We start from the raw sequence: 57,196 nt of genomic DNA, 5'->3' as shown, positions 1-57,196 counted from the left end.
GGATCTCCTTGAACTCCTCCACCGTGGGCTTCGGAATCTGGTTGCCCTCGGCGTAGTAGCCCTTGCTCAGCTTGGCGCGGAGCTTCTCGCCGGCCTTCACCTTGCGCTCGACGCCGTTCTCGTCGACCGTCGGGCCGATCTCCGCGGGCGCGTACTGCTCGTGCGCGGTCAGCTTGTGCAGCTGGCCCTGCGGCAGCGGCTCGTGGACCTCGATGAACTCACCGTGCGGCAGGCGCTTGATGATGCCGGTCTCGCGGCCGTGCAGCACCTTGTCCCTGTCGCGGCGCTGGAGGCCGAGGCAGATGCGCTTGGTGATGATGAACGCGATGACCGGGCCCACGAAGAAGCCGATGCGGGTGAACCAGGTGATCGAGTTGATCGACAGGTGGAAGTACTGCGCGAACATGTCGTTTCCACCGGCGATCAGCAGGATGACGTACCACGTCAGCCAGGCCACACCGAACCCGGTACGGGTCGGGACGTTGCGCGGGCGGTCCAGGATGTGGTGCTCGCGCTTGTCGCCGGTGACCCAGGACTCGATGAACGGGTAGACCGCGATCGCGACCAGCACCAGCGGGAAGATGACCAGCGGGATGAACACGCCCAGGACGAGGGTGTGGCCCCACAGGTTGATCTCCCAGCCGGGCATGGCACGGATCAGACCCTCGGAGAAGCCCATGTACCAGTCGGGCTGGGCGCCGGTGGACACGTGGTCCGGAATGTACGGGCCGAGCGCCCAGATCGGGTTGATCGAGGCGATCGCCGCGATGGCCGCGATGACACCGAAGACCAGGAAGAAGAAGCCTCCGGCCTTGGCCATGTAGACCGGCAGCAGCGGCATGCCGACGACGTTCTCGTTGGTCTTGCCGGGGCCCGCGAACTGCGTGTGCTTGTGGTAGAAGACCAGGATCAGGTGGGCCACCAGCAGGCCGAGCATGATGCCCGGCAGCAGCAGGATGTGGATCGAGTAGAACCGCGCCACGAAGTCGTGGCCCGGGAACTCGCCGCCGAAGAGGAAGAACGACAGGTACGTGCCGACGATCGGCACGGACAGGATCGCGCCCTCCATGAAGCGGACACCGGTGCCCGAGAGCAGGTCGTCCGGCAGGGAGTAACCGGTGAAGCCGGTGAACATGCCGAGGACCAGCAGCAGGAAGCCGAAGAGCCAGTTGACCTCGCGCGGCTTGCGGAAGGCGCCCGTGAAGAAGACGCGCATCATGTGCACGAGCATCGCCGCGATGAAGATCAGCGCCGCCCAGTGGTGGATCTGCCGGATGAGCAGACCGCCGCGGACGTCGAAGCTGATGTCCAGGGTCGAGGAGAAGGCCTCGGACATCTTCACACCCTGCATGGGCACGTACGAGCCGTGGTACACGACCTCGTTCATGCTCGGGTGGAAGAACAGCGTCAGGTACACACCCGTGAGGATGATGATGATGAAGCTGTAGAGCGCGATCTCACCCAGCATGAAGGACCAGTGGTCCGGGAAGATCTTGCGCATGTTGGACTTGGCCAGGCTGTAGATGCCCAGTCGTCCGTCGGCCCAGTCGGCGAGGCGCTCGCCGGCCGGAGCCTTTTTGGTTTCAGTGGCAGTGCTCATCCGCGCTCCCAGAAAGCAGGACCGACGGGCTCTTCGAAGTCGCCGAGCGCCTCGAGGAAGCCTTCGTCATTCACGCCGATGCGCAGCTGCGGGAGGGCGTGACCGGCCGGGCCGAAGATGACGCGGGCGCCGTCGGAGAGGTCGAAGGTGGACTGGTGGCACGGGCAGAGCACGTGGTGCGTCTGCTGCTCGTACAGGCTGATCGGGCAGCCGACGTGGGTGCAGATCTTCGAGAAGGCCACGATGCCGTCGTGCGACCACGCCAGCTCGCGCTTGTCCTTGATGTCCTCCGGCAGGATGCGGACGATCATCAGGGCGGCCTTGGCGATCTGCTGCTGGTAGTCCTCCTGCTCCTCCTCCAGCCCCTCCGGGGCGGCGAAGGTCAGGGAACCGACAGCGACGTCCTCGGGACGCAGGGGCTCCTGGGTGTTCTGGTTGATGAGCAGCTTGCCCTTCGACCAGGCGGTGTTGCGGAGCTTCTCCTCCGGCAGCGGACCCAGGTCGCGCAGCAGCATGACGCCGGAGAGCGGCACCAGCGCCATCGCGCCGAGGAGCGTGTTGCGGATCAGCGGACGACGGGCGATGACCGATTCCTCGGCACCGTCCTTGAAGTCCTGCATGACCTTGGCACGGACCTCGGGGGAGGCCTCGATCGGGTGCCGGTCGTCGGCGACCTCGACGTCGGACATCAGGGTGCGGGCCCAGTGGACCGCGCCCGCGCCGATGCAGAAGAGCGCGACGCCCAGGGTCAGGCCGAGGGCGAAGTTCAGCCCGCTGACGTGACCGACCGGGAAGATGTAGACGATCTTGTCGACCGGGATGGTCACGTACGACGCGATGAAGCCGATGGTGGCCAGCATCGAGACCGTGAACAGCAGGGCGACCGTGCGCTCGGACCGCTTGGCGGCCCGCTCGTCGATGTCCTGGATACGGGGCTTGTGGGCCGGCAGGCCCGGGTCGGCGAACGGATCGTCCGCGACGGTCACCGCACCGTGGTGGGCGTCCTGCGCGCTCGGCAGGTTCTCTTCGGGAATGTCTTGGCTACTCATGACTTCTTGGCCTTAGCGGTGTGGGCCGCGACCCAGACGGCGACAGCGATGAGCGCACCCAGACCGAAGACCCAGCCGAAGAGACCCTCGGACACGGGGCCGAGGCCACCGAGCTTGAGGCCACCGGGGCTCTCCGACTTATCGCCGTTGACGGTCTCGAGGTACGCGATGATGTCCTTCTTCTGCTTCTCCGGCATGGTGCTGTCCGGGAAGGAGGGCATGTTCTGCGGGCCGGTGAGCATGGCCTCGTAGATGTGCTTCGGCTCCACGCCTTCGAGGTTCGGCGCGTACTTGCCGTACGTCAGGGCGCCGCCCTCTCCGGTGAAGTTGTGGCACTGGGCGCAGTTGTTGCGGAAGAGCTCGCCACCCTTGGCGACGTCTGCACCGGCCGGGTCGTACTGCTTCTCGGTCGGCACGCTCGGGCCGGCGCCGAGGGAGGCGATGTACGCGGCGAGCTGGTCGATCTGCGCCTGGGAGTAGATGTTCTTCTTCCGGGGGATCTGCGCCCCGGGCTGCTGGGCGGGCATGCGGCCGGTCGAGACCTGGAAGTCGACCGCGGCGGCGCCGACGCCGACGAGGCTCGGGCCGTCAGAGGAACCCTGACCGCCAGTACCGTGGCAGGTCGCACAGCCCACGGCGTAGAGCTTCTTGCCTTCCTCGATGGCGAGGGACTGGGCGGTGTCGTCGGCCTGCGCCTTGCCCGCGGGCGCGAAGGCGGCGTACAGCCCCCCAGTGGCCGCCAGCGCGAGGAGTAGAACGACGAGCGCCGCCAGCGGATGGCGTCGTCGTGCGGAGAGCTTTTTCACGGATTACCCCGGTGTCAGGATCTTCTGCGTCGGTGCTTGCTGGATGAGTCGGGCCGGGCCCGGTTACTTGATCAGGTAGATCGTGGCGAAGAGGCCGATCCAGACAACATCGACGAAGTGCCAGTAGTAGGACACGACGATGGCCGACGTGGCCTGTTCGTGGGTGAACCTCTTGGCCGCGTACGTCCGGCCCAGGACCAGCAGGAAGGCGATCAGACCGCCCGTCACGTGCAGACCGTGGAAACCGGTGGTCAGGTAGAAGACCGAGCCGTAGGGGCCGGACGAGAGCGAGATGCCCTCGTGCTTGACCAGCTCGGTGTACTCGAACACCTGGCCGCCAATGAAGATGGCACCCATCACGAAGGTGATCACGAACCAGGTGCGGAGCTTCTTCACGTCACCGCGCTCGGCGGCGAAGACGCCGAGCTGGCAGGTGAGGGAGGAGAGCACCAGGATCGTGGTGTTGGTCGCCGAGAAGGGCAGGTTCAGGTTGGAGGCCTGTTCCGTCCAGTACTCGGTGCCGGTCACCGATCGCAGGGTGAAGTACATCGCGAAGAGGGCCGCGAAGAACATCAGCTCGGAACTCAACCAGATGATCGTTCCGACGCTGACGAGGTTCGGTCGATTGACCGTCGGGTGCGCGTGCCCGGTATCTACTGTCGTTGCTGTCGCCACGACCGACATTATGTCGGTCGCTTATCCGGCCCTCACGCCGGGGGGTGCCGTTCGGAGTGTCCGGGAGGTGTGCACTGCCCGAACGGCCCATCCGATGCCTGTCCGAACCGATGTTGAGGGGCCGTCGGACGGAGTAGAGTCCGCGCAACATCAACGTGATTCTTGTGACACGTGGAGGAACGATGCGGGCGACTGCGAGGGTCCTGGTCTACAGCGACGACGCCACTGCGCGTGAGCAGGTGCGGCTGGCCGCGGGACGGCGGCCGGCACCGGACCTGCCGCCGGTGGAGTTCCTCGAGTGCGCGACGCTGCCGGCCGTGCTGAAGGCCCTGGACGAGGGCGGCGTCGACGTGTGCGTACTGGACGGCGAGGCCGTGCCCGCGGGCGGCATGGGCGTGTGCCGGCAGATCAAGGACGAGGTGTTCAACTGCCCGCCGGTGGTGCTGCTGATCGGCCGGCCGCAGGACGCCTGGCTGGCCACGTGGAGCCGCGCGGACGCGGCGGTGACGCTGCCGGTGGACCCGGTGGAGCTGGCGGACGCCCTGGCGGGGCTGCTGCGGCGCAGGCTGTCGGGCAACAACCACGCCGCCTGAGCAGCCCCTCCCTTCCTTCTCACGGCGTACCGGGCCCCGGGGGGCCCGGTCTCACACCTGGGGCCGCAGTCGTGCCGTGTCGGCGGGGCTGCGGCCGTCCTGGGTGCCGGCCAGCAGGGCGCTGCCCTCGCGCCACTTCTTCCACGGCAGGTTCCAGTCGCCGAAGCCGTTGCCGAACGGGTCCATGTCGTCGCCCATGCTGTTGACGACCTGGACCACGTCGCCCTCCTTGATGTTCTCGTAGAACCAGGCGGCGTTGTCCGTGCTCATGCCCGTGCAGCCGTGGCTGACGTTGTCGTACCCCTGCGACCCCACGGACCAGGGCGCGGCGTGCACGTATTCACCGCTCCAGGTGACCCGGGTCGCGTAGTAGACGGGCAAGTCGTACGAGTCCGAGGAGCCCTCCGCGATGCCGACGGTGGTGCTGCGCATCCGGACGAAGTACTGCTTGCCGAGCACCACCTTGTAACCGTTGCGGGTGGAGAAGCCGGGCTTGCCGGTGGTCACCGGGATGGTGTTGACGACCTCTCCGTTGCGCTTGAAGGTCAGCTGGTGCGAGGCGGCGTCGGTGACGACCTCGACCCGGTCGCCGATGGTGAGCTTGAGGGGTTTGGCGCCGGCGCCGTAGAGGTGGTCGGTGATGCGGACGCCCTCCAGGTTGCTCCGTACGGAGACGGTGGCGTGGGCCGGCCAGTACTCCTTGGGGCGGAAGTGCAGCTTCTTGTCGTCGACCCAGTACCAGGAGCCCTCGGTGTGGGGGCTGGACTCGACGACCAGCGCCCGCTCGACGACCGCGCGGGCGGCCTTGTCCTTGACGGGCTCGCTGAGTTCGGCCGTGACGGGCTGCCCGACGCCGTACGTGCCCGCCTCGGGGCCGAACTCCGCGGTCAGCAGCTTCTTCGCCGGGGTGGTCTCGAACGTCATCGTGCGCTCCCCCGGGGCGCCGTGGGCGTCCTCGGTGTCGACGGTGACGGTGTAGCGGACCCCGGCGGCGAGTGCGGTGGTACTGCGCCAGCGGTCGCCGGTGGCGGAGAGTTCGCCGGCCAGCCGCCGGCCGTGGGTGTCGACGGCCGTGACGTCCGTGATACGGCCGTCACCGCCCTTGAGTGTGACTTCCAGGGGCCGGTCGGGGTCGACGGCGCGACTGCCCGCCTTCGTGTTGAAGGCGACCTGGTCGCCCGCGTCGAAGGGGCGGGCGGAGAGCGGGTTGTCGTCGGTCCCGCAGGCGGTGGCCCCGGCCCCGAGGGACGCGACCAGCAGGGAGCAGCTGAGAACCGTCCAAAGACGCGGTGAGTGGCTCATACCCCAACGCTATGAAGATATGACAATTACGGCATGCGGGGTGACTGCAAACGAGGGTGCTCGGCAAAACGAACCGTCTCTGGTAATGGAGCGGCCGGGTACGACAAGGGGCCCGGACCCCTCGGTGTCGAGGTGTCCGGGCCCCAAGTGCCGCGTCGGGCGCGAGTGCTACTGGTTCGCGTTCTCACCGCGGTAGTACTCGTACACCCAGCCCCACAGACCGACCATGATCACGGGAGCGGAGAAGTACAGCAGCCACCAGCCGAAGACGACGCCCATGAAGGCCAGGGCGCCACCGACGGCCAGGGAGAGCGGCTGCCAGCTGTGCGGGGAGAAGAAGCCGAGCTCGCCGGCCTCGTCCGCGACGTCGGCTTCCTTGTTGTCCTGCGCCATGGCGTCCACGCGCTTGGCGGTGAAGGCCAGGTAGTAGCCGATCATGACGCTGAGGCCGAAGGCCAGGAACAGCGCCGTGGTGCCCGCCGGCTCCTTCGACCACACGCCGTACACGACGGCCATGATCAGGATGAACGCGGAGAGCCAGAGGAACATCTTGCCCTGGATCTTCACTTGCCGGCCTCCTTGCCGCCCGCGACGGCGGTGACGGGACCGTGGTCCTCGAGGTGGTCGAGGGCCGCGATCTCAGGGTGGTGCAGGTCGAACGCCGGGGATTCGGAGCGGATCCGCGGCAGGGTGAGGAAGTTGTGCCGCGGCGGCGGGCAGGAGGTCGCCCACTCAAGCGAACGGCCGTAACCCCACGGGTCGTCGACCTCGACCTTCTTGCCGTACTTGGCCGTCTTCCAGATGTTGTAGAAGAACGGCAGGATCGACATGCCGAGCAGGAACGAGCTGATCGTGGAGATCGTGTTCAGCGCGGTGAAGCCGTCGGCCGCGAGGTAGTCGGCGTAGCGGCGCGGCATGCCCTCGGCACCCAGCCAGTGCTGGACGAGGAACGTGCCGTGGAAGCCGATGAACAGCGTCCAGAAGGTCATCTTGCCGAGGCGCTCGTCCAGCATCTTGCCCGTGAACTTCGGCCACCAGAAGTGGAAGCCGGCGAACATCGCGAAGACCACGGTGCCGAAGACGACGTAGTGGAAGTGCGCGACGACGAAGTACGAGTCGGAGACGTGGAAGTCCATCGGCGGCGAGGCCAGGATGACGCCGGTCAGACCACCGAAGGTGAAGGTGATCAGGAAGCCGATCGTCCAGAGCATCGGGGTCTCGAAGGACAGCGAGCCCTTCCACATGGTGCCGATCCAGTTGAAGAACTTCACACCGGTCGGGACCGCGATCAGGAAGGTCATGAAGGAGAAGAACGGCAGCAGCACACCACCGGTGACGTACATGTGGTGGGCCCACACGGTCACGGAGAGGCCGGCGATCGCGATCGTGGCGGCGATCAGGCCGATGTAACCGAACATCGGCTTGCGCGAGAAGACCGGGATCACTTCGGAAATGATTCCGAAGAACGGTAGGGCGATGATGTACACCTCTGGGTGTCCGAAGAACCAGAAGAGGTGCTGCCACAGGAGCGCACCGCCGTTGGCGGCGTCGAACACGTGGGCGCCGAACTTGCGGTCGGCCTCCAGCGCGAAGAGCGCGGCCGCCAGGACCGGGAAGGCGAGCAGGACCAGGACACCGGTCAGCAGCACGTTCCAGGTGAAGATCGGCATGCGGAACATCGTCATGCCGGGCGCGCGCATGCAGATGATCGTGGTGATGAAGTTGACCGAGCCGAGGATCGTGCCGAAGCCGGAGAAGGCCAGACCCATGATCCACATGTCGGCGCCGACGCCCGGCGAACGGACCGCGTCCGACAGCGGGGAGTAGGCGAACCAGCCGAAGTCGGCCGCACCCTGCGGGGTGAGGAAGCCGGCCACCGCGATGACCGAGCCGAAGACGTACAGCCAGTAGGCGAACATGTTCAGCCGCGGGAACGCCACGTCGGGCGCGCCGATCTGCAGCGGCATGATCCAGTTCGCGAAGCCCGCGAACAGCGGCGTCGCGAACATCAGCAGCATGATCGTGCCGTGCATCGTGAACGCCTGGTTGAACTGCTCGTTCGACATGATCTGCGTGCCCGGGCGGGCCAGCTCGGCGCGCATGACCAAGGCCATGACACCACCGATGCAGAAGAAGATGAACGAGGTGATGAGGTAGAGCGAGCCGATCGTCTTGTGGTCCGTGGTGGTGATCCACTTGACGATGACGTTGCCGGGCTCCTTGCGCCGCACCGGCAGCTCGTTCTCATACGAGTCGGCCGCGGCGGCACCCTGGGGTTCGTTGAGGATGCTCACAGTTTGTTCGTCTCCGAGTTCCGGGCCGGATCGGTCTGCTTGATGCCCGCCGGGAGGTAACCCGTCTGACCCTTCTCGGCCAGCTCCTTGAGGTGCGCCTGGTAGCGCTCCGGGGAGACGACCTTGACGTTGAAGAGCATCCGGGAGTGGTCGACGCCGCAGAGTTCGGCGCACTTGCCCATGAAGGTGCCCTCCTGCGAAGGAGTCACCTCGAAGACATTGGTGTGGCCCGGGATGACGTCCTGCTTGAAGAGGAACGGCACCACCCAGAAGGAGTGGATGACGTCGTTGGACGACAGGATGAAGCGGACCTTCTCGCCCTTGGGGAGCCAGAGGGTCGGGCCCGGGTTGCCCGTCTGCGGGTTCCGGTCGCCCGGAACGCCCTTGGTGTAGACGCCCTCGGCGCCGGCCGGGAAGTCCTTGGTGAACTTGTCCGGGATCGAGGCGAGCTCCTTCGGGACCTCGCGGAGCCTCGGGGTCGACACGTCCCCGTCGACGTTCTCGATGTAGTTGAAGCCCCAGCTCCACTGGAAGCCGACCACGTTGATCGTGTGCTTCGGCTTGTCCAGGGAGAGGAGCTCGGACTCGTCACGCGCGGTGAAGTAGAACAGCACCGAGACGATGATGAGCGGGACCACGGTGTACAGCGCCTCGATCGGCATGTTGTACCGGGTCTGCGCCGGGACCTCCACCTTGGTGCGGCTGCGCCGGTGGAAGATGACGCTCCACAGGATCAGGCCCCAGACCAGCACGCCGGTGGCCAGGGCCGCCGCCCACGATCCCTGCCACAGGGAGAGGATGCGCGGCGCCTGCTCGGTGACCGGGGTGGGCATTCCGAGGCGGGGGAAGTCTTTCCAGGTATACGAGCAACCAGTGGCGGTCGCCAGGACCACACCCGCAGTCAGCGCCTGCAGCAGCTTCCGCCGCATCGGGCGCCGCGGCGAGCGGTCGGAGCCGTAGGGACTCACGTAGCGCCTTCCCGAGGATTCGGCCCGCGCGACCGGCTGCGGCCGTCTCGCGGGTCGGTCGCCGGCCCTGGCGCGGGCAGGGGTTTGGATGTTTATGCGGACCAAACCCTACTGGACGCTATTTGGGGTCGCGCGGGGAGGGTGCCCAACGCGCCGCTACAGCGCCCGAAGGGGTGGCTCCGCCGTCCGGGGGACGTCTCGACGCGCCCCGATCGACTGGGTTCGGGGGGTATTTGACGGGCACTGGAAGGGATCGGGCGGGCGGACCGGCGACCACCGCCGCCACCCCGGGCCGCGCCCGGCGGAGGGCGCCGCAGGGTGTCGTACGGTTCCCGTGTGCCGTACTTCGACGCCGCTTCCGCCGCCCCGCTGCACCCGGTCGCCCGACAGGCCCTGCTGGCCGCCCTCGACGAGGGCTGGGCCGATCCGGCCCGACTGTACCGCGAGGGCCGCCGGGCCCGGCTGCTGCTGGACGCCGCGCGCGAGACCGCGGCCGAGGCGGTGGGCTGCCGGCCGGACGAGCTCGTGTTCACTCCTTCGGGGACGCGCGCGGTCCACGTCGGCGTCGAAGGGGCGCTCGCCGGCCGCCGGCGTGTCGGCGGGCATCTGGTCGTATCAGCCGTCGAACACAGTTCTGTCCTGCACGCCGCGGAGGCCCACGAGGCCCGCGGCGGCACCCGCACCGAGGTCCCGGTGGACCGCTCGGGAGCCGTCACCCCCGCCGGGTACGCCGAGGCGCTGCGCCCCGACACCGCCCTGGCCTGCCTGCAGTCGGCCAACCACGAGGTCGGCACCCTGCAGCCGGTCGCCGAGGTGGCCGAGCTCTGCCGGGCGGCCGGCGTACCGCTCCTCGTGGACGCGGCGCAGTCACTGGCGTGGGGTCAGGTGCCGGGCGAGTGGTCCCTGCTGACCGGGAGCGCCCACAAATGGGGCGGCCCGCCCGGCGTCGGACTGCTCGCCGTCCGCAAGGGTGTCCGGTTCGCCCCGCAAGGTCCGGCCGACGAGCGGGAGTCGGGCCGCTCCGCCGGCTTCGAGAACATCCCGGCGGTGGTCGCCGCCGCCGCCTCCCTGCGGGCCGTACGGGCGGAGGCCGAGGCGGAGGCCGCACGGCTGCGCGTCCTGGTGGACCGGATCCGCCGGCGGGTGGCCCGCCTCGTCCCGGACGTGGAGGTGGTCGGCGCGGCCGACCTCCGCCTGCCGCACCTCGTCACCTTCTCCTGCCTCTACGTCGACGGGGAGACCCTCCTGCACGAGCTGGACCGGGCGGGCTTCTCGGTCTCCTCCGGCTCCTCCTGCACGAGCTCGACGCTGACGCCCAGCCACGTGCTCAAGGCGATGGGAGTCCTGTCGGAGGGGAACGTGCGGGTCTCCCTGCCCCCGGGCACCACCGCGGAGGACGTCAACCGCTTCCTGGAGGTGCTGCCCACCGCGGTGGCGGGAGTCCGCGAGCAACTCGGCGCCGTCCCCCCGGCCACACCCGTCGCCCCCGACGCGGAGTCGCTCCAGATCGACGCCCTCGGAGAGCGCTGCCCGCAGCCGGTCATCTCCCTCGCACGGGCCGTCCTCCGGGTCCCGGTGGGCGGCACCGTCACCGTCGTCTCCGACGACGAGGTCGCGCGGCTGGACATCCCCGCCTGGTGCGCGATGCGCGGGCACGAGTACCTCGGCGAGGCCCCGGCGCCCGTCGGTACGTCGTACCGCGTCCGCCGCCTCCACTGACCGCCGCGCCGCTCAGCGGCGGGGGGTGACGAACTCCAGGGCCTCGCGGGCCAGTCCGTCCCAGGCCAGCGCCGAGCCGGGGTCCAGGCTGAACCACTCGCGCATCACGCGCCCGTGCCCGGGGTCGAACCGCTCCCCCTCGCCGGCCTCCACCAGCGCGTCGACGCGGGCCCGCGGGAGCTTCACCACCAACCGGCCCCCGGCGAGCATCGCGAAGATCTTGCCGCCGGTCTTCATGGCGTCGGCCCCGAACTTGCCCGCCCGCTGCGGCTCGTCGCCGGGCACGGTCACACCGGGCTCGGCCTCGAAGAGCGCGACCAGCCGCCCGTACCGCTCCTCGGGGGCGCCCCGCTTCCGCTCCATCGGCACCCCTCCTCCGGCCGACCGCACACGCCGGCCTCCGTCAGCGAAGCCCCTTGCCCCTGGGTGGGCCTGCCGCTGGGCCTGCAGGCCGCCCCTGTCAAGCGCCGAGGGGACCCACACACCACGGGACCCACCCCCGAAGCAAGCCGACCGAAGCCCCCGCCCCACCCCCGAAGCGAGCCGGGCACCGGTACCGACCGGACCCACGACCGACCCACCAGGCCAGACCGGACAAAAAACCAAGCCCCGCCCAAACCAGGACGGGGCTCAGCAGACGACCAGACCCGAAGGCCAGACCACCAGACGGCCAGAACGACCAGACGCCCAAAGCCAAACGGCCAGACGTCCAAACGGTCAGACGGTCAGGTGCGCCCGCACCTCGGCAGCGGCATCCTCGCCGTAAGCAGCGGTGAACCGCTCCATGAAGTGGGCGCGGGCCAGGGTGTACTCCTGCGTGCCCAGCGTCTCGATGACCAGCGTGGCCAGCATGCAGCCGACCTGCGCCGCCCGCTCCAGGCCGACGCCCCAGGCCAGACCGGTCAGGAAGCCGGCGCGGAAGGCGTCGCCCACACCGGTGGGGTCGACCTTCTTCTCCTCCGGCGGGCACGGGACGGTGATCGTCTCCTCGCCCTCCCGCTCGATCATGACGCCGCGCGAGCCCAGCGTGGTGACACGGGTGCCGACCTTGGACAGGATCTCCTTGTCGCTCCAGCCGGACTTCGTCTCGATCAGGCCCTTCTCGTACTCGTTCGAGAAGAGGAAGGTCGCGCCCTCCATCAGGGTGCGGATGTTGTCGCCGTCCATGCGGGCGATCTGCTGCGAGAAGTCGGCCGCGAACGGGATGTTCCGGGTCCGGCACTCCTCCGTGTGGCGCAGCATCGCCTCCGGGTCGTCCGCGCCGATGAGGACCAGGTCGAGGCCGCCGACCCGGTCGGCCACCGACTTGAGCTCGATGAGGCGGGCCTCGCTCATGGCGCCGGTGTAGAAGGAGCCGATCTGGTTGTGGTCGACGTCCGTGGTGCACACGAAGCGGGCGGTGTGCAGGACCTCGGAGATGCGCACGGAGTCGGTGTCGACACCGTGCCGGTCGAGCCAGGCGCGGTACTCGTCGAAGTCGTAGCCGGCGGCGCCGACCAGGACCGGGCGGGAGCCGAGCTGGCCCATGCCGAAGCAGATGTTCGGGCCCACGCCGCCGCGGCGCACGTCGAGGTTGTCGACGAGGAAGGAGAGGGAGACCGTGTGCAGCTGGTCCGCGACCAGCTGGTCGGCGAAGCGGCCGGGGAAGGTCATGAGGTGGTCGGTGGCGATGGAGCCGGTGACTGCGATACGCACGGCGTGGATGCTCCTGCGGGCGGCGAAAGGCTGACATCCCACGCTACCCGCTTCCGGAGCCGGACCGGACGCTTCCGGCCGGAGGTTCGAGCAGACGAAACTACCCGATAGTAGGTCTTTCTTCGTGGAGATCGCCGTGCCTACGGTGCCCAGGTACCCGGTTACCCGTGGTACCCCTCACAGAATCGGGAGCACCTCCATGACGCAGTACTCCCCGCACTCCCCCTACGCCGCCCATCCCGCGCACCCCGTCCACTCCGTCCATCCCTCGCGTCCTGCCCGCTCAGCGGCCCGGCGCGGCCGGGACGGCGGGGAGGGCTCGTTCGCCGAGCTGCTGGGCGCCTCGGCGCGGATGGCCCGGCACTGGGCGGTGCCGGCGGAGCCGCGACCGGCGCCGGTGAGCCCGACGGAGATCCACGGGGTACGCGTGCCGACGGCTTCCGCCCGCCTGATCGCGGGGACGGCGCAGTACGGCGACTGAAACAGGTGCCCCCACCGGACAGGACCGGCCCGCACGGGCCGCCGCCCCCGACACCACGCACGCACGCACGCACCGACCCACGCACGCCCCACCCACCCACCGACCCACCCCACCCACCGAAAGGACCAGGGAACCGGTTGACCCCGGCTTCCGTCACAGGGGCACCACGAACGGGACTGCGGGCGAAGGAGCGATGCGGTGACCAGCGAGCGTACGGACGAGCGCAGTGCACAGGAGCGGCGGCGGCCCCGGCTCGCCGTCGTGTCGGTGGCGGCCGCCGTGCTGCTGGCCGGGGGTGGCGGCGCTTACTGGGCGGCGTCGGCCTCGGGCGGCGGCGAGTCGAAGGCGGCCCTCGGCGACACGGCCGCCTCCCGCGAGCAGAAGGCGGACGGCGGCACCCCCCTGCCGGGCATCGCGCCCGGCGAGCCGGATCCGTCCGGCGGCGGGGTGGTCTACGTGGCGGAGGGCACCCTGCCGAAGGGCCCCGGCTCGGCGCCGTCGTACGACGTCAAGGGCGAGGTGGGCAAGGACGAGGTGGCCAGGCTCGCGGCGTCCCTCGGGATCGCGGGCGAGCCGCGGCTGGTCGGCGAGCAGTGGCAGGCCGGGCTCGTGAAGGACCCGGGCGGGATGCGCCTGACGGTGGGCCGGCAGGCCCCGGGGGCGTGGACGTTCTCGGCGTACCACCCGGGCGGGGGCGACAACTGCAAGAAGGGGTCCGACAGCTGCGGCCCGGCCGTCCTCCCCGAGGGCGGCGGCACCGGTACGCCGGTGAGCGAGGCGGCGGCGAAGGCGGCCGCGGCCCCGGTGCTCAAGGCGGCCGGCCAGGACGGCGCGAAGCTGGAGGCCAAGGTCGTCCACGGCGCCACGCGCTACGTGAACGCCGACCCGGTCATCGGCGGCCTGCCCACCGAGGGCTGGCGGACCGCACTGATCATCGGCCCGGACGGACAGGTGACGGGCGGCAGCGGCAACCTGAAGGCCCCGGTGCGCGACGGCCAGCAGTCGGTGATCACGGCCGACCAGGCCCTGAAGCGGCTGAACGCGGTGTCCCGGAGCCCGGAGACCGACTCCTGCGCCACCCCCGTGCCGAACGTCGACATGCCGAAGATGCCGGGGGGCGGCCCGGGCGGGCCCGAGGTCGGCGCGGCCGGCCCGGACACGCCGGTCTCGGACGACGGCTCGGTGACGGACAGCGGCCCCACCACGGACGACGACACGTCGACCGCCGACCACGGCGCGGCGACCGGGATCGGGGGCGGGCAGGACACGGATCCGGCCGCGCCGGACTCCGTCGCACCGTGCACGCAGTCGCCGGCCCCGCCGAAGCAGCCGCGCACGGAGAAGGTCGAGGGCGCGGTGCTGGGGCTGACCCCGCAGGCCGACGACAGGGGCGCGCAGCTGGTGCCGGCGTGGCTGTTCACCGTCGCCGGGCGCGACGGCCGGGCGGACCACACGGTCTCGCAGTCGGCGCTCGCGGCGGACGCACCGACCGTTCCGCCGGCGTCGGCGCCGGGGTTCTCGTACCAGGAGGACGGACGCCGGCTGACGGTGCACTTCTGGGGCGGGGTGTGCAGCACGTACTCCGCGTCGGTGCGGGAGGGCGCGGCGGCCGTGACGGTGAAGATCACCGATACGCCGACGGACCCGCACAAGGCCTGCATCATGATCGCGAAGGAGATGTCCCTCACGGTGACGCTGGAGCAGCCACTGGGCGACCGGAAGGTGATCGACGCCACGACGGGCAAGACGCTGCCGCGCACGAGCTGACCCCGGACCTGCCGGACGGCACCTCCGGCACCTCCGGCACCTGCGCCCCGGCGCAACCCGGCCGGCACCCGGGGGACGGCACCCGCGGGCCAGCACCCGCGGGACGACACCCACCGGCCCGCACCCAGCCACCCACCCACCCACCCCCACGAAACGCCGAGGGCGGTCGTACCGGAGTTCGTCCGGTACGACCGCCCTCGGCGTGTGCTTGAGGCCCTCTTCAGGGCCGCTCCTGGACGGAGACGGCTTAGCTGAAGGAGTCGCCGCAGGCGCAGGAGCCCGTGGCGTTCGGGTTGTCGATCGTGAAGCCCTGCTTCTCGATGGTGTCGACGAAGTCGATCGAGGCGCCGCCCAGGTACGGGGCGCTCATGCGGTCGGTGACGACCTTGACGCCGTCGAAGTCCTTGACGACGTCACCGTCGAGCGAGCGCTCGTCGAAGAAGAGCTGGTAGCGCAGGCCGGAGCAGCCACCGGGCTGGACGGCGACGCGGAGCGCCAGGTCGTCGCGGCCTTCCTGGTCCAGCAGGGCCTTGACCTTGGCCGCGGCGGCGTCGGTCAGGAGGATGCCGTCGCTCACAGTGGTCTTCTCGTCCTGAACGGACATCTGCATTCACTCCCGAAGTGGGGCGGCTCCCCGCCGGGGCAGGGAAACGTCGGACTCTTGCCGTCGGGTTGAACCGACGGGGCCGCGGATTCATTCCGGGCCTGACGCTTGTGTCAGATATTCATGCTCGCACACCCTCGCGCGACGGTGGAGCCGCGCGGCCGAGCCCTGCGAATTCGTCACATCGACACTATCGCCATCGTCAAACTGACGTGAAGCAGTTATGATAGATAGCGTCAAGTAGACGAGAAGTGAGCTCAGCGGAACAGACATTCCGCAGAACAGAAAGGGTGCGTGTCTCGTGACCACCGCCCAGACCCGGCAGGACCTCGACGTCCAGCCCACACCTCTCGCCCTGCTCCTGCTCGGCCGCGAGGCCGACCCCAAGAGCGAGCGCGGCGTGGAGTGCCCCGGCGACCTGCCGTCGCCGTCCGACCCGGACCTGGTGGAGCGCGCCCGCGCGGCCAAGGAGAAGCTCGGGGACAAGGTCTTCATCCTCGGCCACCACTACCAGCGCGACGAGGTCATCGAGTTCGCCGACGTCACCGGTGACTCCTTCAAGCTCGCCCGCGACGCGGCGGCCAAGCCGGAGGCGGAGTACATCGTCTTCTGCGGCGTGCACTTCATGGCCGAGTCGGCGGACATCCTGACGACGGACGACCAGAAGGTGGTCCTGCCGGACCTGGCCGCCGGCTGCTCGATGGCCGACATGGCCACCGCCGAGCAGGTCGCCGAGTGCTGGGACGTGCTCACCGAGGCCGGGATCGCCCAGCAGGTGGTGCCCGTCTCGTACATGAACTCCTCCGCCGACATCAAGGCCTTCACCGGCAAGCACGGCGGCACGATCTGCACCTCGTCCAACGCGAAGAAGGCCCTGGAGTGGGCCTTCGAGCAGGGCGAGAAGGTGCTCTTCCTCCCGGACCAGCACCTGGGCCGCAACACCGCCGTCCGCGACATGGGCATGTCGCTGGACGACTGCGTGGTCTACAACCCGCACAAGCCGAACGGCGGCCTGACCGCCGAGGAGCTGCGCGCCGCGAAGATGATCCTGTGGCGCGGGCACTGCTCGGTGCACGGCCGGTTCAGCCTCGACTCGGTCAACGACGTGCGCGAGCGCATCCCGGGCGTCAACGTGCTGGTGCACCCCGAGTGCAAGCACGAGGTCGTCGCGGCCGCGGACTACGTCGGCTCGACGGAGTACATCATCAAGGCGCTGGAGGCCGCCCCGGCCGGCTCGAAGTGGGCCATCGGCACGGAGCTGAACCTCGTGAAGCGGCTGGCGAACCGATTCGCCCCCGAGGGCAAGGAAGTCGTCTTCCTCGACCGCACGGTCTGCTTCTGCTCCACGATGAACCGCATCGACCTGCCGCACCTGGTGTGGGCGCTGGAGTCCCTGGCCGAGGGCAACCTCGTCAACCAGATCCAGGTCGACAAGGAGACCGAGAGCTTCGCGAAGCTGGCGCTCGAGCGGATGCTGGCGCTGCCGTAGGCCTCGCCCATACGGAAGGGGCACCCGATCGGATCGATCGGGTGCCCCTTTCGCGCGTCCTCCCCCGAACGCCGGGAGTTGACCGTCCGTACCGCTAGCCCTGGGCGGCCGGGAGGAGGAAGCCCCAGGTCTTGACGCCGACGATGCCGTCCGGGCCGCCGGTCTGGTCCGGGTACGCCGACTGGAACCGCAGCACGGCCGCCTCGGTCCTGGGCCCGAAGTCGCCGTCGATGAACGTCGGGGCGTCGCCGGAGCTGACGAACGCCGTGCGGACCAGCGCCCACTGGAGCGCCCGCACGCAGTCGCCCCGCGAGCCCCGGGAGAGGGTCACGGCCGGGACGGGCCAGCCGTTGGGGGCCCAGCGGGTGCCGACCTGGTTGGTGCACGTCTCCAGGTAGCCGGCCTGGGCCGACGCCTGCGGGACGGCGAACCCGACGGCCATGAGCAGCGTCGCGCCCAGGACCCCGGCGCGGGTCGCCGTACGCCTGAGGGGGTTCATGCGGGTGTTCCTCTCGGTGGGCGGGGGCGGGCGGGGCCGCCCCCGGACTACTCGAAGTAGACGGTGGCGATCAGGTGGTGCCAGGTGTTGCGCCCGACGACGCCGTCCGTGCCGGCCTCGCCGAAGGCGCGGCGCTGGAAGTTCACGACCGCGTTGTACGTCTTGGGGCCGAAGGCGCCGTCGATGAAACCGGGCTGGTCCTCGCTGCGGACCGCGCCCGCCTCGAGCAGTTCCTCCTGGAGCTCGCGGACGCACACCCCGGACGAGCCCTTGCGCAGCACCACGGTGGGGATGTCCCAGCCCATGTAGTACTGCGAGCCGTAGGCGTCCTTGCACGCCTGCAGTTCACCGCCCCAACTGGCCTGGGCGGGGGCGGCGGCCAGAGCTCCGAGGAGGGCCGCGGCGGACGCGGCGAGCGCGCCCGCCCGGATCATGCGCCGGCGCGCGGGGGTGTGCGTCGCCGCCCGGGCCGTGTCGTTCGCCGCTGTCTGGTTCGTCATGGCGATCAGTCCGTGGTCCGGGAGATGAGCGCTTCCCAGGTCCTGGGGCCGACGACGCCGTCGGGCTGCAGGTGGGCCTTGCTCTGGAACTCCTTGACGTAGTCGTCGGTCTTCGTGCCGAAGATGCCGTCGACGAAGCCGTCGACGTCTGCGTCGTCGACATCGACGAGCGAGAGGAGGTCGAGCTGGATCTCGCGTACGCACACGCCCCTGGACCCGTACTGGAAGTTGCGGGCGGGGATGACCCAGCCGTTTGCGCTGGTGCGGGTGCCGACGCTGTCGAGGCAGGCGTCGCGGTAGCTGCTGGCAGAGGCGGCGGGGGCCGTCACCAGCAGCGAGCCGACGGCGGACGCGGCGAGCGCGAGGGCCGCCAGGGGGCGGACGCGGCGCGACGTGGACATGGAGGAGCTTCTCCTGACGGTGAGGAAGGGAGAGGGAGGGAGAGGCGGCGCCGGGACGGAGGCGGGCCGGGACGGAGGCGGGGCCGGGACGGAGGCGGGGCCGGGACGGAGGCGGGGCCGGGACGGAGGCGGGGCCGGAGGGGAACCGGAGGCGGGACCGGGCCGCGGAATGGCCTGGCGCGCACCGGGCGGGACTCAGCCCGTCAGGAGCTTCTCCCAGGTACGCGGCCCCACGATGCCGTCGGCCTGGAGGCTGTGGTTGCTCTGGAACCGGCGGATGGCCGAGTCGGTACGGGCACCGAACTTGCCGTCGACGAAGGTGCCGCCGCTCTGCTCCCACGAGGTCAGGCCGTACGCCGCGACGAGCTCCTGGAGTGCGGAGACGCAGACGTCGGCGTCGCCGACGGAGTAGTCGTACTTCGGGATGGTGTAGCCGTGCGGGGAGGTGCGGGTGCCGTACTCGTCCTTGCAGAGCTTGTACGCGGAGTCGTCCGCCTGGGCGGCCGGCGCGGAGGCGAGCAGGGAGCCGGCGGCGACGGCCGCGAGGAGGAGCGAGGTGACGCCCTTGGCGGGGCGGGGGATGCGCATGTCGAGAGCCTTTCGCTGGGGACAGCGAAAAGCTGCCACACGGGGCGCGGCGGCCTCCTGCATCCCATCCGTCCCGGGACGCGCGGGACGGGCGTCCAGCCAGCTCAGGGCCCGGGCCCGGCCGCTCGTCCCTGGGACGTCCCGTCCGGGGCCGCGTACCGACCCGGCCGTCCCGCTCCGGAACGGGGAAGGCCCCGGCCCACCGCGAGGTGGACCGGGGCCTTCGGGTGGCCGGAGCGGGTCAGACCGTGACCGGCTCCGACGCGTCGTCCGCACCGTCCGCGTCGTCGGACGCGGACGACGGGGCCGGGACCGTGCCGGACTTGGCGGCGCGCCTCGCGGCCCGCTTCGCGCGGCGGCGCTCCTTGCGGAGCTCGACCACCGCGTAGAGCGTCGGGACCAGCAGCAGCGTCAGCAGGGTCGAGGTGGCCAGGCCGCCGATGACGACCACGGCCAGCGGCTGCGAGATGAAGCCGCCCTCGCCGGTGACGCCGAGGGCCATCGGCAGCAGGGCGAAGACCGTCGCCAGGGCGGTCATCAGGATCGGGCGGAGCCGGTGGCGGCCGCCCTCGACCACGGCCTCGACCACGCCCAGGCCCTGCGCCCGGTACTGGTTGACGAGGTCGATGAGGACGATGGCGTTGGTGACCACGATGCCGATGAGCATCAGCATGCCGATCATCGCCGGGACGCCCATCGGCGTGCCCGTGACGATCAGCAGGCCGATCGCGCCGGTGGCGGCGAACGGGATGGACACCAGCAGGATCAGCGGCTGCACCAGGGACTTGAAGGTGGCCACCAGCAGCATGAAGACGATCGCGATGGCCGCGAGCATCGCCAGCCCCAGCGAGGCGAACGCGTCGTCCTGGTCCTCGGAGACGCCTCCGATGGAGGCGGTGGCGCCCTCGGGGAGGTCCAGCGTCTTCAGCTCGGTCTGGAGGGCCGAGCTGACCGCGCCGGTGTTGTCGCCGACCGGGCGGGCCGTGATGGTGGCGGCGCGGGCGCCGTCGATGCGGGTCATGGACACCGGGCCGGGCACGAGTTCGACCTTCGCGATGTCGCCGAGCTTCGCCGGGCCCACGGGCAGGGCCCTGAGTTCGGCCATGGTGGCGGCCGGGCGGGCGGAGCGGATGACGATGTCGCGCTCGGTGTCGTCGAGGACGGCCTTGGCGACCGGGCTGCCGTGCACGGCCTGGGCCACGATCTGGCCCAGGGCGGCCTGGTTCAGGCCGAGTTCCGCGGCCTTCGGGGTGGCGGTGACGGAGATCCGGGGGACGGACTGGGACAGGTCGCTCTCGACGTCGGCGACGTTCTTCAGGCCCGCGACCGCGCCGCGCACCTGGTCGGCGGCCTTCTTCAGGACGGCGGCGTCGCCGGCCTTGACGACGACCTTGAGGTTCTGGTTGCCGAAGCCGTCGCCGGCGGCGATGTTCGTGGTGCCGACGCCGTCCAGCTTCGCCAGCTCCGCCTGGAGGCGGTCGCGGGTGTCCTCGAAGGTGGCCGAGTCCTTCAGCGTGATCTGGTACGAGGCCTGGTTGGAGCCCGTACCGCCGCCGAAGGCCGCGAGGAAGCCGGAGGAGCCGACGGTGACCTGGTAGTCCTTGACGCCCTCGACGGAGTCCAGGACCTTCTCGACCTTGCGGGCGGCCGCATCGGAGGCGGCCAGCGAGGTGCCGGCCGGCAGCTCCTGCTTGACGGACATGACCTCCTGCTCGCCCTGGTCGAAGAAGTTGGTCTTCAGCAGCGGGGCCATGCCGAAGGTGCCGACCAGCACCACGAGGGCGAGGACGACGCTGGTGAGGCGGCGGCGGGTGGCGAAGCGGAGCACCGGGACGTAGGCGCGCTGGAGCAGGCTGCGCGCCTCCTTCTCCTCGGCCGCGCGGCGGGCCTCGTCGGGGTCCTGCGCCGTGCCCTTGGGGGCGCGCAGGAACCAGAACGACAGGACCGGGACGACCGTCAGGGAGACCAGCAGCGAGGCCAGCAGGGCCGCGGTGACGGTCAGGGAGAACGACCCGAAGAGCTCGCCGACCATGCCGCCGACGAGGCCGATCGGCAGGAAGACCGCGACCGTGGTGAGGGTGGAGGAGGTGACCGCGCCGGCGACCTCCTTCACGGCGGTGATGATGGCGCTCTCGCGCTCCTCGCCGTAGCCGAGGTGGCGCTTGATGTTCTCCAGCACCACGATCGAGTCGTCGACGACGCGGCCGATGGCGATGGTCAGGGCGCCCAGGGTCAGCATGTTGAGCGAGAGGTCGCGGGTCCACAGCACGATCAGGGCGAGGACCACGGAGAGCGGGATGGAGACCGCGGTGACCAGGGTCGAGCGCAGCGAGGCGAGGAAGACCAGGATCACGACGACCGCGAAGGCCAGGCCCAGCATGCCCTCGGTGGTGAGGCTGGAGATGGACTTCGAGACGGCCGGGCCCTGGTCGCTGACCACGGTCAGCTCGGCGCCGGAGCCGAGGTCGGCGCGCAGCTGCGGCAGCTTGTCCTTGACCGCGTCGGAGATGGCGACGGCGCTGCCGTCCTTGTCCATGGTGACGACGACGGCCAGGCTGGGCTTGCCGTTCGTACGGGTCAGGGAGACCGGGGTGGACTGCTCCTGCTCGACGGCCGCGACGTCGCCGAGGCGGACGGCGGGCCTGCCGGGGCCGGCGGTCAGGCGCAGGTCCTGGATCTGGGCCAGCGAGGTGTAGCCGCCGCCGACGCGGACGGTGCGGTTCTGGCCCTGCTCGTCGAAGGAGCCGGCCGGGATGCTGACCCCGCCGGCCTGGAGGCCCTGGGTGAGGGCCTGGACGTCGAGGCCGGCGGCCGCGAGCCTGGCGGTGTCCGGGGTGACGGTGACCTGGAGGTCCTGGACGCCGGAGACGGTGACCGTGCCGACGCCGTCGACGTCGTCGAGGGCGGGGACGACGGTGCGCTCGAGCTGGTCTGCCAGCGCCTGCTGGTCCTTGTCGGAGGTGACGGCGAGCACGACGGTCGGCATGTCGTCGGTGGAGCCGGCCACGACCTGGGGGTCGACGTCCTGGGGCAGGCGGGCGCGGGCCCGGTTGACGGCCTGCTGGACGTCGGCGACGAGCTGCTTGGTGCCCTCGTCGCCGTAGTCGAACGTCGCCATGATGAGGGCGTTGCCCTCGCTGGCGGTGGAGGTGACGCCGGTGAGGCCGTCGACGCCCTTGATGGTCTCCTCGAGGGGTTCGACGACCTGCTTCTCGACCACGTCGGGGGAGGCGCCCTGGTAGGGCGCGAGGACCGACACCATGGGCAGTTCGATGGACGGCAGCAGTTGCTGCTTGAGCTGCGGGATGGCGATCGCGCCGAAGACGAGCGCGACGATCGAGACGAGCCCGATCAAGGCCCGTTGCGCGAGGCTGAAGCGGGACAGCCAGGACATGGGTGGTGGGTCTCTCTTCCGTGGCGGGTCGGGCAGGACGTCGTACGCGGCCGACGGAGCGCCGGTCACCGTCCACCCTCCGCCATCGGGGCGGCCCGCTTCCTCGCCCGCAGGTCCCTTTCCTTATCTCGCGCATACCGCGTTTGGAGTACGGAGGTGTACTCCTCCCCTGCGTCGGGGTGGGCGGAGGGAATCAGTCCACGCGGGGGCGTACCAGGCCCGACTCGTAGGCGATGACGACCAGTTGGGCCCGGTCGCGGGCGCCGAGCTTGGCCATGGCCCGGTTCACGTGGGTCTTGACGGTGAGGGGGCTGACCTCCAGCCGGTCGGCGATCCCGTCGTTGGAGAGCCCGGCGGCGACGAGCACCAGCACCTCGCGCTCGCGCCCGGTCAGGGCGGCGAGCCGCTCGGCGTGCCGGCCCGCTCCCCCGCCCGGTCCGTCGCCGTCGTCACCGGCGGCCAGCCCGCCGGTGTGGCGCAGGAACGTGGCGATCAGGCCCTTGGTGGCGGCCGGGGACAGCAGCGCCTCCCCCGCGTGGGCGATCCGGACGGCGTTCAGCAGCTCCTCGGGCTCGGCGCCCTTGCCGAGGAACCCGGAGGCGCCGGCCCGCAGCGACTGCACGACGTACTCGTCGACCTCGAAGGTGGTGAGCATGACGACCCGGACCCCGGAGAGCTCCGGGTCGGCGCTGATCATCCGCGTGGCGGCCAGTCCGTCCGTGCCCGGCATGCGGATGTCCATCAGCACGACGTCGGCCTGCCGGGTACGGGCGAGCTCGACGGCCTGCGCCCCGTCGGAGGCCTCGCCGACCACCTCCATGTCGGGCTCGGAGTCGACCAGCACCTTGAAGGCGCTGCGCAACAGGGCCTGGTCGTCGGCGAGTACGACCCTGATCCGGCGCTCGGTCCGGTCGGCGCCCGCGAGCCCGTGGTCCGCTTCCGCAGTCATGGCCCCACCCTAAGCAGCCGCCGCACGCCTCTCCCGGCCGGGCCTCCCCCCGGCCGGGCAGCCCCGCGCCGGGCGGACGACTCGCGATCCGGCGGGGCGGGCGCGGGGGTCAGTGCGCGTCCACCGCGGCCGGCGCCGGGGCGCCGTCCACCGGCAGGACCGCGTGCACGCGGTAGCCGCCGCCGTAGCGCGGCCCGGCGGTGCAGGTGCCGCCCAGGGCGGTGGCGCGCTCGCGCATGCCGAGCAGACCGTGGCCCCCGCCGTCCGGCGCGGCCGCTGCACCCGCCGCCTCGTCGGCGGTCCGGGCGTCCCTGCCCGCCGCGCCGCCCGGACCCTCCGGGGCGGGGTCGGCCGGGTCGCCGCCGTTGTCGAGGACGGTGATCTCGACGGTCCGGCCGACGCGGACCACGCTGACCTCGGCCCGGGCCCCGGTCCCCGCGTGCTTGCGGACGTTGGTCAGGGCCTCCTGGATGACCCGGTACGCCGCCAGGTCCACCGCCGCCGGCAGCGCCTGCTCGTCCCGGGCCACCACCACCGGCAGCCCGGCGTGCCGGAAGGTGTCGACGAGCTCGTCGAGCACGGCCAGGCCGGGCGCCGGTTCGGTCGGGGCGGCGGGGTCGCCGGACTGGCGCAGCAGCCCGACGGTGGCCCGCAGCTCGTTCAGCGCCGACCGGCTGGCCTCCCGTACGTGGGCCAGCGCTTCCTTGGCCTGGTCGGGGCGCTTGTCCATGACGTGCGCGGCCACCCCGGCCTGCACGTTGACCAGGGCGATGTGGTGGGCGACCACGTCGTGCAGGTCGCGGGCGATGCGCAGCCGCTCCTCGGCGACCCGGCGCCTGGCCTCCTCCTCGCGGGTGCGCTCGGCCCGCTCGGCCCGCTCCTGGATCGCGTCGACGAAGGCGCGGCGGCTGCGGACGGCGTCGCCGGCGGCCGCGGCCATGCCGGTCCAGGCGAACAGGCCGAGGTTCTCCTGGGCGTACCAGGGCAGCGGGCCGACCAGCATGGCGACCGCGGTCAGGCAGGTCATGGTGACCAGCCCGACCCGCCAGGTGGTGGGCCGGTCGGTGCGGGCGGCGACCGTGTAGAGCGCGACGACGGCGCTCATCGCGACGGGGGCGCGCGGCTCGCCGGTGAACAGCTCCACGAGGGAGACCGCGCCGGTGGCCGCGAGCACGGCCATGGGCCGGCGGCGGCGCAGCACCAGGGCCGCGGCGCCGACGAGCATGAGGACGACGCTCGGCAGGTCCGGGGTGCGGGTGCCGAACGTGGCCGCCTCGTGGATGCCGGGCGGCTGGACGAAGGAGCCCAGCACCATGGCGACGAGCACGCCGAAGGCCAGGACGGCGTCGGTCGCGGTGCGGTGGCCGCGCATCCAGGCCCGGGTGGGGTCCAGCCCGGGTGCCGGTGCGGCCAGGGGGGAGCTCATCCCGACACGTTACGTCCTGCCGCTCGGCCCGCGGTCCCGCGGGGCCGGTCCCGCCGGTGCCCGGGCGGGCACGGTAGGGGGCGGCGGCGGGGTGCCGCGCAGGGCGACCCGGGCACCGATCAGGAGCAGCACCGCGGCGATGGCCGCCAGGTGCTCCTTGCCCGCCAGGTTGTCCTTGACCAGCACCTCGACGACCATCGCGAGCACCACCAGGCCGCCGGTCCAGTACGCCCGGTAGCGCCAGCACAGGTACACCGCCAGGCCCACCACGGCCGCCGACGGGCCGGTGTCGTTGACCAGCTTGTCCGAGGCGGGCAGGCCCAGCGGGTGCTCCGGTCCGAGGGCGACGCCGATGCGCGCGTACGTGGTGCCGGCGACCGTGGCGACGTATCCGATCAGCAGGGTCCGCCACCAGCCGATGCAGATCTCCGCGACGCCGAAGACCAGCAGTATCTGGGCGAGCGCGCCCCACACCGGCAGGTCCAGGGCGGGCACGAAGAGCGAGAGCGGGGTGCGCAGCAGGGCCACCCACAGCGGGTCGGTGGTGTGCACCGACCCGAGGTTCTGGACGGGCCGGAAGCCCCAGGGCTGGTTCTGGACGATCTGGAAGACGGACGTGAGGGCCACGGCCCCCAGGGTCATCGGGACCGCCCGCCAGCGGCGGGCGGTCAGCGCGTCGCGAACGGTGACGTAGAGCGGTCCCCATTCGCGGCGTGCGAAGTCCCTCAACGCTTGGTCTCCAGGTGCTTGCGGTGCAGCCACTTGGGCAGGCCGGGAGCCTCGAGGAAGCCCTCGGCCCGACCGGCGGCGATGCCGATGCGCAGCAGGTCCGAGCTCTTCTCGAAGAGCATGAACCGGGGCTCCCAGATCGGCCGGTACTTGGCGTTGGCGCGGTACAGCGACTCGATCTGCCACCAGCGCGAGAAGAAGCTCAGCAGCGACCGCCACATGCGCAGCACGGGGCCGGCGCCGAGGCGGGAGCCGCGCTCGAAGACCGAGCGGAACATGGCGAAGTTGAGGGAGACCTGGGTGATGCCGATCTCCCGGGAACGCTGCAGGAGTTCGATGACCATGAACTCCATCAGGCCGTTCTCGGAGTCCCGGTCACGGCGCATCAGGTCCAGGGAGAGGCCCTTGGGGCCCCACGGCACGAAGGACAGCACGGCGCGCAGCCTGCCCTCGGCGTCCGTGCACTCCAGCATCACGCACTGCCCGTCGCCGGGGTCGCCCAGCCGGCCCAGCGCCATGGAGAAGCCGCGCTCGGTCGCGCCGTCGCGCCAGTCGTCGGCGCGCCGCAGCAGCTCCTCCATCTCGGCGGCCGGGATGTCCGCGTGGCGGCGGATGCGGACCTCGTACCCGGCCCGCTTGACGCGGTTGAAGGCCTGCCGGACGGTGCGCATGGCCCGGCCCTCGAGGGTGAAGTCGTCGGTCTCGACGATGGCCTCGTCACCGAGCTCCAGCGCGTCGAGGCCGTGCCGGGCATAGACGGTGCCGGCCTCCTCGCTCGCGCCCATGACGGCCGGCACCCACCCGTGCTCGCGGGCCTCGGCCAGCCAGGGTTCGATCGCGCCGGGCCAGGCCTCGGGGTCGCCGATGGGGTCTCCGGAGGCCAGCGAGACTCCGCCGACGACGCGGTAGGCGATGGCGGCCTTGCCGGTCGGGGACCAGATGACGCTCTTCTCGCGGCGCAGCGCGAAGTAGCCGAGCGAGTCGCGGTCGCCCTGCCGGGCGAGCAGCGCGCGCAGCCGCTCCTCGTCCTCCTCGGTCAGCGGGTCGACGGCCCTGCGGGAGCGGAAGGCGGCGTACAGGACGGCCAGCAGGAGCAGCGTGGACAGGACGTTGATGGCCACGTCCACCCAGCCGGGGGTGTTGATGCCCGGGTACGAGGAGTCGTCCGCGGCCAGCGTCACCAGGCGCATCACGCCGTACCGCCAGCGGTGCATGAAGGACGCCTCGGCGTGCTCGGGCGTGGTGTTGGTGGCGCCGACGAGGAGGGCGGCGACGAGCGAGGTGACCAGCAGGCCGAGCACGGCCACGGCGGCGGCGAGCTTGGGGTTGGAGCGGTCGCCCTTGGCGTAGAACTCGCGCCGGCCGACCAGCAGGGCCGTGACGAAGGCGAGGGTCAGGACCAGGGAGACCCAGTTCTGCGCGTGGCGGCGGATGTCGGCGAAGTCCGGGTCGGGCCAGACCAGCGTCAGCGCGAGCCCGACGAGCAGCAGCCCGCTGAGGACCAGGTTCAGGATCCAGGAGGCCCGCTTGCGCCGACGCATCGTCACCGCGAGGAAGAGGGTGAACATGCCCGAGGCGAAGCCCGCGGTGAGCATGTACGGGGTGAAGTAGTCGTCGGCGTTGTGCCGGCGCAGGTCGGCCCCGAAGGAGACCCAGACGGCGCTGAGGAAGTTGACGAACGCGACGGCACGGAGGTACCAGACCGCGAAAGAGGCGCTGCGGCGCGACCGGGCAGTGCTGCGGACCGGCTCCCGGTCCTCCCCCCGCACCTGCTCCCGGCTGCGGCCGGGCGCACGATCGGTGTCTACGGTAGCCAAGCGGACTTCTCCCATGAAAAACGATGATATGGGGCATCATGCCGCATGTGAGAGTCACTCAGATTCGAGAGTCGCTCAGCCGCGAGCGGGAGAGCGGCCTGGTCGGGACCGCTCCCCTGACGTTCAGCCCGTCTCCTCCACCGTCCGGACGGGGAGCTCCGCCGCGAGTGCGGCGGCCGCCTGGACGAGGGGGAGCGCGAGCAGCGCCCCGGTGCCTTCTCCCACTGTGACGCCGTGGTCGAGCAAAGGGTTGAGTGCCATCCGGTCGAGTGCCTTCGCCTGGGCCGGCTCACCGCTGGCCTGGCCGGCCAGCCACCAGTCCGGGGAGCGGAACGCGGCCCGCTGGGCCACCAGCCCGGCCGCGGCCGAGACCACGCCGTCCAGGATCACCGGGGTGCGCCGCACCGCGCACTGGAGCAGGAAGCCGGTGAGCGCGGCCAGGTCGGCACCGCCGACGGCGGCCAGCAGCTCGAGCTGGTCGCCCAGCACCGGGCGGGCCCGGCGCAGCGCGTCGCGGACCGCCGCGCACTTGCGCATCCAGGCCAGGTCGTCGATGGGCCGGCCGCCGCGGCCGGTGACCACCGACGCGTCGGTTCCGCACAGGGCGGCGATCAGGGTGGCGGCCACGGTGGTGCCGCCGACGCTCAGGTCGCCGAGGACGACCAGGTCGGTGCCCGCGTCGGCCTCCTCGTCGGCGACGGCCATGCCGAGCCGCAGCGCGGCCTCGGCCTCGTCCGCGGTCAGGGCGTCCTCGACGTCGATCCGGCCGCTGCCCCGGCGCACCCGGTGGCGGACGACCTCCTCGGGCAGCAGCTCCGGGTCGCAGTCCAGGGCGGCGTCGACGATCCGTACGGGCGCACCCAGCCGGCGGGCCAGCACCGCCACGGGGCTCTCCCCCTCCAGCACGGCGCGCACCAGCTCGTGGGCGCTGCCGGCGGGCCGGGCGGAGACGCCGAGGGAGGCCACGCCGTGGTCGGCGGCGAACAGCACGACCTTGGGGTGCTCGACGGGGCGGACCGGTACGGCGCCCTGGGCGGCGGACAGCCAGTCGGCGAGCTCGTCGAGCCGTCCCAGCGCTCCGGCAGGTACGGCCAGCCGCTCGCGCCGCTCTTCGGCGTCACGCCGCACGCCCGCGTCCGGGCGCTCGATCAGGTCGGAGAAGTCGTCGAGGTTCAGCCTGTCCATTTGCCGAACAGTACCGGGTGCCCGCGGCCCTTCTCGCCCTGCCCGCAGGGTGCTTGCAACCTCAACCGCGCAGCACGAGGGCCTGGCCCGCGACGACCAGGAGGACGTGCTCGCACTCGGCGGCGACGGCGGCGTTCAGGCGGCCCAGCTCGTCGCGGAAGCGGCGGCCGGACGCCGTGGCCGGGACGACGCCGGAGCCGACCTCGTTCGAGACCAGCACCACGTGCCGGCGGGTGGCCCGGACCGCGGCCACCAGCTCGGCCGCCCGCTCGCGCAGCGCGCGCCGCCCGCCCTCCTCCCACACCGCGTCGTCCCAGGCACCGGCCCGGTCCATGGCGTCGGTCAGCCACAGGGCCAGGCAGTCGATCAGCAGCGGCGGCCCGTCCTTCGCCAGCAGCGGCACCAGTTCGCACGTCTCGGTCGTCCGCCAGCTGCCCGGCCGCCGGTCCCGGTGCAGGGTCACCCGGGCCGCCCAGTCGGCATCGCCCTCCCGGCTGCCGCTGGTGGCCACGTACTCGATCGCGGGAAAGGCCTCCAGCCGCCGCTCCGCCTCCACCGACTTCCCCGAACGGGCCCCGCCCAGCACGAGGGTGCGGCGCGGCAGGTCCGGCACCGCGTGGTACTCGCCCACCACCAGCGTGCTGCCGTCCGGCACGCTCCGCGCCCCGGCGGCCGCCAACCGCCGGTCCAGCTCCGCGCCCGGAGGAGCGTCGTGGTCCAGGTGCACGGCCACGACGTCGGTGGCCGCGGTCACGGCCCCGGCCGCCCGCAGCCGGGCCAGCGCGTCCGGCCGCCCCGACACGTCCGCGACGACCATGTCGTACGGCTCCACCGGCACCCCGCCGGCCTCCGACCCCATCCCCGCGGGCGCCCCGCCGGGCGGCAGGTACAGCAGCCGCTCGCCGCCCGGCCCGGTCACCTCGTACCCGGTGCCGGGCCCGTCCATCGGCACGGCCCGCACCCGGTGCCCGCTGATCACCGCCAGCTCCCGCCCGTCCGGCACCCGCCCCGCGGTCGGCAGCCCCGGCGGCAGCTCCACGGCGGGACCTTCGTGCGGGTGGGTCAGCAGCACCTGCCGGACCCCCGCCAGCGAGTGGCCGGCCCGGGCCGCCGCCAGCGCCGCTCCGGGGGTGAGGTCGAGCAGCAGCGCGCCGTCCACGAGCAGGGCGGTGGCGGCCCGCGCCCGCTCGCCGACGGACAGGGCGCACACCGCGCAGGGGCAGTCCGCCCGGGGTAGTCCGTCAGGGGCGCCGGTGCCGAGGAGAGTCAGTTCCACGAGGAAGATCCTCCCGCGTCGGCGCAAGTCGTGCGCGCCCGGCTACGCTGCGATCACGCTGCACTGCGTACGGACACGAGCGGAACACGAGCAGAGGAGGCTGGCATGGCGTGGATCTGGCGTTTCGAGGCCGCGGACGGCACGGAGACGGCCCCGGCGGTGGAACCCGAGGAGTTCACGACGCAGGGGGACGCCGAGTCGTGGATCGGCGAGGTGTGGAAGGAACTGCTGGAGGGCGGCGCGGCGCAGGTCCGGCTGTTCGAGGACAGCACGGAGATCTACAAGATGTCGCTGAGCGCGGCCGCCGAGGCCTGAGGCCCTGAAACCGGTGGCCCGGCACCCCGCGGAGGGGCGCCGGGCCACCGGCACGCGTGATGTGCGCTTCCCCGACCCAGGCCGCCACACCACGGGACCCACCCCCGAAGCGAGCCGGCCGAAGCCCCCGCCCGCACCCACGAAGCGGCCGGTCCCCGAAGCGGGCTACGCAGTCCTCAGCCCCGAACTGCGCTCAGCCTCGAACTGCGCTCAGCCTCGAACTGCCCTCAGCCCCGCACCCCGCACACGTGCAGCAACGCGGCGACCCCCCGATAGGGGTCGGTCCGCCCCGCCCGGTCCTCGGCGGCGAGCAGCCGGTCGAGCTCCTGCGCAGGCGGCAGCGGCTCGTCGTTGGCGACGGTGTCGGTGAAGACCCGCACCCCGTACCAGGCGTGCAGCGGCGCCCCGATGCCCGCGAGGGTCGAGGTCAGTCCTTCGAGCCGGTCGGCGCGGGCGGACAGCCCGATGCGGTTGGTGTACTCCGTGGCGTCGAAGGCGGCCAGCGCGCCCTCCCAGTTCCCGCCCAGCCCGGCGCGCATGGCGAGGCCGTCGCCGTTGCGCACCAGCAGTGACAGCAGGCCGCCGGGGGCCAGCATGCGGGCCAGCGCGGCGAGCATCTGGTCCGGCTCGGGCACGTACATCAGTACGCCGTGGCACAGCACCACGTCGAAGCTGCCGGGCAGGAAGTGCGCGCCGGTGTCCCGGCCGTCGCCCTCCAGGAAGTGCACCCGCTCGCGGATGCCGGCGGGCTCGCCGGCCAGGGCCTCCTGGGCGACCCGCAGCATGTCGGGGTCGGCTTCGAGGCCGGTGACCTTGTGGCCGGCCCGGGCGAGCCGCAGGGCCTGCGTGCCCTGGCCCATGCCGACGTCGAGGACGCGCAGCCGCTGACCCACCGGGTAGCGCGCCGCGATCTGCTCGTCGACCTGCCGGGCCACGAGCTCCTGACGCACGACGTTGCGCAGGCCGCCGAGCCCTTCCAGCCAGGCCGCGGCCCCGCCGGCGAAGCCGGTGGGACGGGCCGGCAGCGGCACCGGAGCACCGCCCCGGCCGGCGCCGGCCGCCTCGAGGGACTCGGCCGCCGGGGCGGAGGCGGGCGCGGGCACGGAGATGACGCCCGGCACGGGCGTGGCCTGGTGTGGAGCCGCCGCGACGGGCACGGCCGGCGGCCCGACCTGCACGGGCACGATCCGGGGATCCACACCAGCAGGAGCAGGGACCGGCGGACCGGAACCCGCGCCCGAACCCGAACCCGAGCTCAGACCCGAACCCGAACCCGCGCCCGAACCCAAGCTCAAACCCGAACCCGCGCCCGAACCCGAACCCAAGCTCAAACCCGAACCCGAACCCGAACCCAAGCCCGACCCACTACCCGACACCGCCCCGGTATCGGCCCCGGTCAGGGCTTCTCCCCGCGCTTGACCTGCGGCTTCGGCAGACGCAGTCGGCGCATCTGGAGCGTGCGCATCAGGCCGTACGGAACCGCGCCGCGCGTCGGCTCGTTCGGGAAGCGCTGCTTGAGGGCCTTGCCCAGCCGGAACCACAGGCCGATCGAGTCGAGGACGATCAGCGCGATCACGGCGAGCCAGAGCAGCAGGGCGATGTTCTGCAGCGCGGGGACGCGGACCATGCTGAGGACCAGGATGACCACCGCGAGCGGCAGGAACATCTCGGCCACCGAGTAGCGCGAGTCCACGTAGTCGCGGACGAACTTGCGCACGGGGCCCTTGTCACGCGCCGGCAGATAGCGCTCGTCGCCGTTGGCCAGGGCTTCGCGCTGACGGGTCATGTCGGCACGACGGCGCTCACGCGCCCGCTTCGCGTCCTCCTTGCGGTCACCGGTTGAGGCCACGGACCCCCGGCGCTGCGACTGGGCCACGGCGCGCTTCGGCGTCGGACGGCCCTTGGGCGCCTCGGGGTGGCGGGTCTGATTGGAGAGGCCGTCGGTCACCTTGTCGGTGGACGCCTTCTCTTCCTTGGAGGAACGGCTACCAAACACAGAACCCAAGGGTACGGGGTGTGCGGCACAGACCCCAGCGCCCCGGGGAACGATCCGACAACGACGGGCGTCCTCATCACTGCGGACCGGCCTCCCCGCCGTACGCGCACCGTCCGGGTACCACCTACTCCTCAGGCGTGATCCGCGGGCCGCCGCACTCGTCCTGCAGGAGGAGCGCATCGGGGCCCGAACAGTGCGGTAATGGAGGCAGGGCCCGTAGTGTGGGTCCTGCTGGGGTCCGGGACCTGAAGAGTCTTCTGCAGTCGTCTAGAAGGGGGCGCGCGAAGCCCATGAGCGGTGTCATGAAGCGTATGGGGATGATCTTCCGCGCGAAGGCGAACAAGGCCCTTGACCGGGCCGAGGACCCGCGCGAGACCCTCGACTACTCGTACCAGAAGCAGCTCGAGCTGCTGCAGAAGGTGCGCCGCGGCGTCGCGGACGTCGCGACCTCGCGCAAGCGGCTGGAACTCCAGCTGAACCAGCTCCAGAGCCAGTCCGCCAAGCTGGAGGACCAGGGCCGCAAGGCGCTGGCGCTGGGCCGCGAGGACCTGGCGCGCGAGGCGCTGCAGCGGCGTTCCTCGCTCCAGCAGCAGGTCAGCGACCTCGAGGTGCAGCACCAGACGCTGCAGGGCGAGGAGGAGAAGCTGACGCTGGCGGCACAGCGGCTCCAGGCCAAGGTGGACGCCTTCCGCACGAAGAAGGAGACCATCAAGGCCACCTACACCGCGGCCCAGGCGCAGACCCGGATCGCGGAGTCCTTCTCCGGCATCTCGGAGGAGATGAGCGACGTCGGCCTGGCGATCCAGCGGGCCGAGGACAAGACCGCGCAGCTGCAGGCGCGCGCGGGCGCCATCGACGAGCTGCTGGCCTCGGGCGCGCTGGACGACCACAGCGGCATCGGCCCCAAGGACGACATCCAGGCGGAGCTCGACCGGCTCTCCGGCGGCACGGACGTGGAGCTCGAGCTCCAGCGCATGAAGGCCGAGCTGGCGGGCGGGTCCCCGGCCAAGCCGGCGATCGAGGGCGGCGCCGCCGACCCGTCGCACCAGCAGCAGAACCAGCACCGGTTCGACAAGAACTGAGAGCCGGCTCGGACCTGGCCCCCGGGCACGTCCCGGGGCGCCGATCGGGCCCGACCAGCGGGAGGACAGGCCAGACATGATTGTCCGCATCATGGGGGAAGGCCAGGTCAGGCTGGACGACAGCCACCTCGCCGAGTTGAACGCGCTGGACGACGAGCTCCTGCGGGAGATGGAGGGCGGCGACGAGGCCGGCTTCCGCCGGACCCTGGAGGGCCTGCTGAACGCGGTCCGCAGGCTCGGTTCGCCGCTGCCGGACGAGGCGCTGGAGCCGTCGGAACTGATCCTGCCCGCACCCGACGCGACCCTCGCGGAGGTGCGGGAGATGCTGCGCGACGACGGACTGATCCCGGGCTGACCCGGGAACCCCCAGCCTCCCCAGCCCTCACTCCCCCAGACCCCCAGCCTCCCCAGCCCTCACTCCCCAGACCCCCAGCCTCCCCAGCCCTCACTCCCCCGGCCCTCACTCACCCAGCCCCCAGCCCCTCAGCCCCCAGAACCCGATCCCCCCGGAACCGACCCCAGGCTCGGCCCGGGTCACCCCGGCCGGGCCGGCTCCTTCCGGGGATCCGGGGCCCCGCCGATCCAGTCGTGCAGCTTGCGCCGCGGCACCACCCAGCGCTTGTCGTGCCGGTACGCCCGCAGGCCCGCCTTCGCACGGGCCCGCGGGCGTTTCGCGTAGAACCGCTTCGCGTACGGGGAGCCGGGCCGGGCCAGCCGGACGGCGCCGATCAGCGCGACGAACGGGACGAGCACGCCGACCAGGGCCGTGCGCGGTTTGCCCTTCCACAGGGCCACCAGAGCCAGGAAGAAGTTCGTGGCCGTGTTCATCACGACCAGGCCGCGGTTCGCCCGCTCGTGCTGGGTCAGGTCGTTGACCCCGAAGGGGAGGAAGCCGCCCAGGACCAGGGCCACCAGCGCCGCAGTGAGCACGACGATCTCCACGCTCTTGCGGCCCTGCTCGCTCCAGTAGACGTCGTCGAGGTGGAGGATCAGCGCGAACTCGTCGAGCACCAGGCCCGCCCCGAGGCCGAAGAGCATGGCGGACAGGAGCGCGCCGAAGCCGTGGTGGCCGCTGCTGATGGCACCGAAGCCGCCGATGATCACCAAGACCACGCCCGGGACGACGTGGTGGACGTGCAGCCCCCCGGGGGTGACGTTGCGGAACGGGCCCTTGCCGGCCCGGATCAGCCGCGTGATGGTGCGGGTGACCAGGAACGACGTCACGAACGACACCAGGGCGATCAGGAGCGGGAGCTTGCCCGGTTCGACGATGTTCCGATACCACCAGTGCCCCATGACCACCAGCTCCCGTTTCGGCAGATATGCGGTAATTTACCTGGCTGCCGCGTCGGCAGGGCGAACCGGTAGCGTTCCGGCCGATGACCGATTCTCCGACTCCTCCGCCTCCACCGAGTCCCCCGCCGTCACCGACTCCTCCGCCTCCACCGAGTCCCCCGCCGTCACCGACTCCCGCGCCCGCACCGGCCCCCGGTGAGCGCGCGTCGCTCGCCGACGGCCTGCGCTTCGCCTTCGGCACGCTCACCGTGCTGCCCGTCCGCCTCGCGCGCTGGGACCGCCCGGCCGCCCGTACCGGCATGCTGTGCGCCCCCCTCGCCGGGCTGGTGGTCGGCCTGGCCGCGGCGGCCGCGGGCGCGCCGCTCCTGCTGCTGGGCGCCGGGCCACTGCTGGCGGCGGTGGCGACGGTGGCGGTGCCGGCGGCGCTGACCCGGGGGCTGCACCTGGACGGGCTGGCCGATACGGCGGACGGGCTGGGCAGCGCGAAACCGGCCGCGGACGCCCTGCGGATCATGAAGGCATCGGACATCGGACCGTTCGGCGTGATCTCCCTGGTGTTCCTGCTGCTGGGCCAGGTCGCGGCGGTCGCCGAGCTGTTCCGGGACGGCTGGGCGTACGGCGCGCTCGGCGCGGCCACGGCCGCCGCCACCGCGCGGCTGGCCCTGACGCTGGCCTCGCGCACCGGCGTGGCGGCGGCGCGGCCCGAGGGGCTCGGGGCGGCGGTGGCCGGAGCGGTGCCGCGGGGTGCCGCTCTCGCGGTGGCGGGCGTCGTCCTGGTCGCGGCCGCGGCGGCCGCGGCGCCGCTCGGGGTCGCGGCCGCGGTCCGCGGGGGTGGGGCGGTGCTCGTGGGGCTGGGCGCGGGTGAGGTGCTGCTGAGGCACTGCGTGCGCCGCTTCGGGGGCGTCACCGGGGACGTCTTCGGCGCGGTCGCCGAGACCTCCGCCACCGCCGCACTGGTGGTCCTCACCCTGGGCTGACGCCCGCGTCGGGGCCCTCCGGGACCGGTCCCCTACCCCTACCTAGCCCACGGTCAGGGCGTGCGGGAGGGACGACCAGGGGTGCGTGCCGGTGCCGGGTACGGCGCAGTGGACGGCCGCGCCGCGGGAGCGGGCCAGCTGGGCCGCGGGGGCGCCGGGCGGGACGCCGTACACGAGATGGCAGAAGTGCTCGGGCGGGTGCGCCCCGGTCCACTCGGGCACCTCGGCGTCCTGGTACGCGTCCCAGGGCCCCTCGAACGTCACCAGGAGGTCGGCCAGTTCGACGTACCCGGGGTGGGGGTGCGCGCCGTGGTTGAGGACCAGGGTGCGGGCCCCGGCCGCGCGGGCCGCCACCGCGAGCCGCCGGTAGTGGGGCAGGAACTCGCCCTCGGCCGCAGCCTGGTCGAGGAACGCCCCGTCCGTGCCGTACCAGTCGCGGTAGCGCAGCAGGTCCGCCACCACGTCCCGGTGCGGCCGCCTCCCGTAGTCGGTGTCCGCGTAGCCGAGCACGGGGACGCCCGCGTCCCGCAACCGGTGGGTGACGGCCAGGAAGTGCTCGTCGGCGGCCGGTCCGGGACCGCTCGCCGGGTTGAGCACGACGGCGCGCAGCCGGTCGGCGCAGCGGACCAGGGCGGCCCAGTCCTCGGCCCGTTCGGCGGGATGCTCGTACAGCGGCACCAGCAGCATGGCGGGGGTCCTCGTTTCGACGGATCAGCGGTGGGCGGCGGAGCGGCGGTCGCGGCTCGACGGATCAGCGGTGGGCGGCGGAGCGGCGGCGCGGCTCGACGGGTCAGCGGTGGGCGGTGGCGCGGCCCAGGAGTACGCAGACCAGCGCGGCCAGTACGGCGGCCGCGCAGCCGGCCACCACCAGCTGGACCAGCCGCGGCTGCCCGGCCCCGGCGAGCAGGGCCGCGCTCTGCGCGAGGGCGGCCCCGGTGCAGACCGCGGCGGCGGGCCGGACCGCGCCGAAGGACTGCAGCAGCAGCCCGCTCCACATCACGGCGCCGAGCAGCAGCAGCGTGGCCAGCCGGACCGCGCCCAGTCCGGGCGAGCCGGGCCACAGCAGGGTGCCGGCGATCCCCAGCCCCAGCAGGACGAGCAGGTAGACGGCCAGGCATTCGAGGAGCCGGGTGGCCATCACGCGGCGGAAGCCGGCCGGTGACCGGGCGGCGCGCAGCCCGGTCAGGCTCCCGCTGCGGAAGCGGTGCAGCAGCCACTCGGCCGGGCCCATGCTCAGCGTGAGCGCCACCGCGGAGGGGGCGGCGACCGCTTCGGCGGGTCCGCCCGCGAAGACCTCGCCGAGGGCGGCGTACAGCACGAGCACGCCGGTGCCCAGGCCGAACACCCCGAACGGCACCGAGTCCCGCAGCCGCGGCCCGCGCGGCACGTGGTCCTCGTCGGTGGCGCGCAGCATCCGCCAGTGCACCGGGTCCGGGGTGGCGCGGGTCGCGGCCCAGCCCCGCACCCGGGCGGCCAGGGAGCGTACGCCCTCGGCCACCGGCAGCTCCCGGACGGCCAGCGCGCAGGCGGCGAGCAGGGAGGCCCCGAGCAGCGCGACCCGCACCGGTACGGGCAGTCCGACCGCCAGCGAGACCAGGGCGCCCGCCGCCATGGGCAGCAGGGCGAGCAGGAGCACCCGCTCGCGGCCGAGGACCAGCAGCACGGTGGCGGCGCCGACGTAGACGGCCTGTCCGGCGGCGAACGCCGTGCTGAAGGCGGAGCCGGGCGCGGCGAGCGCGGCCGCGGTGCCCAGCAGCGCGCCGGCCGGGGCGCCGGTGAGCAGGGTGCGACCGGCGGCGGCCCGGTCGCCCAGGCCCATCCAGGAGTACGCGCGGTGCGAAAGGGTCTGGTCCCAGACCCAGCCGATCAGCGCTCCGGCGAGGAGGGTGAGGGTGCCGGCGGGCAGTCCGAGCCGGTCCGGGGGGCCTTCGAGGAGCGGGGCGCCGAGCACGTACGCCAGTCCGGGCAGGGCAAAGACCACGCCGCGCAGCAGGCAGGCGGTGAGGGAGACCCGCCAGGGGTCGGCAGGGGCTCCGGCGGGTTCGGCGAAGGCGCGGGGCACCCTCTCGTACAGGTCCTCGGCGAGGGTGAAGGAGTCGGGGCGGCCGTAGGTGAGGCGGATGTGCTCGTCGGTCATGCCGTCGGACTCCAGGACCGCGGCGATCTCGTCGGGGTGCACGGCGCCGGCGACCAGGGTGTCCAGGCGGGCGGCCAGCTCCTGCATCGGGTCGGCGGCGGCGGGGCCGGAGCGGCGGGGGCGCGGGACGGCGGGCAGCGCGTCGTCCCCGGAGCGGGCTCCCGGTACGAGCCACAGGCCGCCGCTCACCACAGGCTCCCGTCGGCCGCGAGCTCGCGGGACCAGGGGTCGGCGGCGAACTCCGCGGCCACCGGGGGCAGGAGGGCGTCGAGGGGCGCGGCCCCGACGGCGGTGGCGGCGGCCCCGACAGCAGTGGCAGCGGGCCCGACGGCGGTGGCAGCGGCCCCGACGGCGGTGGCGGCGGCGCCGGGCCCGGTGCCGGCCAGTTCCCGGTAGATGTGCCGGAAGCCGTCGACGGACTGGTTGAGGGTGAACTTCTCGACCACGCGGCGGCGCGAGGCCCGGCCCAGCTCGGCCCGGCGCGCGGGGTCGCGCAGCAGCGCGAGGGTGGCCCTGGCCATGAGTTCGGGCTCGCGCGGGGGGACCACGAGGCCGGTGTCCCCCACCGCCTCCCGGACCCCGCCCACGTCGGTGGAGACGGTGGTGCGGCCGCAGGACATGGCCTCGATGATGCTGAACGGGAAGCCCTCGCTGATGCTGGAGAGCATCACCACGCTGCCGGCCGCGTAGGCCTTGGCGACCTCGCTGATGCGGCCCTCGTACGTGATGCCGTCCGTGACGCCGAGTTCGGCGGCGAGCTTCTCCAGCCGGAGTTGGTAGTCCTCGCCGCCGGCCGGCACCGGGCCGAAGAGGCGGAGGCGGAGGTCGGGCAGCTCGGTGCGCATCAGCGCGTAGGCCCGGATCAGGGTCTCCAGGTCCTTGATGGGATCGATGCGGCCGCACCAGCTGAGGGTCGGGACCTCGGGCTCGGGTCCGGCGTCGGGGAAGCGGTGCGGGTCGACGCCGTTGTAGACGGTGCGGATGCGGTCGGCGTCGGCGCCCCCGCGCTCCTCCCAGCGGCGGTTGTACTGGTTGCAGGGGGTGATGAGGTCGGCCCGCCGGTAGCCCTCGGAGTTGAGGGCCCGGTAGAAGCCGAGCATGAGGGCCTTGACCGGGTAGCGCTGGGCCTGGCTGCGGTAGCCGAGGTAGCGCTCGCGCAGGTAGATGCCGTGCTCGGTGAGGAGGAAGGGGACGCCGTCGAAGTGCTGGGCGGCGAGGGCGGGCAGGGTGGCCAGGCCGCTGCTGACGGCGTGGGCGACGCTGTCCGCGGGGATGCGCACGGCCAGCGGGCGCAGGGCGTGCTCCAGCAGGTCGTTGGCGGTGAGCGCGTCGTGGAGGGTGGGGCGGGCGGCGGCCACGGGCAGGCCGGGGCCGGTCCATACGCTCATCAGGGTGCGCAGCACCGATTCGGAGCGCAGCGCGGCCGACAGCCGCCCGGCGCGGGCGAGTTCGGCGAAGGCGTGCAGTGCGCCGCTGAACTCGTGGGCGGCGGCCGGGTCGAGGAGGGCGCGGACGAAGCGCTCGTACGTCTCGGTGAAGCGGCGGTGGGCGCGGCCGCGCAGGACGGCGTTCCGGGAGCGGCCGGGGGCGGGCCCCCACAGGGGGACGGCGGTGTGCCGGTAGACGTTGCGGGGCAGCTCCCAGGTGACGGGTTCGCGGCCGGTGCCGGTGAGGGCGGTGACGTTGAAGTCGACCTCGGGCATGCCGCGGACGAGCTGGTCGCACCAGGTGCTGACGCCGCCGTGGACGTGCGGGTAGGTGCCTTCCGTGAGCATGGTGACGTGACGCCCATGGCTCATTGCGGTGTGTCCCCCCAGGACTCGAAGGCGCCGGCGCGCCCGGTTGCGGGTGCGCCGGCGGGATGGTGCAGGCAGTGGTGCGGTGTTGGGGTCGGTTGCGGTTGGTTGCGGTTGGTTGCGGTTGCGTCAGCCGGACGGGAGGTCAGCTGGGCAGCTTCAGCGTCACGCCCGACTGCAGCAGCTCGGGGCCGGCCCACGCGGAGCGGGTGCCCGCGTAGGCGGTGCCCCAGACGGCGGTGCCGATCACCATCTGCTTGCGGGTGCCCTCGGGGGCGGTGATCGGGGCGGACACTCCGACCGGGGCCTTGACGGTGACGGTGGTGCCGATCCGGTAGGCGGTGACCTTGCCGTCGGCCAGCGCCTTGTCCCAGGCGGTGCGGCGGGCGAGTTCGACGCCCTGGTCGCGCTGGCGGAGGTTCACGATCGGGGTGTTGGCCGCGAAGGTGGCGCGGTAGGTGGTGAGGACCTCGTCGAGGACGGGGTAGAGGATGCGCTCCTCGGCCAGGTTGGACTGGTGGACGTAGTGCGGGCGCGGGTCGTTGCCGAGCACGTGCCGCAGAGCGGTGCGGGCCTCCTGCGGGACGATGTAGGTCGCGTAGCCGGTGGCCGGGTCCAGGGGCGCGGGGAGGCAGGTGGAGGTGGCGTTGTTCTCGCAGATCCCGCTGCCGCCGTCGGCCGCCGAGGTGTAGATCCAGTTGTACTCGTCGGCCATCTCGGCGGCGGTGCCGGTGTTGTAGTACACGTTCATCGGGTAGCGCGGGACGGTCTGCGCCTGCCCCACGGCCCGCTGGACGGGCTCGCGGGAGTTGTCGCTGGCGATCCAGCGGACCCCCGTGTCGGACAGCGCCCCGGCCAGGTTGGGGTTGTCGACGGGCTGCTGCGGCAGGGTCTTCAGGCCGGAGTGCTCGCCGGTGACGAGCTCGGTGCGGTCGACCGGAAGCCCCTTCTGCGCGGCCCAGTCGTTGTTGTCGCGGATCTGGCCGGCGATCTCGGAGCGGCTCACCCACTGGGTGGCACCGGCGGCGTCGGTCGAGCACTTCCACGGCACGACCGAGACGTCCTGGACGCAACCGAGGAAGGGGTGCGTGTAGGTGTGGTTGATCCAGCGGTACTGAGCCCGGTCGGCCACCAGCCGGTCGGTGAGGGCGTCGGCGGCGCCGTGCTCGGCCTTCCACTCCTCCCCCGCGCCCGCGTTGTAGACCATGTCGAGGGTGAAGCCGCGGGACTGCTGCCACTGGGCGGCGTACGCGGCGTCGGCGGCGGTCATGCGGATGTCGTTCCCGGCGTCCGCGCCACCGGCGCAGTCGATGTCCCCGGGCGTGCAGTTGAGGTCCGGGTTCCAGCGGGCGTCGGGCGCGAAGACGTCGTCGACGTGGACCGAGAAGTAGTTGCGGGACTGGCCGAGGTGGACGCCCTGGGTGAGCCAGTCGACGATGCCCCGGGCCAGCAGCCGGAACTGCCGCTGGTAGCGGTTGTACCCGAAGGTGACGACGAGTTCGGAGCGTCCGTCGTGCTCGTACGTGCCGACCATCGAGGCCCGGCCGCCCTCGACGGGGGCGTCGACGAGGCTGGTGTAGCCGGGGCGCGGCCGGCCGAGGTAGCCGTAGCTCTCCGGAATCAGGGTCGAGTTGTCCTCGAAGAGGACCTGACCCGCGAGGTAGCCGAACGGGCCGGCCCTGCCGGCGTCGGTGACGGCGGCAGGGGTGCCGTCCAGCATGCCCGCGTAGCCGCCGCTGTCGGTGTAGTCCAGTCCCACGCCCGGGTGGGCCCAGGTGTAGGCGTCGACCTGGCGGATCCCGTAGGTCGTCTCGTAGGCGGCCAGCGCCGCCGCCTCGGCGGAGCCGTCGCCGAAGGGGTTCTCGTTGGGCAGGACCACGCCCTGGTACCTGGCCCGCGGCCGCCCGTCGACGGTGTCGGCCAGGAAAGCCGCGTTGATCACCGGGCGGGCGGTGTCCCGGAGGTCGATCCGCGTGAAGGGCACCCCCGTGTCCGTCAGCTCGGCGACCAGCGCGTCCACCGAACTGCCGCCGTCGTCGACGACGAGCACTTTCAGGTCGATCCGCGGTGTGACCGCCGCCGCGGCCCCGACGGCCGCGACCGCCCCCAGGGCGGGCTGGGCCCCCGCCGTCACCGCCGGTGCGGCGACCGACACGAGCGCGGCCGCGACGCACACGGCCGCTGCCCGGTTCATCCGATTCCTCTTGACCATCGATGGCCTTCCCCCCGCAGCAGCCCGCCGCGTCCGGCCCTGGCGGGGGCCGGACGGGTGAGGCTCTGTGGAAATCGTGCAAAGGAACCCCGCGTCCCCTTGCGAGAGTGGCTCGAGTGTTGCGGACCTCGTCAGGCCTACGAGCCAAACCTGGAGCAGAGGCCACAGATGGGTGAACCTCGCGACCATTCGGTCGAACAAGCTCTCCCTTCACGTAGTGGCGTACGGACGCCCGTCCACGCGTAGGCTCTTTTCCGGCGGGCGACGGGCCGGAATACGATCGCTGAACACGGCCGGCCACCCCCACCGGCCTCACAATCGAATGGAAGCGAGACCTCACCACCGTGACTGCTCTGACTCTCAGCACTGCCGGCGCGGCGACGCTGCGCGCCGACGCCCTCGTCGTCGGTGTCGCCAAGGGCGCCAAGGGCCCGGTCGTCGCCCCGGGCGCGGAGCCCGTGGACGCGGCGTTCGACGGCAAGCTCGCCGCCGTACTCGACGCGCTGGGCGCCTCGGGCGCCGACGGCGAGGTCACCAAGCTGGCCGCCCCCGCCGGCCTCAAGGTCCCGGTCGTGATCGCCGTCGGCCTGGGCGACGCCCCGGAGGACGACGCCTCGTACGACGAGGAGATCCTGCGCAAGGCGGCCGGCTCCGCCGCCCGCGCACTGCACGGCGCCAAGAAGGCCGGCTTCGCGCTGCCCGTCGAGGACGCCTCGGCCGTCACCGCGATCGTCGAGGGCGCGCTGCTCGGCGCGTACGCCTTCACCGCCTACCAGGGCGGCGAGAAGAAGGACGGCAAGAACGGCAAGCAGCCGCTCGCCGAGATCGCCCTGCTCGGCGCCAAGCCGCGCGACAAGGAGCACAAGGCCGCGGCCGAGCGGGCCAAGATCGTCGCCGCCGAGGTGAACATCGCCCGCGACCTGGTGAACACCCCGCCGAACGACCTGAACCCCGAGGCCTTCGCCGCGGTGGCCCAGGCCACCGCCAAGGAGCTCGGCATCAAGGTCCAGGTGCTGGACGACAAGGCGCTCCTCAAGGGCGGCTACGGCGGCATCATGGGCGTCGGCCGCGGCTCGGAGGCCCCGCCGCGCCTGGTCAAGCTGGCCTACACCCACCCGAAGGCGGAGAAGCACCTGGCCTTCGTCGGCAAGGGCATCACCTACGACTCGGGCGGCATCTCCCTGAAGCCGGCCGGCCACAACGAGACGATGAAGTGCGACATGGCCGGCGCCGCCGCCGTGTTCTCCGCCGTCGTCGCCGCCGCCCGCCTGGGCCTGGAGGTCAACGTCACCGGCTGGCTCGCGCTCGCCGAGAACATGCCCTCCGGCTCCGCCACCCGCCCCGGCGACGTGCTGCGCATGTACAGCGGCAAGACCGTCGAGGTCCTCAACACCGACGCCGAGGGCCGCCTGGTCCTGGCCGACGCCCTCACCAAGGCCTCCGAGGAGAACCCGGACGCCATCGTGGACGTGGCCACCCTCACCGGCGCCATGGTGTTCGCCCTGGGCAACCGCACCTTCGGCGTGATGGCCAACGACGACGCCTTCCGCACCTCCCTGCACGAGATCGCCGAGGAGGTCGGCGAGGCCTCGTGGCCGATGCCGCTCCCCGCCGACATGCGCAAGGGCATGGACTCGTCCACCGCCGACATCGCGAACATGGGCGAGCGCATGGGCGGCGGCCTGGTCGCCGGCCTGTTCCTGAAGGAGTTCGTGGGCGAGGGCATCACCTGGGCGCACCTGGACATCGCCGGCCCGGCCTTCCACGAGGGCGCCCCGTACGGCTACACGCCCAAGGGTGGCACCGGCTCCGCCGTGCGCACCCTGGTGCGGCTGGCCGAGCGGACCGCCTCCGGCGACCTGGGCTGACCGTACGAACCCCGCAAGACCCGGTCCGTACGACCCCTCACGAGCGTACGGCCCGGACCGTACGGTGCCTCACGAGGCCGTACGACCTGGGACGACCGTACGGCCGCCGGCCCCGTCGGCGGCCGGCCGCCCGTCCCGGGTGGCGGATCTCCGCCACTGGCGCCGCTACGCCACCGGACGGGCGGTCCGCCCGTCCGGCTCGACGCCGGCTTGACGTGAGCACGGCCCCGGACCGAGAGCCGGTCCGGGGCCTGTTCACCCTCGACGAAATCCGTACCTTCCTACGCGGCGGTAACCCCGGATTCCGGCGGAACCTCCCGTCTCACACCGGGCCCGGCGTCCCGCGTTCCCTCGACAAATGCGAAGATGGGTTCTCGGCAGGACAGGGCCCCCACCACAGGGCCGAAGAAACAGCGGCCGAATACCAGCCGCCGCCCGGTCACGCACGGCCGGTGCCCGGCGCACATGCATGGAGGACGTGACGTGGCGAACGACGCCAGCACCGTTTTCGACCTAGTGATCCTCGGCGGTGGCAGTGGCGGTTACGCCGCGGCGCTGCGCGCCTCGCAGCTGGGTCTGGACGTTGCCCTGATCGAGAAGAACAAGCTCGGCGGCACCTGCCTGCACAACGGCTGCATCCCGACCAAGGCCCTGCTGCACGCCGGCGAGGTCGCGGACCAGGCCCGCGAGGCCGCCCAGTTCGGTGTCAAGGCCTCCTTCGAGGGCATCGACATCGCGGGCGTCCACAAGTACAAGGACGACGTCATCGCCGGCCTGTACAAGGGTCTGCAGGGCCTGGTGGCCTCCCGCAAGGTGACCTACATCGAGGGTGAGGGCCGCCTGTCCTCCCCGACGTCGGTCGACGTCAACGGCCAGCGCATCCAGGGCCGCCACGTCCTCCTGGCGACCGGCTCCGTGCCGCGCTCGCTGCCGGGCCTGGACATCGACGGCAACCGGATCATCTCCTCCGACCACGCGCTCGTGCTGGACCGCGTCCCGCAGTCCGCGATCATCCTGGGCGGCGGCGTCATCGGCGTCGAGTTCGCCTCGGCGTGGAAGTCCTTCGGCACCGACGTCACCGTCATCGAGGGCCTCAAGCACCTCGTCCCGGTCGAGGACGAGAACAGCTCCAAGCTGCTGGAGCGCGCCTTCCGCAAGCGCGGGATCAAGTTCAACCTCGGCACCTTCTTCGAGAAGGCCGAGTACACCGAGAACGGTGTGCGGGTCACCCTCGCCGACGGCAAGACCTTCGAGGCCGAGGTGCTGCTGGTCGCCATCGGCCGCGGCCCGGTCTCGCAGGGCCTGGGCTACGAGGAGCAGGGCGTCGCGATGGACCGCGGCTACGTCCTGGTCGACGAGTACATGCAGACCAACGTGCCGACGATCTCGGCCGTGGGCGACCTCGTCCCGACCCTCCAGCTCGCGCACGTCGGCTTCGCCGAGGGCATCCTCGTGGCCGAGCGCCTGGCCGGTCTGAAGACCGTCCCGATCGACTACGACGGTGTGCCGCGCGTCACGTACTGCCACCCCGAGGTCGCCTCCGTGGGCATCACCGAGGCCAAGGCCAAGGAGATCTACGGTGCGGACAAGGTCGTCGCCCTCAAGTACAACCTGGCGGGCAACGGCAAGAGCAAGATCCTGAAGACCGCGGGCGAGATCAAGCTCGTCCAGGTCAAGGACGGTGCCGTCGTCGGCGTCCACATGGTCGGTGACCGGATGGGCGAGCAGGTCGGCGAGGCCCAGCTGATCTACAACTGGGAGGCTCTGCCGGCCGAGGTCGCGCAGCTCATCCACGCGCACCCGACGCAGAACGAGGCGCTCGGCGAGGCCCACCTGGCCCTGGCCGGCAAGCCCCTGCACTCCCACGACTAATCCAGTCAACGGGCGCGACGACCACTACCGCACATTCGTAAGGAGCAACAGAAACCATGTCGGTTTCCGTAACCCTTCCGGCGCTCGGTGAGAGCGTCACCGAGGGCACTGTCACCCGCTGGCTGAAGGCCGAAGGCGAGCGCGTCGAGGCCGACGAGCCGCTGCTCGAGGTCTCGACCGACAAGGTCGACACCGAGATCCCGGCCCCCGCCTCCGGCATCCTGGCCTCCATCAAGGTGGCCGAGGACGAGACCGTCGAGGTCGGCGCCGAGCTGGCCATCATCGACGACGGCACCGGTGCCCCCGCTGCCACCCCGGCCCCGGCCGCCGAGCCGGTCGCGGCTCCGGCCGCCCCGGCCCCCGCCCCCGCCGCCGAGGCCCCGGCCGCTCCGGCGCCGGTCGCCGAGGCCCCCGCGGCCCCGGCTCCGGCTCCGGCCGCCTCCGGCACCGACGTCGTCCTCCCCGCCCTGGGTGAGTCCGTCACCGAGGGCACCGTCACCCGCTGGCTGAAGTCGGTCGGCGAGACGGTCGAGGCCGACGAGCCGCTGCTCGAGGTCTCGACCGACAAGGTCGACACCGAGATCCCGTCGCCGGCCTCCGGCACGCTGCTGGAGATCCTGGTCGGCGAGGACGAGACCGCCGAGGTCGGCGCCCGTCTCGCCGTCATCGGCGCCGCCGGTGCCGCCCCCGCCGCGGCTCCGGCTCCGGCCGCCCCGGCCCCGGCCGCCGCTCCGGCTCCGGCTCCGGCCGCCCCGGCCGCTCCGGCTCCGGCTCCGGTGGCCGCCCCGGCTCCCGTTGCCGCCCCGGCTCCGGTCGCCGCTCCGGCCCCGGCCGCTCCGGCTCCGGCGCCGGTCGCCGCCCCGGCTCCCGTCACCCCGGCCCCCGCCGCCGTCTCCGGCGACGAGGGCGCGTACGTGACCCCGCTGGTCCGCAAGCTGGCCTCGGAGTCCGGTGTCGACCTGGCCACGGTCACGGGCACCGGCGTCGGCGGCCGCATCCGCAAGCAGGACGTCATCGCCGCCGCGGAGGCCGCCAAGGCCGCCGCCGCCCCGGCTCCGGCCGCTGCCGCCGCTCCGGCCGCCGCGTCCAAGGCCCCGGCGCTCGCGGTGTCCGAGCTGCGCGGTCAGACCGTCAAGATGACCCGCATGCGCAAGGTCATCGGCGACAACATGATGAAGGCGCTGCACTCGCAGGCCCAGCTCTCCTCCGTGATCGAGGTGGACATCACCAAGATCATGAGGCTGCGCGGGCAGGCCAAGGACGCGTTCGCGGCCCGCGAGGGCGTGAAGCTCTCCCCGATGCCGTTCTTCGTCAAGGCCGCGGCCCAGGCGCTGAAGGCCCACGCGGTCGTCAACGCCCGGATCAACGAGGACGAGGGCACCATCACCTACTTCGACTCGGAGAACATCGGCATCGCCGTGGACTCCGAGAAGGGCCTGATGACCCCGGTCATCAAGGGTGCGGGCGACCTCAACCTGGCCGGCATCGCCAAGGCGACCGCCGACCTGGCCGGCAAGGTCCGCAGCAACAAGATCACGCCGGACGAGCTGTCGGGCGCGACCTTCACCATCAGCAACACCGGCTCGCGCGGTGCGCTGTTCGACACCGTCATCGTGCCGCCGAACCAGGTCGCCATCCTGGGCATCGGCGCCACCGTCAAGCGTCCGGCGGTCATCGAGACCGCCGAGGGCACCGTCATCGGCGTCCGCGACATGACGTACCTGACGCTGTCCTACGACCACCGCCTGGTGGACGGCGCGGACGCCGCCCGCTACCTGACCGCCGTCAAGGCGATCCTGGAAGCCGGCGAGTTCGAGATGGAGCTCGGTCTGTAGCACCGGACCTGTAACGAGCCTCACCTGCGGCGCCCCTGCCCGGACCACCTCCGGGCGGGGGCGCCGCCGTATTGTCTACGCATCGGTACGCACGTCAGTACCCTTCGTCAGGACCCCCGCGCCACCCAGAGAGGAAATCCCGATGATCACCCCACCCGTGGTGCCCGTGGTGCACTCGCTGCGCGAGCAGATCCGTGAGCACATCGTGGAGGGGATCGTCAGCGGCCGCTGGAAGCCGGGCGAGCGCATCGTCGAGCGCCGGATCGCGGTGGAGCTGGAGGTCAGCCAGACCCCGGTGCGCGAGGCGCTGCGCGAGCTGGAGACCCTGCGGCTGATCGAGTCGGCGCCGAACAAGGGCGTACGGGTGCGCAACCTGTCGGCGGCGGACCTGGAGGAGATCTACCCGGTCCGGGCGGGCCTGGAGCAGATCGCGGCCGAGCTGGCCGCCCCCGCCCTGGCGGGCGATCCCGCGCTGCTGGACGCCCTGCTGGAGCCGCACGTGGTGGCCCTGCGGGAGGCCGACCGGATCTCCGACGGGACGGCCCAGGTGCGGCACACGGTGGCCTTCCACCGCGAGCTGGTGCGGGCGGCCGGCAACAGCGTGCTGCTGCACACCTGGGAGAGCCTGGGCATCGAGGTCTTCACCGCCCTGTCGATCCGCTGGCTCGGCACGGTCCAGAAGTCGTACGCCGAGGAGCACGAGGCCCTCGTGGAGGCCTTCCGCCGCCAGGATCCGGAGATCGGCGATCTGGTGAAGCGGCACGTGCTCGGATGTGCACCCAGCGCCTGAAATGACCGTTTCACCCCGGCTTCGAGTTGGCACTCCGTGCCCAGAATTTCGGCACGGAATGCCAACTTTTCGCAGGTTGGTCATTTTTTCGTGAGATCCCTTTGATCGATCATCGATCAGGCGTCTACAGTCGTCGACGGGCCACAACCAGGCCCGTCGGCCCTGTCCTGCCAGTCAGGGAACTTTCTTCACCCCCTCCCACGTCCGGAAGGCGGCGCACACCGATGTCCGACCCCGTAAAGCTTCCGAGCGAGCTCGACCAGCTCCCGGACCGCGACAGCGAGGAGACCGCCGAATGGGCGGCCTCACTGGACGCCGTCGCCAAGGCCGCCGGCCCGCACCGGGCCGAGTACCTGATGCGCCGCACGCTCCAGCACGCCGAAGCGGCCGGGCTCGCCCTGCCGAAGCTCCTGGAGACGGACTACGTCAACACCATCCCCACCTCCGCCGAGCCCGAGTTCCCGGGTGACGAGGAGATGGAGGCCCGCATCACCGCGTGGAACCGCTGGAACGCGGCCGCCATGGTGACCCGCGGCTCCAAGCTGGGCGTCGGCGGCCACATCGCCACCTTCGCCTCCGCAGCCTGGCTCTACGAGACCGGCTTCCAGCACTTCTTCCGCGGCAAGGAGACCGACGGGTCGGGCGACCAGCTCTACATCCAGGGCCACGCCTCCCCCGGCATCTACGCCCGCGCCTTCCTCGACGGCCGGATCTCCGAGCAGCAGCTCGACAACTTCCGGCAGGAGTCGGGCGGCAACGGCCTGCCTTCCTACCCGCACCCGCGGCGCCTGCCCTGGCTGTGGGAGTTCCCCACGGTCTCCATGGGCCTGGGCCCGCTCTCGGCGATCTACCAGGCGCGCTTCAACCGCTACCTGGAGAACCGCAGGATCAAGGACACCTCCAACTCGCACGTCTGGGCCTTCCTGGGCGACGGCGAGATGGACGAGCCCGAGTCGACCGCCGCCCTCGCGCTCGCGGCCCGCGAAGGCCTCGACAACCTGACCTTCGTCATCAACTGCAACCTGCAGCGCCTCGACGGCCCGGTGCGCGCCAACTTCCGCGTGGTCCAGGAGCTGGAAGGCGCCTTCCGCGGCGCCGGCTGGAACGTCGTCAAGACGCTCTGGGGCACCGCCTGGGACGAGCTGTTCCAGCTCGACACCACCGGCGCGCTGGTCCGCCGCCTCCGCGCGACCCCGGACGCGCAGTTCCAGACGTACGCCACCCGTGACGTGGCCTACATCCGCGAGCACTTCTTCGGCGGCGACCCGGCCCTCGTCGCCCTTGCGGGCCTGCTCTCCGACGCGAAGATCGCCGAGTGCTTCCACACCTCCCGCGGCGGCCACGAGCCCCGCAAGGTGTACGCCGCGTACAAGGCCGCCCTCGAGCACAAGGGCGCGCCGACGGTGATCCTGGCGCAGACCGTCAAGGGCTACACGCTGGGTGCCGGGTTCGAGTCGAAGAACGCGAACCACCAGATGAAGAAGCTGACCATCGACGAGTTCAAGGGCATGCGCGACCTGCTCGGACTCCCGATCCCGGACAGCGCCTTCGCCGACGGCCAGGTCCCCTACGGCCACCCGGGCGCGGACTCCCCCGAGGTCCGCTACCTCCAGGAGCGCCGCGCGGCCCTCGGCGGCCCGGCCCCGGCCCGCAAGGTCCACCACGTCGCCCTGCCGCAGCCGGCGGACAAGAACTACGCCCCGCTGCTCAAGGGCTCCGGCAAGCAGGAGATGGCCACCACGATGGCCTTCGTCCGCCTCGCCAAGGACCTGATGCGGGACAAGGAGACCGGCCGGCGCTGGGTGCCGATCGTCCCCGACGAGGCCCGTACCTTCGGTATGGAGTCGCTGTTCCCGTCGGCCGGCATCTACTCGCCGCTGGGCCAGACGTACGAGCCGGTCGACCGCGACCAGCTGATGTACTACAAGGAGGCCAAGGACGGCCAGATCCTCAACGAGGGGATCACCGAGGCCGGCGCCATGGCCGACTTCATCGCCGCCGCCACGTCGTACTCGACGCACGGCGAGACGATGATCCCGTTCTACATCTTCTACTCGATGTTCGGCTGGCAGCGGACCGGCGACCAGATGTGGCAGCTCGCCGACCAGCTCGGCAAGGGCTTCATCGTGGGCGCCACCGCCGGCCGCACCACGCTGACCGGTGAGGGCCTGCAGCACGCCGACGGCCACTCGCACCTGATCGCGGCCACCAACCCGGCCTCGCTCAACTACGACCCGGCCTTCGCGTACGAGATCGCGGTGATCGTCAAGGACGGTCTGAACCGCATGTACGGCGAGAACCCCGAGGACGTCTTCTACTACCTCACGGTCTACAACGAGCCGAAGCCGCAGCCGGCCATGCCCGAGGGTGTCGAGGAAGGCATCGTCAAGGGCCTGTACCGCTTCAACACCGCGGCCGACCTCGGCGACGCGGCCCCGGCCGCGGACGCGCCGAAGGTCCAGCTGATGGCCTCCGGTACGGCGATCCACTGGATCCTGGAGGCGCAGAAGCTCCTGGCCGCCGACTGGAACGTCTCCGCCGACGTGTGGTCCGCCACCTCGTGGGGCGAGCTGCGCCGCGAGGCGCTGGAGTGCGACGAGGCGCTGCTGCGCGGCGAGGAGCGCACCCCGTACGTCACCCGCGTGCTGGAGGGTGCTCCGGGCCCGGTGCTGGCGGTCTCCGACTGGATGCGCCAGGTACCGGACCAGATCAGCCAGTGGGTCCCGCAGGACTACACCTCGCTGGGCACGGACGGCTTCGGCCTCTCCGACACCCGCGAGGGCGCCCGCCGCCACTTCGGCGTCGACCCGCAGTCCATCGTGGTCGCCACCCTGGCCCAGCTCGCCCGCCGCGGCGAGGTCCCGGCCTCGGCGGTCAAGGAGGCGCGGGAGCGCTACGGGCTGTAGGGCCCCGCTGTGACACGGGCGGTCGCACCCCTGGGGGAGGGGTGCGGCCGCCCGCTCGTTTGCGCCGGTCGGGTCGGCGGTGGTCGGGTCGGCTGGGGGCGGGGCGGCGGGGTCGGGGCGGCGGTGGTCGGCCGGGGTCGGGGCGGCGGTGGTCGGCCGGGGTCGGGGCGGCGGTGGTCGGCCGGGGTCGGGGCGGCGGTGGTCGTCACCGCTCGGGTCAGCGGTAGTCGTCGGGGGTGCGGTCCGCGCCGCCGTGGCGGACCTCCTCGATGTAGCCCCAGGCGTCCGGACGGCTGCCGTCCACGTCGGTGAACCCGTACTCCCTGGCGAGCTCGCCGCTGGAGAGGGAGCGGCCGTTCCAGCGGTGCACCTCCGGGTCGGCCGCCAGGGACGCCACCGCCCGGGCGACGTACAGCGGTGACTCGGACACGGCGAAGTCGGGCACCTTGGCGGTGGCATCGCGCCAATTGGCCTCGGTGACGCCGAAGTGCTCCAGCATCTGCTCGGAGCGCAGCCATCCGGGGGTGAGCGAGACGGCGGTGCAGCCGGTGCCCTCGAGGTCGTGGGCGAGGTTGGCGGCCATCCGGATCGGGCCGTTCTTGGCGAGGTCGTAGAAGAAGTTCTCGCGGAAGCGCCGGTTGGTGGCGGCGGTGCCGTCGGTGATCTCCACGACCAGTCCGCCGGGGTTCCGGATCAGCAGCGGCAGGGCGTGCCAGCTGGTGATGATGTGGCTCTTCACGCCCAGTTCGAGCATCCGCAGGCCGTGGTCGAGCTCGGTCTCCCACATCTTCTTTCCGAAGACGACCAGGTGCTCGCCGCCCCACAGGTCGTTGACGAGGACGTCGAGCCGTCCCTGCTGGGTGTCGATCTGCTCGACGACGGCCCGCACCTGCTCGGGGTCGAGGTGGTCGGCGGGTACCGCGATGCCAGTGCCGCCAGCGGCCGTCACCAGCTCGGCGGTCTCCTCGATGGTCTCCGTGGTGCGGCCGACCTCGCTGGCCGCCGTGCGGGTGGTGCGGCCGGTGACGTAGACGGTGGCGCCCGCGGCGCCGAGCTGCACGGCGATGGCGCGGCCCGCTCCTCGGGTGGCCCCGGCGACGAGGGCGATCCGGCCGGCGAGGGCGGCCGTGCGCGGTGCTCCGGACGGTGTGCTGGCTTCGGTCATGCCGCGACACTGCCACGGATCGCGCGGTGGCGTGGGGCAGTCGTTGCCGTGATGCTGGACGCGTGATGGACGAGACGGAGTTCTGGGAGATCGTCGACAGCACCCGAGAGGCCGCCGAGGGCGACCCGGAGGAGCAAGCGGACCTGCTGGTCGAGCGGCTGCTGCAGCTCGACCCGGACTCCGTGCTGGACTTCGCCCGGCACTTCGAGTCCCGGTACAGCCGGGCCTACACGTGGGACTTGTGGGGCGCGGCCTGGGTGCTGCTGGACGGGGCGAGCGACGACGCCTTCGACTACTTCCGGTGCTGGCTGATCGGGCAGGGGCGGGAGGTCTTCGAGGGCGGGGTGCACGAGCCGGACCGACTGGCGGAGCTGCTGGGCGAGTTCGACGAGGAGATCGACGGGGACGGCGAGGACCTCGGGTACGCCGCCGACGAGGCGTACGAGCAGCTGACCGGCGTCGTGGCCCCGGACCTCGGCCTCCCGCAGCAGGCGGCGGAGCCGGAGGGCACACCGGTGGACTTCGAGGACGAGTCGCTCCTGGCGGACCGCTACCCACGGCTGTGGCGGAGGTTCCGGGAGGGGGGGTAGGGGGGTCGGGGGCTGCGCTGGGGCGCCTGGGTGCTGGTGGGGGTGGTGCGCTCGTGGGGTGTGTGCTGGTGGGGTGTGTGCTGGTGGGTGGGGGGCGGAAGCGGAGCCGCTGGGCGGTGGCACGGGAGGGCCACCCTGTGGTGTGTGGGTCCCCTCGGCGCTTGACAGGGGCGGCCTGCAGGCCTCCCCCACACACCACACCGGGTTGAGGAGCGGGGCGGCGGGGCCGCGGGCCCGACTCCGTCGCGGGGTTGCGATCCGGATGGGGTACGGGGTCGGGGCGGGCTCGCCCACACCGTCACCGGTAGCGGGCCGCGACCCCTGGAACACACCCATGGGAGCGGGCCCGACCCTGGAACCTCGCCAGGACCGGGCCCGACTCGCAGTCACCGCCACGGCCGACCACCCGCCACCAGCTGGGGTCGGACCGAGGGATCAGTAGTGGGTGCCGCCGTCGATGCGGATCTCGGTGCCCGTGATGAAGGCGCCGTCCTCCGAGCCGAGCATGGCGACGACGCCGGCGACGGTCTCGGGGCCGGCGAAGCCCTGGCCGATGGCCGGGGCGAGCTTGGCGAACAGGTTCCAGTCGGTGTCCTCGGGCAGGCCCGGGCCGGTGCCGCTGGTCATGTCGCTGGCGATCGAGCCGGGGGCGACGCTGACGGCGCGCAGGCCCTGCTTGCTGTACTCCGCGGCGAGCGAGTGGGTCATCGCCTGTATGCCGCCCTTGGTGGCCGCGTACGCGGACATGTAGGGGTGGGCGAACGAGGCCGAGGTCGAGCTGAAGTTGACGATGACCGGCTTGTCGCCCGCCAGGAGGGCGGGGAGGGCCTCGCGGATCATCAGGAACGTACCGGTGAGGTTCACCGAGACGATCTTGTTCCAGAGCTCCAGCGTGGTCTTGTGGGTGTGCTCGGAGCGCAGGATGCCGGCGGCGTTGACGAGGACGTCGAGCCCGCCGAGGGTCTTCGCGGCGGCGGCCACCCCCGCCCGGACGGCGGCCTCGTCGGAGATGTCGAGCACGGCGGTGGTCAGGCGCTCGGCCGTACCGTCGGCGGCGGCCCGCTCGGCGGTGGCCTTCAGGCCGGCCTCGTTGACGTCGACGGCCACGACGCGGCCGCCCTCCGCGAGGATCCGGTGCACGGTGGCCTGGCCGATGCCGGAGCCGCCGCCGGTGATGAGGACGCGCCGTCCTTCGTATCGCTGCATTGCCGTCTTCTCCACGGGGGTAAGGGGTTCGGGGTGACGCTGGGGCCGGATGCGGTGCGGGGACTCCCGGTCCCGGCCGGACCTGGCCAGCGTACGCCCGAATGGCACGCTTTGCCATCATGACAATTCACGCACTTCGCTGCCGGACTGGCGTACGCTGCGGATGTGAACTCGCCTCGCCCCTACTCCCCCGTCCCGGGCCCCGGTCAGTCGCTCACGGAGCGCCGCAAGGCGGCCACCCAGCTCGACATCGCCCGCGCCGCGTGCGCGCTGTTCGCCGAGCACGGCCCGGACGCCACCACCGCGGAGGACATCGCGCGCCGGGCGGGGGTGGCCCTGCGCACCTTCTACCGGTACTTCCGCAGCAAGCAGGACGCCGTCGCGCCGCTGCTCGCCGGCGGCGGCGACGAGTGGCGGGCGCTGCTGGCGGCGGAGGAGCCGGGGGTGGCACTCGGACCCGCCATAGAGCGGGCGGTGCGGGGCGCGCTGAGCCTGCCGGGCGGCGAGGAGGGCCTGGAGTGGACGCGCGGGCTGCTGCGCGCCGCGGAGGAGGACCCCGCGCTGCGGGCGGTGTGGTTCCGGGTGAACCAGGAGTCCGAGGACCGGCTGGTGCCGGTGCTGGGGCGGTTGGCCGGCGAGGGCGCCGACCCGCTGGACGTACGGCTCCTCGCCGCGGCCGCCACGGACGCGATCCGGGTCGCCCTGGAGGTCTGGGCCGCCACCGACGCACCCGTCGCCGGCCCCGGGTCCCCCGCCGAGACCGCGGTCCGCTGCCTGCGCACCCTGACGGCGTCGATGCCCCTGGTGACCGGGGCGTAGGCCGGCTCAGGAGTCGCGGGAGAGCAGCAGGATCGCCACGTCGTCCCCGGGGCCCTGCGTGAAGTCGATCAGGTCGTGCCAAACCGCCGCGACGAGGTCCGGCGCGTCCGAGAGGGCCGCCAGGCGCTCGTACAGCGGGTAGAAGTCCCCCTTCGTGTCCCGTGCCTCCGTCACCCCGTCGGTGTGGATGAACAGCCGGTCCCCCGGCGCCAGCACCGCCTCCGCCACGGAGGGGGTCGCCAACCCCGCGAGTCCCAGTCCCAGCGGCGGTGCCGGCTCGGCCGGCACCACCGAGACGGTGTCCGCGCGCAGCCGGAGCACCGGCGGGTGCCCGCACGACACGATGCGGACCAGGTCCTGCCCGGGCGGGAACTCCAGCAGGGCCGCAGTCGCGAACAGCTCGCCGTTCTTGATCCCGGCCGCGTCCTCCACGAGCCGCCGGTCCAGCCGTTCCGCCACGGCCGCCAGCCCGACGTCGTCCAGCGCCCCCTCCCGGAACGCCCCCAGCAGCGCCGCCACCGTGCCCACCGCGGCGAGCCCGTGGCCCTGCACGTCGCCGACGACGGCGCGCACGCCGTACGGACCGGCCCGCACGTCGAACAGGTCGCCGCCCACCAGCGTGCCCCGCTGCGCGGCCCGGTACAGACCCGTGCACCGGACGTCCCCCACCCGTTCCGGCACCGGAGGGAGCACCGCCAGCTGCGCCGCCTCGGCGACCGTGCGCACGGACACGAGCTGCGCGTCCCGCCGCCGGCGCACCCAGGCGATCACCACGCTCAGGAGCCCCACCAGCGCCACGGTCACGATGTCGGTTCCGCGGGCCTTGCCGACGCCGAGGCTGGACACGCCGAGCAGCACCAGCACGAGGCCCGCGAACACGGACGTGCCCATCGCGCCGTACGAGAAGGCCGCCACCGGCGGCAGGCCCGCCAGGAAGTAGCCGAGCTCGATGTTGGCCGGGGTGACGTGCTGGAGCAGGGACAGCACCACCAGCGCCACGGCAGGGGCGATCCGGGCCCACCGGGGCGGCGGCGCGCCCCGGAGCCAGCCGGGCTCCGCCTCCCCACGTCGGCGCGGTCTCACCCCTTCACCCTCGTACGCCCGCGCCCCGCCCGCACTCCGACCGCGCCCCGAAGCCGACCCGATCAGGCGCGCGGCCGGGGGGTGCCGGCCGGTCTGCGGGGCGCGCCGCAGGCCGGGTACGGCGCCCACGTCGTGCCGGCCACTGGGCCGTACGACGTACGACATACGAGGGGCGGCCCGGGGAGACGGGCGGGACTCAGGCACCGGCGACGTCGAGGAGGCGGCCGGCCGCATAGGTGACGCTCATCGCCAGAGCGCCGCCCGCCACGTTGCGCAACACCGCCCGCGCGGACGGCGCGCCCCCGAGCCGGGAGCTCACCTGGCCGCAGACCACCAGCGCGACGAGCACGGCCCCGAAGGTCACCGGCACCCGCTGGTCGGGACCCGGCAGCAGGATCGCGAGCAGCGGCAGCAGCGCTCCGACGGTGAAGGCCACGAAGCTGGCGAGGGCGGCGTGCCAGGGGTTCGCCAGCTCGTCCGGCTCGATCCCCAGCTCCACGCGGGCGTGCGCGCGCAGCGCGTCGCGCTCGCTGAGCTGGACGGCCGCCTCGCGCGCCACGTCCCGGCTCAGCCCCCGGGCGGCCAGCAGCCCGGTCAGCTCGTCGAGCTCGGCCTCCGGATCCTCGGCGAGCTCACGGCGCTCGGTGTCGAGTGCTGCCCGCTCGGAGTCGCGCTGCGAGCTGACCGAGACGTACTCACCGGCCGCCATCGACAGCGACCCTGCCAGCAACCCGGCGACCCCGGCGGCCAGGAGCGAGGAGCGGGACGTCGTGGTGCCCGCCACGCCCACGACGAGGCCTGCGGTGGAGATGATCCCGTCGTTGGCGCCGAGCACCCCCGCCCGTAGCCAGTTGAGCCGGGTACTCATCCCGTCGGGGTGGTGCGGCTCGCCGGATTCCGCCTCCGCCGCCCCCGCGCCGGTCGGCCTGGGTTCTGTCACCTGACTTCTCCCAGGGTGCCCGGTCCTTCAGGACGGGGATTGGGTCCTCGGCCCGGAGCCGCGAAACAGCGAAGTCCTCTGCGCATCAGTTCTGACCTGTTTTCTCTTCGTGACGACCGGCCATGCCCGGTATACGTACCGCCTTCGCCTGTCGTCCGCTGCGCGCCGACACCCGACCGGCCCACTCGACGGCCCCACTCGACCGCCCCCCTCGACCGGCCCACTCGACGGCCCCACTCGACCGCCCCCCCCCTCGACCGGCCCACTCGACGGCCCCACTCGACCGCCCCACCCGACCGGCCCACCCCACCGGCCCGGAATCCCCTCACCGATGCCGCGACGCTCTCGGTCTGCGACACCCCCCTCCCCCCGGCCGCCGAATCCTTGGCGGTGCCCGGTGGGTCCCGTGGTGTGTGGGGGAGGCGCTTGACAGGGGTGGCAGGCTGGCTCGGAGGCAGGCCCGGGCCGAGGGTGGCCGAAGGCCAGGGCGAAGCCCCAAAGCCCT

Annotated in this window: 49 protein-coding genes (1 of these 49 cut by a window edge); 16 read left to right on the top strand and 33 right to left on the bottom strand. The window is 72.3% G+C overall.

Going from position 1 to position 57,196, the window contains the following annotated elements; translation table 11 throughout:
- From IF43_RS0127820 to IF43_RS0127805, 4 genes are all read right to left on the bottom strand, one after another.
- Window positions 1–1,600 carry the 5' portion of a cytochrome bc complex cytochrome b subunit gene (locus tag IF43_RS0127820; protein WP_030206485.1) on the bottom strand. The gene continues 23 nt to the left of window position 1, outside the view, so only the first 1,600 of its 1,623 coding nucleotides appear in the window; its start codon is at window positions 1,598–1,600; its stop codon lies off the left edge, out of view.
- Window positions 1,597–2,649 carry a ubiquinol-cytochrome c reductase iron-sulfur subunit gene (locus tag IF43_RS0127815; protein ID WP_030206476.1) on the bottom strand — a complete coding sequence of 351 codons (1,053 nt, stop codon included), beginning with the start codon at window positions 2,647–2,649 and terminating at the stop codon, window positions 1,597–1,599. The genes IF43_RS0127820 and IF43_RS0127815 overlap by 4 nt, the downstream gene beginning before the upstream one ends.
- Complete coding sequence (locus IF43_RS0127810) at window positions 2,646–3,455, bottom strand: c-type cytochrome (RefSeq protein WP_030206473.1); 810 nt, start codon at window positions 3,453–3,455, stop codon at window positions 2,646–2,648. The genes IF43_RS0127815 and IF43_RS0127810 overlap by 4 nt, the downstream gene beginning before the upstream one ends.
- A 63-nt stretch (window positions 3,456–3,518) precedes the next feature.
- A complete protein-coding gene (locus tag IF43_RS0127805) occupies window positions 3,519–4,139 on the bottom strand; it encodes a heme-copper oxidase subunit III (RefSeq protein WP_030206470.1) in 621 nt (206 codons plus the stop codon).
- A gap of 173 nt (window positions 4,140–4,312) precedes the next feature.
- Here IF43_RS0127805 and IF43_RS0127800 point away from each other — a divergent pair, with 173 nt between their 5' ends.
- Window positions 4,313–4,723, top strand: a complete 411-nt coding sequence (locus IF43_RS0127800; protein WP_030206467.1) for a response regulator transcription factor — start codon at window positions 4,313–4,315, stop codon at window positions 4,721–4,723.
- A 51-nt stretch (window positions 4,724–4,774) separates the two neighbouring features.
- Here the strand turns inward: IF43_RS0127800 and IF43_RS0127795 are convergent, their stop codons facing one another.
- The 4 genes from IF43_RS0127795 to coxB form a co-directional block, all read right to left on the bottom strand.
- Entirely contained in the window at window positions 4,775–6,025 is a 1,251-nt protein-coding gene (locus IF43_RS0127795; RefSeq protein WP_030206465.1) for an Ig-like domain-containing protein, read from the bottom strand.
- Between the two features lie 168 nt (window positions 6,026–6,193).
- Window positions 6,194–6,592 (bottom strand): cytochrome c oxidase subunit 4, encoded by a 399-nt coding sequence (locus IF43_RS0127790; RefSeq protein WP_030206461.1) that lies wholly within the window; start codon window positions 6,590–6,592, stop codon window positions 6,194–6,196.
- On the bottom strand, window positions 6,589–8,319 hold the full coding sequence (gene ctaD / locus IF43_RS0127785) for a cytochrome c oxidase subunit I (RefSeq protein ID WP_030206458.1): 1,731 nt from the start codon (window positions 8,317–8,319) through the stop codon (window positions 6,589–6,591). The genes IF43_RS0127790 and ctaD overlap by 4 nt, the downstream gene beginning before the upstream one ends.
- Window positions 8,316–9,287, bottom strand: a complete 972-nt coding sequence (gene coxB, locus IF43_RS0127780) for a cytochrome c oxidase subunit II (protein WP_030206455.1) — start codon at window positions 9,285–9,287, stop codon at window positions 8,316–8,318. Before coxB ends, ctaD begins: the two co-directional genes overlap by 4 nt.
- 336 nt (window positions 9,288–9,623) lie before the next feature.
- Here coxB and IF43_RS0127775 point away from each other — a divergent pair, with 336 nt between their 5' ends.
- Window positions 9,624–11,006 (top strand): aminotransferase class V-fold PLP-dependent enzyme, encoded by a 1,383-nt coding sequence (locus IF43_RS0127775; protein ID WP_030206452.1) that lies wholly within the window; start codon window positions 9,624–9,626, stop codon window positions 11,004–11,006.
- Window positions 11,007–11,018: 12 nt separating this feature from the next.
- Here IF43_RS0127775 and IF43_RS41120 read toward each other — a convergent pair whose 3' ends face one another.
- Window positions 11,019–11,369 (bottom strand): hypothetical protein, encoded by a 351-nt coding sequence (locus tag IF43_RS41120; RefSeq protein WP_037890328.1) that lies wholly within the window; start codon window positions 11,367–11,369, stop codon window positions 11,019–11,021.
- A gap of 354 nt (window positions 11,370–11,723) precedes the next feature.
- Window positions 11,724–12,701 carry a carbohydrate kinase family protein gene (locus IF43_RS0127765; protein ID WP_030206444.1) on the bottom strand — a complete coding sequence of 326 codons (978 nt, stop codon included), beginning with the start codon at window positions 12,699–12,701 and terminating at the stop codon, window positions 11,724–11,726.
- A gap of 199 nt (window positions 12,702–12,900) precedes the next feature.
- Here IF43_RS0127765 and IF43_RS36980 point away from each other — a divergent pair, with 199 nt between their 5' ends.
- Window positions 12,901–13,182: a hypothetical protein gene (locus tag IF43_RS36980; protein ID WP_037890325.1), complete on the top strand. Its 282-nt coding sequence runs from the start codon at window positions 12,901–12,903 to the stop codon at window positions 13,180–13,182.
- A 198-nt stretch (window positions 13,183–13,380) separates the two neighbouring features.
- Window positions 13,381–14,949: a hypothetical protein gene (locus tag IF43_RS0127755; protein WP_030206439.1), complete on the top strand. Its 1,569-nt coding sequence runs from the start codon at window positions 13,381–13,383 to the stop codon at window positions 14,947–14,949.
- 247 nt (window positions 14,950–15,196) lie between these two features.
- Here IF43_RS0127755 and erpA read toward each other — a convergent pair whose 3' ends face one another.
- On the bottom strand, window positions 15,197–15,553 hold the full coding sequence (gene erpA, locus IF43_RS0127750; RefSeq protein ID WP_030206436.1) for an iron-sulfur cluster insertion protein ErpA: 357 nt from the start codon (window positions 15,551–15,553) through the stop codon (window positions 15,197–15,199).
- Between the two features lie 301 nt (window positions 15,554–15,854).
- On the opposite strand from erpA, the gene nadA reads away from it, so the two are divergent.
- The gene (nadA, locus tag IF43_RS0127745) at window positions 15,855–17,042 is read left to right on the top strand and encodes a quinolinate synthase NadA (RefSeq protein ID WP_030206429.1); all 1,188 of its coding nucleotides are present in this window, start codon (window positions 15,855–15,857) and stop codon (window positions 17,040–17,042) included.
- Window positions 17,043–17,136: 94 nt separating this feature from the next.
- On the opposite strand, the gene IF43_RS0127740 is transcribed toward nadA, so the two are convergent.
- The 11 genes from IF43_RS0127740 to IF43_RS0127690 all read right to left on the bottom strand — a co-directional run bounded on the left by IF43_RS0127740 (window position 17,137) and on the right by IF43_RS0127690 (window position 29,806).
- Window positions 17,137–17,541, bottom strand: a complete 405-nt coding sequence (locus IF43_RS0127740; RefSeq protein ID WP_030206428.1) for a peptidoglycan-binding protein — start codon at window positions 17,539–17,541, stop codon at window positions 17,137–17,139.
- 47 nt (window positions 17,542–17,588) lie between these two features.
- Window positions 17,589–18,041, bottom strand: coding sequence for a peptidoglycan-binding protein (locus tag IF43_RS0127735; protein ID WP_030206427.1), 453 nt, complete (start codon window positions 18,039–18,041; stop codon window positions 17,589–17,591).
- 5 nt (window positions 18,042–18,046) lie between these two features.
- Window positions 18,047–18,442: a peptidoglycan-binding protein gene (locus IF43_RS38325; protein ID WP_051796284.1), complete on the bottom strand. Its 396-nt coding sequence runs from the start codon at window positions 18,440–18,442 to the stop codon at window positions 18,047–18,049.
- A 195-nt stretch (window positions 18,443–18,637) separates the two neighbouring features.
- The gene (locus tag IF43_RS38320; protein ID WP_051796281.1) at window positions 18,638–19,030 is read right to left on the bottom strand and encodes a peptidoglycan-binding protein; all 393 of its coding nucleotides are present in this window, start codon (window positions 19,028–19,030) and stop codon (window positions 18,638–18,640) included.
- Between the two features lie 241 nt (window positions 19,031–19,271).
- Window positions 19,272–22,424 (bottom strand): efflux RND transporter permease subunit, encoded by a 3,153-nt coding sequence (locus IF43_RS0127720; RefSeq protein WP_030206413.1) that lies wholly within the window; start codon window positions 22,422–22,424, stop codon window positions 19,272–19,274.
- A gap of 193 nt (window positions 22,425–22,617) precedes the next feature.
- Window positions 22,618–23,373: a response regulator transcription factor gene (locus IF43_RS0127715; RefSeq protein WP_051796278.1), complete on the bottom strand. Its 756-nt coding sequence runs from the start codon at window positions 23,371–23,373 to the stop codon at window positions 22,618–22,620.
- 109 nt (window positions 23,374–23,482) lie between these two features.
- On the bottom strand, window positions 23,483–24,799 hold the full coding sequence (locus IF43_RS0127710; RefSeq protein WP_051796276.1) for a sensor histidine kinase: 1,317 nt from the start codon (window positions 24,797–24,799) through the stop codon (window positions 23,483–23,485).
- Between the two features lie 9 nt (window positions 24,800–24,808).
- A complete protein-coding gene (locus tag IF43_RS41820) occupies window positions 24,809–25,528 on the bottom strand; it encodes a hypothetical protein (protein WP_158939520.1) in 720 nt (239 codons plus the stop codon).
- Window positions 25,525–27,345 carry a phosphatidylglycerol lysyltransferase domain-containing protein gene (locus tag IF43_RS0127700; RefSeq protein ID WP_234332559.1) on the bottom strand — a complete coding sequence of 607 codons (1,821 nt, stop codon included), beginning with the start codon at window positions 27,343–27,345 and terminating at the stop codon, window positions 25,525–25,527. Before IF43_RS0127700 ends, IF43_RS41820 begins: the two co-directional genes overlap by 4 nt.
- 123 nt (window positions 27,346–27,468) lie before the next feature.
- Window positions 27,469–28,530: a nicotinate-nucleotide--dimethylbenzimidazole phosphoribosyltransferase gene (gene cobT / locus IF43_RS0127695; protein ID WP_030206391.1), complete on the bottom strand. Its 1,062-nt coding sequence runs from the start codon at window positions 28,528–28,530 to the stop codon at window positions 27,469–27,471.
- Window positions 28,531–28,591: 61 nt separating this feature from the next.
- A complete protein-coding gene (locus IF43_RS0127690) occupies window positions 28,592–29,806 on the bottom strand; it encodes a bifunctional adenosylcobinamide kinase/adenosylcobinamide-phosphate guanylyltransferase (protein ID WP_030206388.1) in 1,215 nt (404 codons plus the stop codon).
- Window positions 29,807–29,911: 105 nt separating this feature from the next.
- Between IF43_RS0127690 and IF43_RS0127685 the strand changes: the two genes are divergently transcribed.
- On the top strand, window positions 29,912–30,121 hold the full coding sequence (locus IF43_RS0127685; protein ID WP_030206385.1) for a hypothetical protein: 210 nt from the start codon (window positions 29,912–29,914) through the stop codon (window positions 30,119–30,121).
- Window positions 30,122–30,348: 227 nt separating this feature from the next.
- Here IF43_RS0127685 and IF43_RS0127680 read toward each other — a convergent pair whose 3' ends face one another.
- Together IF43_RS0127680 and IF43_RS0127675 are read right to left on the bottom strand one after the other, a co-directional pair.
- Window positions 30,349–31,071 (bottom strand): bifunctional 2-polyprenyl-6-hydroxyphenol methylase/3-demethylubiquinol 3-O-methyltransferase UbiG, encoded by a 723-nt coding sequence (locus IF43_RS0127680; protein ID WP_030206383.1) that lies wholly within the window; start codon window positions 31,069–31,071, stop codon window positions 30,349–30,351.
- A gap of 446 nt (window positions 31,072–31,517) precedes the next feature.
- Window positions 31,518–32,126: a DUF3043 domain-containing protein gene (locus tag IF43_RS0127675; RefSeq protein WP_234332558.1), complete on the bottom strand. Its 609-nt coding sequence runs from the start codon at window positions 32,124–32,126 to the stop codon at window positions 31,518–31,520.
- Between the two features lie 281 nt (window positions 32,127–32,407).
- Here IF43_RS0127675 and IF43_RS0127670 point away from each other — a divergent pair, with 281 nt between their 5' ends.
- On the top strand, window positions 32,408–33,199 hold the full coding sequence (locus IF43_RS0127670) for a PspA/IM30 family protein (RefSeq protein WP_078910504.1): 792 nt from the start codon (window positions 32,408–32,410) through the stop codon (window positions 33,197–33,199).
- A 76-nt stretch (window positions 33,200–33,275) separates the two neighbouring features.
- Window positions 33,276–33,554 carry a hypothetical protein gene (locus IF43_RS0127665; protein WP_030206376.1) on the top strand — a complete coding sequence of 93 codons (279 nt, stop codon included), beginning with the start codon at window positions 33,276–33,278 and terminating at the stop codon, window positions 33,552–33,554.
- A gap of 179 nt (window positions 33,555–33,733) precedes the next feature.
- Here the strand turns inward: IF43_RS0127665 and IF43_RS0127660 are convergent, their stop codons facing one another.
- Window positions 33,734–34,495 carry a hypothetical protein gene (locus IF43_RS0127660; RefSeq protein ID WP_030206374.1) on the bottom strand — a complete coding sequence of 254 codons (762 nt, stop codon included), beginning with the start codon at window positions 34,493–34,495 and terminating at the stop codon, window positions 33,734–33,736.
- Window positions 34,496–34,578: 83 nt separating this feature from the next.
- Between IF43_RS0127660 and IF43_RS0127655 the strand changes: the two genes are divergently transcribed.
- The gene (locus IF43_RS0127655) at window positions 34,579–35,472 is read left to right on the top strand and encodes an adenosylcobinamide-GDP ribazoletransferase (RefSeq protein ID WP_078910503.1); all 894 of its coding nucleotides are present in this window, start codon (window positions 34,579–34,581) and stop codon (window positions 35,470–35,472) included.
- A 42-nt stretch (window positions 35,473–35,514) separates the two neighbouring features.
- On the opposite strand, the gene IF43_RS0127650 is transcribed toward IF43_RS0127655, so the two are convergent.
- The 4 genes from IF43_RS0127650 to IF43_RS0127635 form a co-directional block, all read right to left on the bottom strand.
- The gene (locus tag IF43_RS0127650) at window positions 35,515–36,159 is read right to left on the bottom strand and encodes a spherulation-specific family 4 protein (protein WP_030206363.1); all 645 of its coding nucleotides are present in this window, start codon (window positions 36,157–36,159) and stop codon (window positions 35,515–35,517) included.
- A 103-nt stretch (window positions 36,160–36,262) separates the two neighbouring features.
- A complete protein-coding gene (locus IF43_RS0127645; RefSeq protein ID WP_030206360.1) occupies window positions 36,263–37,798 on the bottom strand; it encodes a hypothetical protein in 1,536 nt (511 codons plus the stop codon).
- Window positions 37,795–39,408 carry a GT4 family glycosyltransferase PelF gene (pelF, locus tag IF43_RS0127640; protein WP_078910502.1) on the bottom strand — a complete coding sequence of 538 codons (1,614 nt, stop codon included), beginning with the start codon at window positions 39,406–39,408 and terminating at the stop codon, window positions 37,795–37,797. The genes IF43_RS0127645 and pelF overlap by 4 nt, the downstream gene beginning before the upstream one ends.
- Before the next feature lie 142 nt (window positions 39,409–39,550).
- A complete protein-coding gene (locus IF43_RS0127635) occupies window positions 39,551–41,599 on the bottom strand; it encodes a hypothetical protein (protein ID WP_234332557.1) in 2,049 nt (682 codons plus the stop codon).
- Window positions 41,600–41,961: 362 nt separating this feature from the next.
- Between IF43_RS0127635 and IF43_RS0127630 the strand changes: the two genes are divergently transcribed.
- The 5 genes from IF43_RS0127630 to aceE all read left to right on the top strand — a co-directional run bounded on the left by IF43_RS0127630 (window position 41,962) and on the right by aceE (window position 50,888).
- Window positions 41,962–43,485, top strand: coding sequence for a leucyl aminopeptidase (locus IF43_RS0127630; protein ID WP_030206347.1), 1,524 nt, complete (start codon window positions 41,962–41,964; stop codon window positions 43,483–43,485).
- Window positions 43,486–43,968: 483 nt separating this feature from the next.
- On the top strand, window positions 43,969–45,357 hold the full coding sequence (lpdA, locus tag IF43_RS0127625; protein WP_030206346.1) for a dihydrolipoyl dehydrogenase: 1,389 nt from the start codon (window positions 43,969–43,971) through the stop codon (window positions 45,355–45,357).
- A gap of 56 nt (window positions 45,358–45,413) precedes the next feature.
- Entirely contained in the window at window positions 45,414–47,192 is a 1,779-nt protein-coding gene (gene sucB / locus IF43_RS0127620; protein WP_030206345.1) for a 2-oxoglutarate dehydrogenase, E2 component, dihydrolipoamide succinyltransferase, read from the top strand.
- A gap of 145 nt (window positions 47,193–47,337) precedes the next feature.
- Complete coding sequence (locus IF43_RS0127615; protein ID WP_030206344.1) at window positions 47,338–47,982, top strand: GntR family transcriptional regulator; 645 nt, start codon at window positions 47,338–47,340, stop codon at window positions 47,980–47,982.
- A 224-nt stretch (window positions 47,983–48,206) separates the two neighbouring features.
- Window positions 48,207–50,888, top strand: a complete 2,682-nt coding sequence (gene aceE / locus IF43_RS0127610) for a pyruvate dehydrogenase (acetyl-transferring), homodimeric type (protein WP_030206341.1) — start codon at window positions 48,207–48,209, stop codon at window positions 50,886–50,888.
- A 217-nt stretch (window positions 50,889–51,105) separates the two neighbouring features.
- Here aceE and IF43_RS0127605 read toward each other — a convergent pair whose 3' ends face one another.
- Entirely contained in the window at window positions 51,106–52,053 is a 948-nt protein-coding gene (locus tag IF43_RS0127605) for an SDR family oxidoreductase (RefSeq protein WP_030206338.1), read from the bottom strand.
- 65 nt (window positions 52,054–52,118) lie between these two features.
- Here IF43_RS0127605 and IF43_RS0127600 point away from each other — a divergent pair, with 65 nt between their 5' ends.
- Complete coding sequence (locus tag IF43_RS0127600) at window positions 52,119–52,643, top strand: DUF4240 domain-containing protein (RefSeq protein ID WP_030206334.1); 525 nt, start codon at window positions 52,119–52,121, stop codon at window positions 52,641–52,643.
- A 435-nt stretch (window positions 52,644–53,078) separates the two neighbouring features.
- Here the strand turns inward: IF43_RS0127600 and IF43_RS0127595 are convergent, their stop codons facing one another.
- On the bottom strand, window positions 53,079–53,849 hold the full coding sequence (locus IF43_RS0127595; protein ID WP_030206331.1) for an SDR family NAD(P)-dependent oxidoreductase: 771 nt from the start codon (window positions 53,847–53,849) through the stop codon (window positions 53,079–53,081).
- Window positions 53,850–54,014: 165 nt separating this feature from the next.
- On the opposite strand from IF43_RS0127595, the gene IF43_RS0127590 reads away from it, so the two are divergent.
- Window positions 54,015–54,668, top strand: a complete 654-nt coding sequence (locus IF43_RS0127590; protein WP_030206328.1) for a TetR/AcrR family transcriptional regulator — start codon at window positions 54,015–54,017, stop codon at window positions 54,666–54,668.
- Window positions 54,669–54,674: 6 nt separating this feature from the next.
- Here the strand turns inward: IF43_RS0127590 and IF43_RS0127585 are convergent, their stop codons facing one another.
- Window positions 54,675–55,667 carry a PP2C family protein-serine/threonine phosphatase gene (locus IF43_RS0127585; protein WP_234332556.1) on the bottom strand — a complete coding sequence of 331 codons (993 nt, stop codon included), beginning with the start codon at window positions 55,665–55,667 and terminating at the stop codon, window positions 54,675–54,677.
- A gap of 280 nt (window positions 55,668–55,947) precedes the next feature.
- Window positions 55,948–56,619: a VIT family protein gene (locus tag IF43_RS0127580; RefSeq protein WP_037890309.1), complete on the bottom strand. Its 672-nt coding sequence runs from the start codon at window positions 56,617–56,619 to the stop codon at window positions 55,948–55,950.
- Window positions 56,620–57,196: the final 577 nt, after the last annotated feature.

The sequence above is a fragment of the Streptomyces sp. NRRL S-87 genome (assembly GCF_000719335.1).
Lineage (GTDB): Bacteria > Actinomycetota > Actinomycetes > Streptomycetales > Streptomycetaceae > Streptomyces.
The sequence above is the reverse complement of the archived record's forward strand: the minus strand, read 5'-3'. Positions and strand labels throughout refer to the sequence as shown.

Excerpts from the sequence above, each read along its gene's own strand:
- IF43_RS0127815 (WP_030206476.1), bottom strand. The coding sequence starts at position 2,649 with ATGAGTAGCCAAGACATTCCCGAAGAGAACCTGCCGAGCGCGCAGGAC.
- IF43_RS0127805 (WP_030206470.1), bottom strand. The coding sequence starts at position 4,139 with ATGTCGGTCGTGGCGACAGCAACGACAGTAGATACCGGGCACGCGCAC.
- IF43_RS0127800 (WP_030206467.1), top strand. The coding sequence starts at position 4,313 with ATGCGGGCGACTGCGAGGGTCCTGGTCTACAGCGACGACGCCACTGCG.
- IF43_RS0127795 (WP_030206465.1), bottom strand. The coding sequence starts at position 6,025 with ATGAGCCACTCACCGCGTCTTTGGACGGTTCTCAGCTGCTCCCTGCTG.
- IF43_RS41120 (WP_037890328.1), bottom strand. The coding sequence starts at position 11,369 with ATGGAGCGGAAGCGGGGCGCCCCCGAGGAGCGGTACGGGCGGCTGGTC.
- IF43_RS36980 (WP_037890325.1), top strand. The coding sequence starts at position 12,901 with ATGACGCAGTACTCCCCGCACTCCCCCTACGCCGCCCATCCCGCGCAC.
- erpA (WP_030206436.1), bottom strand. The coding sequence starts at position 15,553 with ATGTCCGTTCAGGACGAGAAGACCACTGTGAGCGACGGCATCCTCCTG.
- IF43_RS0127740 (WP_030206428.1), bottom strand. The coding sequence starts at position 17,541 with ATGAACCCCCTCAGGCGTACGGCGACCCGCGCCGGGGTCCTGGGCGCG.
- IF43_RS0127735 (WP_030206427.1), bottom strand. The coding sequence starts at position 18,041 with ATGACGAACCAGACAGCGGCGAACGACACGGCCCGGGCGGCGACGCAC.
- IF43_RS38325 (WP_051796284.1), bottom strand. The coding sequence starts at position 18,442 with ATGTCCACGTCGCGCCGCGTCCGCCCCCTGGCGGCCCTCGCGCTCGCC.
- IF43_RS38320 (WP_051796281.1), bottom strand. The coding sequence starts at position 19,030 with ATGCGCATCCCCCGCCCCGCCAAGGGCGTCACCTCGCTCCTCCTCGCG.
- IF43_RS0127720 (WP_030206413.1), bottom strand. The coding sequence starts at position 22,424 with ATGTCCTGGCTGTCCCGCTTCAGCCTCGCGCAACGGGCCTTGATCGGG.
- IF43_RS0127715 (WP_051796278.1), bottom strand. The coding sequence starts at position 23,373 with ATGACTGCGGAAGCGGACCACGGGCTCGCGGGCGCCGACCGGACCGAG.
- IF43_RS0127710 (WP_051796276.1), bottom strand. The coding sequence starts at position 24,799 with ATGAGCTCCCCCCTGGCCGCACCGGCACCCGGGCTGGACCCCACCCGG.
- cobT (WP_030206391.1), bottom strand. The coding sequence starts at position 28,530 with ATGGACAGGCTGAACCTCGACGACTTCTCCGACCTGATCGAGCGCCCG.
- IF43_RS0127685 (WP_030206385.1), top strand. The coding sequence starts at position 29,912 with ATGGCGTGGATCTGGCGTTTCGAGGCCGCGGACGGCACGGAGACGGCC.
- IF43_RS0127670 (WP_078910504.1), top strand. The coding sequence starts at position 32,408 with ATGAGCGGTGTCATGAAGCGTATGGGGATGATCTTCCGCGCGAAGGCG.
- IF43_RS0127665 (WP_030206376.1), top strand. The coding sequence starts at position 33,276 with ATGATTGTCCGCATCATGGGGGAAGGCCAGGTCAGGCTGGACGACAGC.
- IF43_RS0127660 (WP_030206374.1), bottom strand. The coding sequence starts at position 34,495 with ATGGGGCACTGGTGGTATCGGAACATCGTCGAACCGGGCAAGCTCCCG.
- IF43_RS0127655 (WP_078910503.1), top strand. The coding sequence starts at position 34,579 with ATGACCGATTCTCCGACTCCTCCGCCTCCACCGAGTCCCCCGCCGTCA.
- IF43_RS0127650 (WP_030206363.1), bottom strand. The coding sequence starts at position 36,159 with ATGCTGCTGGTGCCGCTGTACGAGCATCCCGCCGAACGGGCCGAGGAC.
- pelF (WP_078910502.1), bottom strand. The coding sequence starts at position 39,408 with ATGAGCCATGGGCGTCACGTCACCATGCTCACGGAAGGCACCTACCCG.
- IF43_RS0127635 (WP_234332557.1), bottom strand. The coding sequence starts at position 41,599 with ATGAACCGGGCAGCGGCCGTGTGCGTCGCGGCCGCGCTCGTGTCGGTC.
- sucB (WP_030206345.1), top strand. The coding sequence starts at position 45,414 with ATGTCGGTTTCCGTAACCCTTCCGGCGCTCGGTGAGAGCGTCACCGAG.
- aceE (WP_030206341.1), top strand. The coding sequence starts at position 48,207 with ATGTCCGACCCCGTAAAGCTTCCGAGCGAGCTCGACCAGCTCCCGGAC.
- IF43_RS0127605 (WP_030206338.1), bottom strand. The coding sequence starts at position 52,053 with ATGACCGAAGCCAGCACACCGTCCGGAGCACCGCGCACGGCCGCCCTC.
- IF43_RS0127600 (WP_030206334.1), top strand. The coding sequence starts at position 52,119 with ATGGACGAGACGGAGTTCTGGGAGATCGTCGACAGCACCCGAGAGGCC.
- IF43_RS0127595 (WP_030206331.1), bottom strand. The coding sequence starts at position 53,849 with ATGCAGCGATACGAAGGACGGCGCGTCCTCATCACCGGCGGCGGCTCC.
- IF43_RS0127580 (WP_037890309.1), bottom strand. The coding sequence starts at position 56,619 with ATGAGTACCCGGCTCAACTGGCTACGGGCGGGGGTGCTCGGCGCCAAC.